55 protein-coding genes, 1 tRNA gene and 2 pseudogenes (2 of these 58 running past the window's edge) are annotated in these 56572 nt (G+C 66.6%); 33 read left to right on the forward strand and 25 right to left on the reverse strand.

Annotation, left to right across the window (positions count from 1 at the left end; all coding sequences use genetic code 11):
• A protein-coding gene (locus NO366_RS07610; protein ID WP_256533728.1) for a YfcE family phosphodiesterase crosses the window boundary here: on the reverse strand, nt 1-100 show its start. Its footprint begins 419 nt before the window's first position; only the first 100 of its 519 coding nucleotides appear in the window; the start codon lies at nt 98-100; its stop codon lies beyond the left edge, outside the window.
• Between the two features lie 144 nt (nt 101-244).
• On the opposite strand from NO366_RS07610, the gene NO366_RS07615 reads away from it, so the two are divergent.
• Nucleotides 245-1213, forward strand: a complete 969-nt coding sequence (locus NO366_RS07615) for a cation diffusion facilitator family transporter (protein ID WP_256533729.1) — start codon at nt 245-247, stop codon at nt 1211-1213.
• Between the two features lie 40 nt (nt 1214-1253).
• Here NO366_RS07615 and NO366_RS07620 read toward each other — a convergent pair whose 3' ends face one another.
• Nucleotides 1254-1655, reverse strand: coding sequence for a hypothetical protein (locus NO366_RS07620; RefSeq protein ID WP_256533730.1), 402 nt, complete (start codon nt 1653-1655; stop codon nt 1254-1256).
• 664 nt (nt 1656-2319) lie between these two features.
• On the opposite strand from NO366_RS07620, the gene NO366_RS07625 reads away from it, so the two are divergent.
• Nucleotides 2320-4497, forward strand: a complete 2178-nt coding sequence (locus NO366_RS07625) for an ATP-dependent DNA helicase (RefSeq protein ID WP_256533731.1) — start codon at nt 2320-2322, stop codon at nt 4495-4497.
• A gap of 88 nt (nt 4498-4585) precedes the next feature.
• Here the strand turns inward: NO366_RS07625 and NO366_RS07630 are convergent, their stop codons facing one another.
• The 3 genes from NO366_RS07630 to NO366_RS07640 all read right to left on the reverse strand — a co-directional run bounded on the left by NO366_RS07630 (nt 4586) and on the right by NO366_RS07640 (nt 5915).
• Nucleotides 4586-4897, reverse strand: a complete 312-nt coding sequence (locus NO366_RS07630; RefSeq protein WP_256533732.1) for a hypothetical protein — start codon at nt 4895-4897, stop codon at nt 4586-4588.
• Between the two features lie 266 nt (nt 4898-5163).
• Entirely contained in the window at nt 5164-5664 is a 501-nt protein-coding gene (locus NO366_RS07635; RefSeq protein ID WP_256533733.1) for a 2'-5' RNA ligase family protein, read from the reverse strand.
• Nucleotides 5665-5729: 65 nt separating this feature from the next.
• Nucleotides 5730-5915: a DUF7554 family protein gene (locus tag NO366_RS07640; RefSeq protein WP_256533734.1), complete on the reverse strand. Its 186-nt coding sequence runs from the start codon at nt 5913-5915 to the stop codon at nt 5730-5732.
• Nucleotides 5916-6130: 215 nt separating this feature from the next.
• Here NO366_RS07640 and NO366_RS07645 point away from each other — a divergent pair, with 215 nt between their 5' ends.
• The 11 genes and pseudogenes from NO366_RS07645 (at nt 6131) to thrC (ending at nt 19203) form a co-directional block, all read left to right on the forward strand.
• Nucleotides 6131-7399 (forward strand): helix-turn-helix transcriptional regulator, encoded by a 1269-nt coding sequence (locus NO366_RS07645; RefSeq protein WP_256533735.1) that lies wholly within the window; start codon nt 6131-6133, stop codon nt 7397-7399.
• Nucleotides 7400-7719: 320 nt separating this feature from the next.
• Nucleotides 7720-9027: an argininosuccinate synthase gene (locus NO366_RS07650; RefSeq protein WP_256533736.1), complete on the forward strand. Its 1308-nt coding sequence runs from the start codon at nt 7720-7722 to the stop codon at nt 9025-9027.
• Between the two features lie 2 nt (nt 9028-9029).
• The gene (argH, locus tag NO366_RS07655; RefSeq protein ID WP_256533737.1) at nt 9030-10520 is read left to right on the forward strand and encodes an argininosuccinate lyase; all 1491 of its coding nucleotides are present in this window, start codon (nt 9030-9032) and stop codon (nt 10518-10520) included.
• Nucleotides 10521-10753: 233 nt separating this feature from the next.
• Nucleotides 10754-10918: a lysine biosynthesis protein LysW gene (lysW, locus tag NO366_RS07660; protein ID WP_256533738.1), complete on the forward strand. Its 165-nt coding sequence runs from the start codon at nt 10754-10756 to the stop codon at nt 10916-10918.
• On the forward strand, nt 10915-11826 hold the full coding sequence (gene lysX, locus NO366_RS07665; protein ID WP_256533739.1) for a lysine biosynthesis protein LysX: 912 nt from the start codon (nt 10915-10917) through the stop codon (nt 11824-11826). The genes lysW and lysX overlap by 4 nt, the downstream gene beginning before the upstream one ends.
• Nucleotides 11826-12962: an N-acetyl-gamma-glutamyl-phosphate reductase gene (gene argC / locus NO366_RS07670; protein ID WP_256533740.1), complete on the forward strand. Its 1137-nt coding sequence runs from the start codon at nt 11826-11828 to the stop codon at nt 12960-12962. The genes lysX and argC overlap by 1 nt, the downstream gene beginning before the upstream one ends.
• Entirely contained in the window at nt 12959-13939 is a 981-nt protein-coding gene (locus NO366_RS07675; protein ID WP_256533741.1) for an acetylglutamate/acetylaminoadipate kinase, read from the forward strand. The genes argC and NO366_RS07675 overlap by 4 nt, the downstream gene beginning before the upstream one ends.
• Nucleotides 13936-15090: an aspartate aminotransferase family protein gene (locus NO366_RS07680; protein WP_256533742.1), complete on the forward strand. Its 1155-nt coding sequence runs from the start codon at nt 13936-13938 to the stop codon at nt 15088-15090. The genes NO366_RS07675 and NO366_RS07680 overlap by 4 nt, the downstream gene beginning before the upstream one ends.
• Nucleotides 15091-15118: 28 nt before the next feature.
• Nucleotides 15119-16339, forward strand: a pseudogene (locus NO366_RS07685) ([LysW]-lysine hydrolase); the annotation flags it as partial.
• Between the two features lie 209 nt (nt 16340-16548).
• On the forward strand, nt 16549-17523 hold the full coding sequence (argF, locus tag NO366_RS07690) for an ornithine carbamoyltransferase (RefSeq protein ID WP_256533744.1): 975 nt from the start codon (nt 16549-16551) through the stop codon (nt 17521-17523).
• 420 nt (nt 17524-17943) lie between these two features.
• Nucleotides 17944-19203, forward strand: coding sequence for a threonine synthase (gene thrC, locus NO366_RS07695; protein WP_256533745.1), 1260 nt, complete (start codon nt 17944-17946; stop codon nt 19201-19203).
• A 122-nt stretch (nt 19204-19325) separates the two neighbouring features.
• Here thrC and NO366_RS07700 read toward each other — a convergent pair whose 3' ends face one another.
• The gene (locus NO366_RS07700) at nt 19326-19748 is read right to left on the reverse strand and encodes a TM2 domain-containing protein (protein ID WP_256533746.1); all 423 of its coding nucleotides are present in this window, start codon (nt 19746-19748) and stop codon (nt 19326-19328) included.
• A gap of 515 nt (nt 19749-20263) precedes the next feature.
• On the opposite strand from NO366_RS07700, the gene NO366_RS07705 reads away from it, so the two are divergent.
• Nucleotides 20264-20677 (forward strand): hypothetical protein, encoded by a 414-nt coding sequence (locus tag NO366_RS07705; protein ID WP_256533747.1) that lies wholly within the window; start codon nt 20264-20266, stop codon nt 20675-20677.
• 48 nt (nt 20678-20725) lie between these two features.
• Here NO366_RS07705 and serA read toward each other — a convergent pair whose 3' ends face one another.
• Both serA and NO366_RS07715 read right to left on the reverse strand, forming a co-directional pair.
• Nucleotides 20726-22303: a phosphoglycerate dehydrogenase gene (gene serA, locus NO366_RS07710; RefSeq protein ID WP_256533748.1), complete on the reverse strand. Its 1578-nt coding sequence runs from the start codon at nt 22301-22303 to the stop codon at nt 20726-20728.
• A 181-nt stretch (nt 22304-22484) separates the two neighbouring features.
• Nucleotides 22485-22883 carry a DUF7979 domain-containing protein gene (locus NO366_RS07715; protein WP_256533749.1) on the reverse strand — a complete coding sequence of 133 codons (399 nt, stop codon included), beginning with the start codon at nt 22881-22883 and terminating at the stop codon, nt 22485-22487.
• Between the two features lie 254 nt (nt 22884-23137).
• Between NO366_RS07715 and NO366_RS07720 the strand changes: the two genes are divergently transcribed.
• From NO366_RS07720 to NO366_RS07730, 3 genes are all read left to right on the forward strand, one after another.
• Entirely contained in the window at nt 23138-23398 is a 261-nt protein-coding gene (locus NO366_RS07720) for a hypothetical protein (RefSeq protein WP_256533750.1), read from the forward strand.
• A 53-nt stretch (nt 23399-23451) separates the two neighbouring features.
• Entirely contained in the window at nt 23452-24099 is a 648-nt protein-coding gene (gene serB / locus NO366_RS07725; RefSeq protein ID WP_256533751.1) for a phosphoserine phosphatase SerB, read from the forward strand.
• Between the two features lie 486 nt (nt 24100-24585).
• Nucleotides 24586-25005, forward strand: coding sequence for a hypothetical protein (locus NO366_RS07730; protein WP_256533752.1), 420 nt, complete (start codon nt 24586-24588; stop codon nt 25003-25005).
• A 50-nt stretch (nt 25006-25055) separates the two neighbouring features.
• On the opposite strand, the gene NO366_RS07735 is transcribed toward NO366_RS07730, so the two are convergent.
• The 7 genes from NO366_RS07735 to NO366_RS07765 all read right to left on the reverse strand — a co-directional run bounded on the left by NO366_RS07735 (nt 25056) and on the right by NO366_RS07765 (nt 33208).
• Nucleotides 25056-25751: a DUF7978 family protein gene (locus tag NO366_RS07735; protein ID WP_256533753.1), complete on the reverse strand. Its 696-nt coding sequence runs from the start codon at nt 25749-25751 to the stop codon at nt 25056-25058.
• A gap of 74 nt (nt 25752-25825) precedes the next feature.
• Entirely contained in the window at nt 25826-27058 is a 1233-nt protein-coding gene (metX, locus tag NO366_RS07740) for a homoserine O-acetyltransferase MetX (RefSeq protein ID WP_256533754.1), read from the reverse strand.
• A 331-nt stretch (nt 27059-27389) separates the two neighbouring features.
• Nucleotides 27390-28076, reverse strand: coding sequence for a dethiobiotin synthase (bioD, locus tag NO366_RS07745; protein WP_256533755.1), 687 nt, complete (start codon nt 28074-28076; stop codon nt 27390-27392).
• Nucleotides 28073-29290, reverse strand: a complete 1218-nt coding sequence (locus NO366_RS07750; RefSeq protein WP_256533756.1) for an aminotransferase class I/II-fold pyridoxal phosphate-dependent enzyme — start codon at nt 29288-29290, stop codon at nt 28073-28075. The genes bioD and NO366_RS07750 overlap by 4 nt, the downstream gene beginning before the upstream one ends.
• A complete protein-coding gene (gene bioU, locus NO366_RS07755; RefSeq protein ID WP_256533757.1) occupies nt 29290-30396 on the reverse strand; it encodes a (S)-8-amino-7-oxononanoate synthase BioU in 1107 nt (368 codons plus the stop codon). Before bioU ends, NO366_RS07750 begins: the two co-directional genes overlap by 1 nt.
• A gap of 80 nt (nt 30397-30476) precedes the next feature.
• Nucleotides 30477-31625: a biotin synthase BioB gene (bioB, locus tag NO366_RS07760; RefSeq protein WP_256533758.1), complete on the reverse strand. Its 1149-nt coding sequence runs from the start codon at nt 31623-31625 to the stop codon at nt 30477-30479.
• A 179-nt stretch (nt 31626-31804) separates the two neighbouring features.
• Nucleotides 31805-33208 carry an O-acetylhomoserine aminocarboxypropyltransferase/cysteine synthase family protein gene (locus tag NO366_RS07765; RefSeq protein WP_256533759.1) on the reverse strand — a complete coding sequence of 468 codons (1404 nt, stop codon included), beginning with the start codon at nt 33206-33208 and terminating at the stop codon, nt 31805-31807.
• A gap of 216 nt (nt 33209-33424) precedes the next feature.
• Here NO366_RS07765 and NO366_RS07770 point away from each other — a divergent pair, with 216 nt between their 5' ends.
• From NO366_RS07770 to NO366_RS07785, 4 genes are all read left to right on the forward strand, one after another.
• Nucleotides 33425-33925: a plastocyanin/azurin family copper-binding protein gene (locus tag NO366_RS07770; protein ID WP_256533760.1), complete on the forward strand. Its 501-nt coding sequence runs from the start codon at nt 33425-33427 to the stop codon at nt 33923-33925.
• A 233-nt stretch (nt 33926-34158) separates the two neighbouring features.
• A complete protein-coding gene (locus tag NO366_RS07775; protein ID WP_256533761.1) occupies nt 34159-35271 on the forward strand; it encodes a pyridoxal-phosphate-dependent aminotransferase family protein in 1113 nt (370 codons plus the stop codon).
• Nucleotides 35272-35423: 152 nt separating this feature from the next.
• Complete coding sequence (locus NO366_RS07780; RefSeq protein ID WP_256533762.1) at nt 35424-37673, forward strand: hypothetical protein; 2250 nt, start codon at nt 35424-35426, stop codon at nt 37671-37673.
• A 50-nt stretch (nt 37674-37723) separates the two neighbouring features.
• The gene (locus NO366_RS07785) at nt 37724-39007 is read left to right on the forward strand and encodes a DUF6498-containing protein (RefSeq protein ID WP_256533763.1); all 1284 of its coding nucleotides are present in this window, start codon (nt 37724-37726) and stop codon (nt 39005-39007) included.
• Nucleotides 39008-39164: 157 nt separating this feature from the next.
• On the opposite strand, the gene NO366_RS07790 is transcribed toward NO366_RS07785, so the two are convergent.
• From NO366_RS07790 to eif1A, 3 genes are all read right to left on the reverse strand, one after another.
• Nucleotides 39165-39524 carry a DUF7513 family protein gene (locus tag NO366_RS07790; RefSeq protein WP_256533764.1) on the reverse strand — a complete coding sequence of 120 codons (360 nt, stop codon included), beginning with the start codon at nt 39522-39524 and terminating at the stop codon, nt 39165-39167.
• Nucleotides 39521-41092 carry a Na+/H+ antiporter NhaC family protein gene (locus NO366_RS07795; protein WP_382273926.1) on the reverse strand — a complete coding sequence of 524 codons (1572 nt, stop codon included), beginning with the start codon at nt 41090-41092 and terminating at the stop codon, nt 39521-39523. The genes NO366_RS07790 and NO366_RS07795 overlap by 4 nt, the downstream gene beginning before the upstream one ends.
• Nucleotides 41093-41376: 284 nt before the next feature.
• Complete coding sequence (gene eif1A / locus NO366_RS07800) at nt 41377-41664, reverse strand: translation initiation factor eIF-1A (protein WP_256533765.1); 288 nt, start codon at nt 41662-41664, stop codon at nt 41377-41379.
• A 133-nt stretch (nt 41665-41797) separates the two neighbouring features.
• Here eif1A and NO366_RS07805 point away from each other — a divergent pair, with 133 nt between their 5' ends.
• A complete protein-coding gene (locus NO366_RS07805) occupies nt 41798-41977 on the forward strand; it encodes a DUF7470 family protein (RefSeq protein WP_256533766.1) in 180 nt (59 codons plus the stop codon).
• A gap of 46 nt (nt 41978-42023) precedes the next feature.
• Here NO366_RS07805 and NO366_RS07810 read toward each other — a convergent pair whose 3' ends face one another.
• A complete protein-coding gene (locus tag NO366_RS07810) occupies nt 42024-43997 on the reverse strand; it encodes a DUF460 domain-containing protein (protein ID WP_256533767.1) in 1974 nt (657 codons plus the stop codon).
• A gap of 91 nt (nt 43998-44088) precedes the next feature.
• Nucleotides 44089-45024, reverse strand: a complete 936-nt coding sequence (gene rnz, locus NO366_RS07815) for a ribonuclease Z (RefSeq protein WP_256533768.1) — start codon at nt 45022-45024, stop codon at nt 44089-44091.
• A gap of 177 nt (nt 45025-45201) precedes the next feature.
• On the opposite strand from rnz, the gene NO366_RS07820 reads away from it, so the two are divergent.
• The 3 genes from NO366_RS07820 (at nt 45202) to NO366_RS07830 (ending at nt 47628) form a co-directional block, all read left to right on the forward strand.
• Entirely contained in the window at nt 45202-45327 is a 126-nt protein-coding gene (locus NO366_RS07820) for a hypothetical protein (RefSeq protein ID WP_256533769.1), read from the forward strand.
• Nucleotides 45328-45438: 111 nt separating this feature from the next.
• On the forward strand, nt 45439-46524 hold the full coding sequence (locus NO366_RS07825) for a DUF7282 domain-containing protein (protein WP_256533770.1): 1086 nt from the start codon (nt 45439-45441) through the stop codon (nt 46522-46524).
• A 99-nt stretch (nt 46525-46623) separates the two neighbouring features.
• The gene (locus NO366_RS07830; RefSeq protein ID WP_256533771.1) at nt 46624-47628 is read left to right on the forward strand and encodes an AAA family ATPase; all 1005 of its coding nucleotides are present in this window, start codon (nt 46624-46626) and stop codon (nt 47626-47628) included.
• Nucleotides 47629-47749: 121 nt separating this feature from the next.
• On the opposite strand, the gene NO366_RS07835 is transcribed toward NO366_RS07830, so the two are convergent.
• Entirely contained in the window at nt 47750-48217 is a 468-nt protein-coding gene (locus tag NO366_RS07835) for a type II toxin-antitoxin system VapC family toxin (RefSeq protein WP_256533772.1), read from the reverse strand.
• Nucleotides 48214-48468 carry an AbrB/MazE/SpoVT family DNA-binding domain-containing protein gene (locus NO366_RS07840; RefSeq protein WP_256533773.1) on the reverse strand — a complete coding sequence of 85 codons (255 nt, stop codon included), beginning with the start codon at nt 48466-48468 and terminating at the stop codon, nt 48214-48216. Before NO366_RS07840 ends, NO366_RS07835 begins: the two co-directional genes overlap by 4 nt.
• A gap of 167 nt (nt 48469-48635) precedes the next feature.
• On the opposite strand from NO366_RS07840, the gene NO366_RS07845 reads away from it, so the two are divergent.
• Nucleotides 48636-49073 (forward strand): acyl-CoA thioesterase, encoded by a 438-nt coding sequence (locus NO366_RS07845; protein WP_256533774.1) that lies wholly within the window; start codon nt 48636-48638, stop codon nt 49071-49073.
• Between the two features lie 857 nt (nt 49074-49930).
• Here NO366_RS07845 and NO366_RS07850 read toward each other — a convergent pair.
• Nucleotides 49931-50152, reverse strand: coding sequence for a hypothetical protein (locus NO366_RS07850; RefSeq protein ID WP_256533775.1), 222 nt, complete (start codon nt 50150-50152; stop codon nt 49931-49933).
• 74 nt (nt 50153-50226) lie between these two features.
• Nucleotides 50227-51318: a methyltransferase domain-containing protein gene (locus NO366_RS07855; RefSeq protein WP_256533776.1), complete on the reverse strand. Its 1092-nt coding sequence runs from the start codon at nt 51316-51318 to the stop codon at nt 50227-50229.
• A gap of 426 nt (nt 51319-51744) precedes the next feature.
• On the opposite strand from NO366_RS07855, the gene NO366_RS07860 reads away from it, so the two are divergent.
• Together NO366_RS07860 and NO366_RS07865 are read left to right on the forward strand one after the other, a co-directional pair.
• On the forward strand, nt 51745-52305 hold the full coding sequence (locus NO366_RS07860) for a TATA-box-binding protein (RefSeq protein WP_006671604.1): 561 nt from the start codon (nt 51745-51747) through the stop codon (nt 52303-52305).
• Between the two features lie 196 nt (nt 52306-52501).
• A pseudogene (locus tag NO366_RS07865) lies at nt 52502-53005 on the forward strand (hypothetical protein); the annotation flags it as partial.
• Nucleotides 53006-53057: 52 nt separating this feature from the next.
• Here the strand turns inward: NO366_RS07865 and glnA are convergent.
• A complete protein-coding gene (glnA, locus tag NO366_RS07870) occupies nt 53058-54413 on the reverse strand; it encodes a type I glutamate--ammonia ligase (RefSeq protein WP_256533777.1) in 1356 nt (451 codons plus the stop codon).
• A 125-nt stretch (nt 54414-54538) separates the two neighbouring features.
• Here glnA and lrp point away from each other — a divergent pair, with 125 nt between their 5' ends.
• The 5 genes from lrp to NO366_RS07895 form a co-directional block, all read left to right on the forward strand.
• Nucleotides 54539-55003: an HTH-type transcriptional regulator Lrp gene (lrp, locus tag NO366_RS07875; RefSeq protein ID WP_256533778.1), complete on the forward strand. Its 465-nt coding sequence runs from the start codon at nt 54539-54541 to the stop codon at nt 55001-55003.
• A 233-nt stretch (nt 55004-55236) separates the two neighbouring features.
• The gene (locus tag NO366_RS07880; protein ID WP_256533779.1) at nt 55237-55617 is read left to right on the forward strand and encodes a Rid family detoxifying hydrolase; all 381 of its coding nucleotides are present in this window, start codon (nt 55237-55239) and stop codon (nt 55615-55617) included.
• 2 nt (nt 55618-55619) lie between these two features.
• Nucleotides 55620-55832 carry a DUF7981 family protein gene (locus tag NO366_RS07885; protein ID WP_256533780.1) on the forward strand — a complete coding sequence of 71 codons (213 nt, stop codon included), beginning with the start codon at nt 55620-55622 and terminating at the stop codon, nt 55830-55832.
• A gap of 83 nt (nt 55833-55915) precedes the next feature.
• Nucleotides 55916-55997, forward strand: a tRNA-Ser gene (locus NO366_RS07890).
• 83 nt (nt 55998-56080) lie between these two features.
• A protein-coding gene (locus NO366_RS07895; protein ID WP_256533781.1) for a bifunctional DNA primase/polymerase crosses the window boundary here: on the forward strand, nt 56081-56572 show its beginning. Its footprint extends 2664 nt past the window's final position; only the first 492 of its 3156 coding nucleotides appear in the window; the start codon lies at nt 56081-56083; its stop codon lies off the right edge, out of view.

Consider the following 56572-nt stretch of genomic DNA (forward strand, 5'->3'; position numbering starts at 1 on the left):
CGGCGTGGACGATGGCGTCGGCGTCCCGCGCGGCGGCCAGCGCCTCGGCGACGAGCCCGTGCCCCTCGGTGCGGTGCGTATCGGCGAAGATCGCGATCATGGTGGCAGGTTCGACGGTCGAGCGGAGGTTTCTTTCGGTTCTCTGGGTCGTGCTGGAACACCGCCGCGAGGTTCGCGTCCCGGCCGGACTCGGACGACGGCGAGAGGCCTACGTTTTTATCGCCCCGCTTCGAACGAACCGCCGATGGCCGAAAGCAGATCCGTCGTGATCGCTGCCCTGATCGCCAACGGCTCGATCGCCGTGATGAAGTTCGTGGGCTACCTCCTGACGATGAGTCCGGCGATGCTCTCGGAGACCTACCACTCCATCTCCGACACCGGCAATCAGGTGTTCTTGCTGATCGGCCTGCGCTACGGCGCCCAGGAGGCCGACCGGCAACACCCGTTCGGGTACGGCAAGGCGCAGTTCTTCTACAGCTTCCTCGTCAGCGTCATGCTCTTCGGCGTCGCGGGCCTGGAGAGCGCCAGGCACGGCTACGACGCGCTGATGCACGGCTCGCACGCCACGATGGGGCAGACCCCGCCGCTGCCCGTCGTCGGCGCCGTCGACGGCATCTACGTCAACTACACGGTCCTTCTCGGTGCGATCGTCTTCGAGTCGTGGGCGCTCAAGAAAGCCTACGAGGGGATCTCCGCCCAGATGGAGGAGTACGAGTGGGAGTCACTCCGCGAGGCATTCACGAAGACCAGCGACGTGACGACGCTGACGGCACTCACCGAGGATGCCGTCGCGCTCGCGGGCGCGGGGATCGCCCTCTTCGGCGTCTACCTCTCACGGACGACTGGTAACGAGGTCTACGACGCCGGTGCCGCGCTCATCATCGGCGTACTCCTGATGGCCTTCGCCGTCGCGCTCGCCTGGCAGAACAAGCGCCTGCTGCTCGGCGAGAGCCTCTCACCCGAGGCCGAGGGCGAACTCCGCGAGATCGTCGCGAACGCCGACGTCGTCCGCGAGGTCGTCGACTTCCGGACCGTCTACTTCGGCGCCGAGGAACTGCTCGTGACCGCGGACGTGGTCTTCGAGTCCGACGTCGACGCGCTGGACGAACGGATCGCCGAGATCGAGGATTCCCTGAAGGCCCACGACGGACAGGTGCAGCGGGTGTACCTGGAGCCGGATACGGGGGGTAACACCGCAGACTTCACCGGGTAGAACTATCGCCGGACGTCACGGGCGGTTCGGCGATGCACCACTACTCGGGGGACCGACCGTTGACGTAAATTGTGACGTCTTCGGCCGACCTGATAACGACTTTCACTTTGAGTGTTAGGTTCTTCGTTATCGCGGACGTATCCCACTGAGCTGCGTCCGGTCCGATCGCAGTGACCTCGAAGTACGTATCGTGGAGCTCGGGAAGATTCAGGGTTCGGTGACCTGCGTGGGTCGTTCCACCCGCTCGACGGGATCGTTCGATTTCTATTAGTTCGTGGAAAACGATCCCGTCAGATGACGAGATGCTGATTCCGAGCGTATGGGGTTCGAGGTCGGTGTTCTCGATATCCAGTTCTTCGATCTCGATCGTCGCTGGAGACGAGCTGGTACAGCCGACAAGCGGTACGAGCGTGGGTGCCGAGAGAAGCGCTCGTCGTTTCACATCGTGCGGTTATACCCCGTCGCATATGTATTTTTCACCGTGAGTACATAAGAAACTGAACGAGTTCCCCGTCCAGTCACTCCGTATGTGCGAATTCGATAGTTAAACCACCGGCTCGTTCGACTTCGACCTCGATCCGAATCGCTTGGGATTTTAAGCCCCAATCGCTCGTCTCGAACCGTGCTGACCCAGGGCCGATCGATATAATCTCTATATCCTTTCCTACCAGTTGAGGCAAAGCCAACAGTGTCGTTTCAGCGTGTACTATTCCATCGGTTGAAGTTGCTGGGTCAATGTCTCGCACCGTGTGATACCGTAATTCGTCGTCTACTATGGCTAGAACACCTATTGTTGCGCGTTCCTCTCTAAGATTCTGCAATTTTATCTCCGATATTTCTACGCTAGAGTTGCTGCCTCTTCGATTCGCACAACCGCTCACAAGCGGAGCACAGGCTGCACAGAGGACGGCTCTTCTCTTCATAGATTACTGCACTGTGCATTTTAAATTATATAAAAATAATCGGTCATGGTGTCGTACGGCACTGATCACGATACATGCGCACTGTGGCTTGACACCGACACGGTGGAACACTTCCTCTATGGTACGAACGCATCCGGTCGACCGGACGAACGCTTTTATCGGGTGCGGAACCTATCATCGGCCGTGTCCGAGTCGGCCGACTACCAGCGCTTCTTCCCGTACGACGAGCCCTACGCGAATCAGCGGGAGGCGATGGACCGGATCCACAACGCGCTCGTCCGGGACCAGGACGTGCTCTTCGAGGGCGCCTGTGGGACGGGCAAGACGCTCTCCGCCCTCGTCCCGGCGCTGTCGGTCGCGCGCGAGCAGGACAAGACGGTCGTCATCACGACGAACGTCCACCAGCAGATGCGCCAGTTCGTCGAAGAGGCGCGCTCGATCGTCGAGACGGAGGACGTACGCGCGGTCGTCTTCAAGGGGAAGGGCTCGATGTGTCACATCGACGTCGGCTACGAGGAGTGCCAGACGCTCCGCGACGCCACGCACGACCTCGTCGAGACCGAGCGCGAGTACGAGGAACTGAAACGCCGACAGGAGGAACTCTTAGAACGGAGCCAGGCCGGCGACGGCGACGCCGCTGAAGCGCGGGCGGCCGTGATGGACGAACTCGACGCGCTCGACGCCGAACTCGAGGACGTACAAGAACGCAACGTCTGTGACTACTACCACAACAACCTCACCGAGCCCGGCGCCGCTGAGGACTTTCACGCCTGGCTCTTCGAGGACGTTCGCTCGCCCGACGAAATTTACGAGTACGCCGAGAACCGGGGACTCTGCGGGTACGAACTCCTCAAAGACGCCGTCGAGGGGGTGGATCTCGTCGTCTGTAACTACCACCACCTGCTCGACCCCGGGATCCGCGAGGCGTTCTTCCGCTGGCTGGGTCGCGAACCCGAGGACGTCGTCGCGGTGTTCGACGAGGCGCACAACCTGGAGGACGCCGCGCGCGATCACGCCAGCCGGGAGTGTTCGGAGCGCACGTTTGCGTCGGCACTCGACGAACTCGACGACGCGGACGACCCGCGCGCCGGCCCAGCGCGAAACGTCATCGAGACGTTTCACGATGCCCTGTGCAGGACGTACGATGGATCGTTCCAGTTCGGCGACCGGGAGCGCGTCGGCGAGAACTGGCGTGACGTCCCGATTGCCAACGACGATCGCCGCGACGACCTCACGCTCACCTTTCTCCAGTCGTATTCGGGCCAGGGGATCGACGACGACCTCGAGGCCGCGGTCTCGCTGGGGCGCGACTTGGACGAGGAGTACGAGGAGGCCTACCGCAACGGCGAGCGCGACACCCGGACGGAGTGTCAGACCGTGCAGGCCGGCCAGTTCGTCCGCGCCTGGATGGACGATGGCGGGTCCGCGGGCGTCTACCCCGTGCTCGCGGTCCGACGCGACGAGGGGACCGACGAGCTCTACGGCCGTGCGGAACTGTACAGCTGTCTTCCAACGCGCGTCACCGGCGACCTCTTCGACGCCCTCTCGGCGACGATTCTCATGAGCGCGACGCTGCAGCCGTTCGACGTCACGGAGGCCGTCCTCGGGCTGGACGACCCGATCACGATGGCGTACGGGCTCGACTTCCCACCGGAGAACCGGCGCACCTACGCGGTCGAGACGCCAGCACTCTTCGCGAGCGAGCGCGACGATCCGGACGTCCAGGACACCGTCGCGACGACGATCCGAAACGCCGTGCGGATGACGCCGGGCAATACGCTCGCCTTCTTCCCCAACTACGGCGAGGCCGAACGCTACGCCGAGCGGGTCGACCCGCTCGTCGACGCGACGGTCTATCGTGACGAACCCGGTGTCGCCGTCGAGGACCTCCGGACGGCGTTCGTCGCCGACGAGAACGGCCTGCTCTGTACCTCGCTGTGGGGTACCCTCGCGGAGGGCGTCAGTTTCGACGGCGACGACGCGCTCTCCGTCCTCGTCGTCGGCGTCCCGTACCCCCACCTGGACGAACGTGCGGAGGCGGTCCAGGACGCCTACGATGCCGCTTTCGACGGCACGGACACCGGCTGGCGGTACGCCGTCGAGATCCCGACCGTCCGGAAGACCCGGCAGGCGCTCGGTCGCGTACTCCGCTCGCCGGACGACGTCGGCGTGCGAGCCCTCCTCGATCGGCGCTACTCCGGCCGCGCCAAGGGAGATCTCGGCACGTACAGCGTCAACGGCACGTTCCCGATGGAGACGCGCGATGAGCTGCTCGACGTCGAACCCCAGAAACTCACCTTCGCCATGCGGAACTTCTACGCGGACCACGACGCCTACGACGGCGAACCACCGGCACCGTGAGGTGAGCGGCCGGACGACTAGGCCACCGGGTAGCAGAACCCGACGCCAGATCGGTGGCGGTCACGACGTCGGTCGACCGCCAGGCCGATTACTCCGTCGACGATCCGTCGAACGCCCGTTCTAACCGCCGTTCGAACTGCGAACGGACCGACTCGGGGTCGACACCGTCGGTCGATCGACACCGGAGCCGGAGGCGTCCGGTATCGAGGTTCCCGGTGAGGACGAACGTCTGGGCCTCCATCCGGACGAGCGGCCGATCCGAACAGGGCTGGCAGACGTCGCCGAGATCGTCGAACGCCGACCGGAGTCGGTCCGCCGTCGGCATCGTTCCGTCCTCGATCGTCACTTCGTAGATGGGCTCGTCGGTACATCCCCGGAGCCGGGAGATGTCGTAGCCCATCAGTCGATCACCCGCGCTAGGACGGAGCCGAAGCCGACGGCGATTCGATCGTCCGATCGCATCTCTGGGGAGGGCATACACTCTCCTTTCACCGTTCGATGCATTCCTACATGATTGTTTCGGGTGGTAACGAACGTCGTGATGGTGGTGGTCCTTCGGTGGGCGACGACTGGCCTGGCGGGCCAACGTTCGAACACGGGGAGGGTCGAACCGTCGGGATGATCGAACACAGCGTCGGCCGACCCGAATCGGTTGTTCGAGCGCTGTCAGGCGGGTAGTGAAACCCGGCTCACGGGCAGGCGATGGCGACCGTCGAAGAATTCGAGCTCGGAGACGGTCCACCGGATCGGTTCGATATCGCGCTCTGAGAGTCGGCGGGCTGCCGACTCGTCGCCGCCGCGCGCCAGGGTGACGTGCGGAACGTAGTCCGCACCTTCGAGGTCCGGGACGGGTTCGAAGACGTCGGCGAGGTCGGCGTGGATCGATTCGAGGCCGGGGCTCTCGACGGCGAGGTAGACGACGGGGGCCGAGCCGACGGGTGGGTCGGGAAAGTACTCGACGCCGGTGACGGCCGCTTCCACGGCCGGCGTCCCCGCCAGCGTGCGATGTGCTCGTCGCTGGAGTTCGGACACGTCAGCGGCGTCGCCGAGCCGCTTGACGAGTAGTGAGTGCGTCTCGCGGACGCGGTCGAACCCGTGGAGGTCTGGGTAGAGACGACTCGCGAGCTGGCGCACCCGGCCCGGAACGGGGGCGTTGACGCTGTACACGTCGGCATTTGGGGGGCGCGTTCAATGAGCGTGGCGGTTCGCGGGCGATGCGTCGCGGTACCACCCTAGAGCCTGTCGAGTAGCCACAGGACGATTACCAGCGCGATGGCGAGGGTGACGATGCTGCTGAGGAACGCCGGGATGAGCGACACGATCTCACCCAGGATTTCGAGGACCAGTACGGCAGCGACCAGCAATAGGATAACTTTCAGGAGCGTATCGACCTCGAGTGACGCTCGATCTCGTGTCATGGCACCTTTCATTCGGAGGCGAGGTCAAAAAACCACCGTTCGTCCGTCCCGGCTTCGAGGTCCAGGCCGCAGACCGGAGTGGCGACGGGTGCCGGAGGGGATCGCCATCGGCGCACCGCCTGCCGGTACGGGGTGTCGGACGCCCGCTTCGACCTGCCCGGGTGTGCTACGCGATTACAAAACAGTCTAATGGACAGGGGTCAGAGGGACGTGTGATGGCCGCGTGGCCGGCCCGTGTCGTGTGCTGTGGTGTGCTGTTCGTTGCGCTCGTGGTGGGCGCGCTCAGCGTCGGCTCCGTCGCGGTCGTCGACGCGGAGAGTGACCGTCCGATCGGAGCCCTGGCGACCGACGGGGTGACCGGTGATCGGTTCGGGTCTCGTCTCGTCGTCGCGGACCGCGACCGCGCGTCACCACGTCCGATGGGTGAGACGGTGCGCCAGGCGCAGGCGAACGAGTCTCCGCCGGAAAACGAGACGGCTGTGCCCTACCTTGCGGGCTTCGACCGCGTCACCACGCGGATCGACGTGGCGGAAAACGGGTCGGCGACTGTCACCGTCACCTATCGGTACCTTCGGTCGGACAACGAATCCGACGACGAGTGGGTCGAGGTTCGGGACGACGTGGAGGCGAATCCGGAGCGCTACCTGGACGGCGAGCGCGACCGCTGGAACGACACCGTCGCGGCCGGCCGGAACGCGACCGGTCGTGAGATGGCCACCTCGGAGTTCGCGATACGCACGGGGGAGGGCATGACGCCGCAGCCCTACGGCGACGTGATCGTGACGTTCCGCTGGTCGTCGTTCGCGGAAGTCGAACCGAAGTGGATCGGTGACGCCGGCGACGCGCTCGTGCAGTTCGCCTTAGAGGACGACGCGACCCTCAGGATCAGCTGGCCGGAGGGGTACTCCCTCCAGGCGGTCGCACCGGAGCCGGACGAATCGGAACGGGAGACGGTCGTCGGCTGGCACGGCGACGAGACGGACTTCCTCGAAGACGAACCGCGGGTGACGGCGTATCCCGACGGACCGCCGCCCCGTGCCTCGGATCCCCCGGAGCCCACGCGATCGGTCCTCCCGCTTCTCGTCGCTGGTGTCGGGATCGTCGTGCTCGCCACTGGTGTCCTGTGGTGGGCTCGTCGCGACGACGAGGAACCGCGAGCGCCGATGACCGACGCGGACGACGCACCGACGGTGGCTCCGCCGCCCGACCTCATGAGCAACGAAGAGCGCGTTCTCACCCTTCTCGACGCGAACGGCGGCCGAATGAAACAGCAAACGGTGATCTCCGAACTCGACTGGACGGAGGCCAAGACGAGCCAGGTCGTCGGTGACCTGCGTGAGGACGGCGATATCGAGGTGTTTCGGCTCGGTCGGGAGAACGTCCTGGCGCTGCCGGATCGGACCGCCGCTACCTCGGACGGACGCGTGGTTGCAGGAGATACCGACGAGTCGGGTTCCGGTGACGAGGATGCGTCCGCCTCCTGATCCCCTGTCAGTGGCTGCCGTTTCAGTGGCTGCCGTTGCGCGAACCACACCATTTAAACCGCTCGGACCATTTGAGTCCTGTAATGACGACAGCGCCGCGTTTCGGGTTCGACACCCGCGCGAGCGACGCGGCCCGGCGACCGCGGCGGCCCCTCTAGGGCCACACTTACTCTCACTTCACGGTATCCGGTTGATGCTATTTTCCCTAGCATCGCTCGCACATTCTTCATTAGAATACGGTTAGCATGCCGTACGAACTTTATTTTCTAAATCTAAAGCGGTGTATTTATCCGTTCGCGGCTGATTCGTTCAGGTACGATATGACACGCGTTGCACTCGCGTTCTCGGGCGGACTGGACACGACGGTTTGCGTGCCGCTGCTCGAGGAGGAGTACGGATACGACGACGTTCTCGGCGTCACGGTCGACGTCGGGCAACCCGAATCGGAGTTCGAGGAGGCCGCGGAGACCGCCGACGCACTCGGTCTGGAGCACGTCGTGGTCGACGCGAAAGCGGCGTTCGCCGACCTTTGTCTCGAAGGCGTTCGTGCGAACGCGACCTACCAGGGCTACCCGCTCGGGACGGCGCTCGCACGTCCAGTGATCGCCGAGGCCATCCTCGAGGTCGCCGAGGAACACGACTGTACGGGGCTGGCCCACGGCTGCACTGGGAAAGGAAACGACCAGCTCCGATTCGAGGCCGTCTGGCGCGACTCGGACATGGAGGTCATCGCGCCCGTGCGCGAACTCGGACTCACGCGCGAGTGGGAACAGGAGTACGCGGCCGAGAAGGACCTGCCCGTCGAGGGTGGCAACGAGGGGGACTGGTCGATCGACACCAACCTCTGGAGTCGCTCCGTCGAGGGCAAGGAACTCGAGGACCCGAGCTACGTCCCCGGTGAGGAGATCTACGAGTGGACCGACGCACCGTCGGGCGAGACGGCCGAGATCGAGATCGAATTCGAGGATGGCTCCCCCGTCGCCGTCGATGGGGAGGCCTACGATCCCGTCTCCCTCGTCGAGCACCTCAACGAGGTCGCCGGCGCCTTCGGCGTCGGCCGTACGGACACGATGGAAGACCGCATGCTCGGCCTGAAGGTGCGCGAGAACTACGAGCACCCGGCCGCGACGACGCTGCTGGCCGCCCACGGGGCGCTCGAAGCGCTCGTCCTCACGCAGGAAGAGCGCCAGTTCAAGGACACGATCGACGCGAAGTGGGCCGAGAAAGCCTACGAGGGTCTGATCGACGCGCCGCTCGTCGGCGCGCTCGACGCCTTCGTCGCCGAGACCCAGTCGCGCGTGACCGGAACCGTAACGATCCGCTTCGAAGGCGGCCAGGCGCGCGCCGTCGGCCGCGACAGCGCCTACGCCGCTTACTCGGCCGAGCACGCCTCCTTCGACACTGAAGCGGTGGGCAAGATCGAGCAGTCCGACGCCACCGGCGTCGCGAAGTACCACGGCTTCCAGCGCCGCCTCGCGAACGAGTCGATCGCCGCCGTCGAGGCGGCTGAGGAGGCGAACGGGACCGAATCGCCCACGCTCGCAACGGATGGTGGGGCCACCGATGGGACGACGACTAATGGCGGCGCGACTGCGGACAGTTCCGCCGATAGCACACCTGAGGAGTGAGCATGACCGGGTCCGACGCGACGAACGGGAAAGTCGACGCCGACGAGAGCGTCGTTCGCCGCGATCGTTTCAGCGGCGGCCCCGCCCGCGAGTTCCTCTCGTCGCTCGAAGCCGACGCTCGTATCTTTGCGGCCGACATCGCGGTCGATCGCGCCCACGTCGTGATGCTCGCCGAGTGCGACATCGTCGACGACGAGACGGCCGGATCCATCCTCGCTGCCCTCGAGGCGATCGAAGGCGCGGGTCACGACGCACTGCCCGACGGCGAGGACGTACACGAGGCCATCGAGACGGCGGTCGTCGACCACGTCGGACCCGACGGCGGGCGGATGCATACCGCACGCTCGCGCAACGACGAGGTCGCGACCTGCATTCGCTACCGTTTCCGCGAGGACGTCCTCGACGCGGTCGAGGTGACGCTCGCCCTGCGCGAGGCGCTCGCCGGGATCGCCGAGGAACACGCGGAGACGATCATGCCGGGCTACACGCACCTCCAGCCAGCCCAGCCGACGACCGTCGCCCAGTGGGCCCTGTCCTACGAGTCGACGGTCGCGCGCGATACGGCTCGCCTCTTCGAGACCCTCGGGCGGCTGGACGCCTCGCCGCTCGGCGCGGCCGCGTTCGCCGGCACGCCGTTCGAGATCGACCGCGAACGCACCGCCGAGTTGCTCGGCTTCTCGTCCGTTCTTACCAACGCGACGGACGCGGTCGCGAGCCGCGACGTGCTCCTCGAGACGACACAGGCCCTTTCGACGCTCGCGACGACGCTGTCGGGACTCGCCGAGGACCTGATCGTCTTCGCGAACCGCGGCTTCGTCGACCTCGACGACGACTACGCCTCGACCTCCTCGATCATGCCTCAGAAGGTGAATCCGGACACCCTCGAACTCGTCCGCGCGGTCGCGGGCGACGCGGCGGCGGGCGTCCAGGGCCTCACGACGACGCTCAAGGGCCTCCCGCGCGCGTACAACCGCGATCTGCAGCGCGCGACGCCGCACGTCTGGGGGACCGTCGATGCCGTCACGGAGGCGACCGAGGTAGCCGCCGGCGCGGCCGCGACCGCGGAGTGGAACGAGGAATCGCTCTTCGGGGCGGCCGGAGAGGGCTTCTCGACGGCGACGGGCGTCGCTGACCTGCTCGCAATGGGCGGCGTTCCGTTCCGCACGGCCCACGAGATCGTCGCGGAGGCGGCGACTGCGGCCGAGGCGACCGACGATTCGATCCGCGAGGCGCTCGCGGCGACTGCCGAGGAACACCTCGACGTTCCGCTCGACACGTTCGTCGACCCCACCGCGCTAGCCGATGCGCTCGATCCCGCCGCGAGCGTCGCGAGTCGCGACTCGGCGGGCGGGCCGGCTCCGGAGGCGGTCCGCGACCAGCTCGCGGCCGTCACCACGTCGATCGATGCCGATCGTGAGACGTACGCTGACCACATCGGCGTCCTGCAGGCCGCGGACGAGCGCCGTCTGGAGGTGGTCTCGAGCTATGTTTGAGACGGCGACGGTGGCGCTCAGCGCATCGGGCTCGGTGCGCGCGGATCGCTCGATCGGGCCGCGACCGCGACGGCCGCGGTCCCCGCCAGGGGACACTATTCTATCGAACTGACATTCGACACGAAATCGCGGTATATGGGGCTCGAAAACACTGTTAGTGTACAGTACAAATATATAATTTATCAGATAGGTTCGACGAATTTATGTACCCGTAGCGCCGATGTGGGAGTACCATGACGACATGTCCCGAGTGCGGGGCCGACGTGACCCTGCACGACGACCTGGAAGCTGGAGAGATCGTCGACTGTACGACCTGCGGCGTCGAACTCGAAGTGATCGAGACGGCGCCACCAGTCCTCGATCGAGCCCCCGAGCTCGAAGAGGACTGGGGTGAGTGACCGTGAAGATCGGGGTACTCTACTCGCGCATCCGCGCGGACGAGAAGCTCCTGTTGTCGGAACTGCGCGAGCGCGGTCACGAGGTCGTGAAGATCGACGTCCGCGACCTCGCACTCGCAGTCGACGAGGCACCCGAGATCCTCGCGGACCTCGACATCGTCGTCGACCGCTGTCTGGCGACGAGCCGCAGCGTCTACGTCACGCAGTTCCTGTCGGCCTACGGCGTCCCGGTGGTGAACGGCCCGGAGACGGCGACCGTCTGTGCAGACAAGGTCCGAACCAGCCTCGCGCTCGACGGCGCGGGCGTCCCGACGCCGGCGACGAACGTCGCGTTCACTACCGACAGCGCCCTCGCGGCCATCGAATCGTTCGGCTATCCGTGCGTCCTCAAGCCGGTCGTCGGCTCCTGGGGGCGCCTGATGGCGAAGATCGACTCGCGCAGCGCCGCTGAGGCCATCCTGGAGCACAAGTCGACGCTCGGGCACTACGAGCACAAGGTGTTCTACGTCCAGGAGTTCGTCGAGAAACCTGGCCGTGATCTGCGCGTCGTCGCCGTCGACGGCGAGCCGATCGCCGGCATGGTCCGCTCGTCCGACCACTGGATCACGAATGCCGCGGCGGGCGCCGAGACGACCGCCCTCGAAATCGACGACGAGATCGCGGACCTGGTCGCCGCGGCGAGCGACGCCGTCGGCGGCGGCTTGCTCGGCGTCGACCTCATGGAAACCGACGACGGCTACACCGTCCACGAGGTCAACCACACCGTCGAGTTCAAGGCGCTGAACGGCTCCGTCGACGTCGACGTCCCCGCGGCGGTCGTGGACTGGCTCGAAGCTAAGGCCGCAGCGGAAGCGGCCGGCGAAGACGGCGAGACGACGGACGGCACCGAACTGGAGGTGACCCACTGATGACCGGCGGGGCTTCAGCCGCTGCTGCCACCGACGCAGACGACGCGGCTGCGGAGACGGTCACCGCGAGCGTCGTCGGCGCCAGCGGCTTCGCCGGCGGCGAACTCCTTCGCCTGCTGGCTGGTCACCCCCACTTCGACATCCAGCAGGCGACGAGTCGCCAGAATGCCGGCAAGAGCGTCGGCTCGACCCACCCGCCGCTTCGCGGGACCGAGCTGCGCTACACGGAGCCGACGGACCTCGAATCGGTTGACGTGCTCTTCGCTGCGACTCCCCACGGCGTCTCGATGGGTCGCATCGACGAGTTCTTCGAGGTCGCAGACACCGTGGTCGACCTCTCGGCGGATTTCCGCCTCGACACCGCAGCCCAGTACGACGCGTGGTACGACGGCCACGACGCGCCCGCGTACCTCGCGAAAGCGGAGTACGCCCTTCCCGAACTCAACCGTGCGAACCTGCCGGGTGCGGACCTGATCGCGAGCGGGGGCTGTAACGCCACCGCGACGATCCTCGGGCTCTATCCGCTGTTCGAGCACGGGATTTTCGGCGGGGAAACCGGCGCTACCGACGGAGGCGTCGCGGACGAGGTCGGGGGCGACGAGCGGATCGTCGTCGACGTCAAGGTCGGATCCTCCGAGGGCGGCGCCGGCGGCGGCGCGGCTTCGAGCCACGCCGAGCGCTCGGGCGTCGTCCGCCCCTACGCGCCGACGGGCCACCGCCACGAGGCCGAGATCGAGCAGTTCCTCGGCACCCCGGTCGCCTTTACCTGCCACGCGGTGGACATGGTGCGCGGCGCGAGCGCGACGAGTCACGTGTTTCCCGACGGCCCAGTCTCGAAGGGCGACCTGTGGTCGGCCTACCGCGAGTCCTACGAAGACGAACCGTTCGTCCGCCTCGCCGCGGGTGGCTCGGGCGTCTATCGCTATCCTGAGCCGAAGGCCGTCGCGGGGACGAACGTCGCGGAGGTCGGCTTCGAACTCGACCCGTCGAACGAACGCGTCGTCGTCTTTTCGGCGATCGACAACGTGATGAAAGGTTCGGCCGGGCAAGCCGTCCACGCGGCCAACATTGCCCTCGGATTCGCGGAGACGGCCGGGCTCGACTTCGCGGGACTCCACCCGGTGGGATCGCCATGACCGCCGACGAGACGCCGACGACCGCCGACGAGGCGACGCCGGTCGTGATCAAGATCGGCGGTGCCAGCGCGGTTGATCCCGCGGGCGCGCTCGCCGACGTCGCGCACCTGTCGGCCAACGGTCGCCCGGTCGCGGTCGTCCACGGCGGTTCGACCGCCGTCGACGAGACGCTCGAGGCGCTCGGCGAGGAGCCGACCTACGTCGAGACGCCCGGCGGCGTCGTCGGCCGGTTCACCGACGAGACGGCGATGGAGGCGTTCACGATGGCGATGGCCGGGACGGTCAACACGGACCTCGTCGAGTCGCTGCAGAACGAGGGCGTCGACGCGGTCGGCCTCTCCGGTCTGGACGGCAAACTCCTCGCCGGAAAGCGCAAATCCGCCGTCAGGGTACTCGAGGACGGCAAGAAGAAGATCAAACGCGGCGACCACTCCGGGACGATCGAGTCGGTCAACGCCGACCTGCTGAAGACGCTCCTGGCCGGGGGATACGTCCCCGTCGTCGGCGGCCCGATCCTCGGCGCCGAGTCCGACGGGGACTACACCGCCGTCAACGCCGACGCCGATCGCGCGGCCGCGGCCGTCGCCGGCGCGCTCGGAGCCGACCTCGTCGTGCTGACCGACGTCGCCGGCGTCTACGCGGACCCCGAGGACGCGTCGACGCTGATCGAATCGGCGACGACCGAAGCCGCGTTCGAGGCGATCGAGGACGCCGCGGCGGGGTTCATGACGAAGAAGGTGATGGCGGCCAAGGAGGCCCTGGAAAGCGGCGCGTCGTCGATCGTCGTGGCCGATGCGAACGCGAACGACCCCGTCCTCACCGCCCTCGACGGGGCGGGGACGACGATCACGCCCGGAGCGATCGGAAACACGACTGCCACCGACGGTCTCGAGGCCAGCGTCACGGACGACGCCGAGGGCCTCGAGACCGTCGTCACGGACGACGCGGACGACGAACGCGGGGTGAGCGAGTCGTGAGCGGATTCGTCTACTCCCAGAAGCCGATCACGATAGACTCGGGCGACGGTGTCACGCTGACGAGCGACGACGGCACCGAGTACCTCGATTTCGGCGCGAGCTACGCCTGCACGCCCGTCGGTCACTGCCACCCGAACGTGGTCGGCGCGATACAGGAACAGGCGAGTGAGTTGCTCTTCGTCCAGGGGTCGTACCCGGTCGAGACGCGCTCGACGCTCACGGCCCAACTCGCCGCGCTCGCCCCGGGCGATATCGAGAACGTCTGGCTCTGTAACTCGGGGACCGAGGCCAACGAGGCGGCGCTGAAGTTCGCCCGTAGCGCGACCGACGGGACGAAGATCGTCGCCGCGCGCGACGCGTTCCACGGCCGCACCGCCGCCAGTCTCTCGGCGACCTGGAAACCGAAGTACAAAGCGCCGTACGAGCCGCTACTCGAGGATCACGTCGAGTTCGTCCCCTACGGAGACGCGACGGCGCTCGAAGCCGCGGTCGACGACGAGACGGCCGCGGTCATCCTCGAACCCGTCCAGGGTGAGGGCGGCGTCAACCCAGCGCCGGCGGGCTACCTGCGCGCGGCCCGCGAGGTCACCGCCGAGACCGGGTCGGCGCTGATCTTCGACGAGATCCAGACCGGCCTCGGCCGCACCGGGTCGTTCTGGGCCTGCGAGAACGACACGCTCGTCGATTCACCGGTCGTCCCCGACATTCTGACGTCCGCGAAGGGCATCGCGAGCGGGCTCCCGATCGGCGCGACGCTCTGTGCGGATTGGGTCGCCGAAGGCGCCGCCTCGCACGGGTCGACCTTCTCCGGGAATCCACTGGTCGCCGCGGCGGCGACCGCGACGCTCGACGTCATCGTCGACGAGGACCTCGCGGCCAACGCGGCGGCCGTCGGCGAGACGCTCGTCGACGAACTCGAGACGGCCGACCTGCCGATCGACGAAGTCCGCGGCCTGGGCCTCATGTGTGGCCTCGAGGTGGGTCGCGGGGCGAACCGCGTCCTGCGCGACCTCGCGCTGGAGCACGAAATCCTCGCGCTGCCCGCCGGGCGCACGGTCGTCCGCCTGCTGCCGCCGCTGACGATCGACGAATCGCAGGCACACGCCGTCGTCGACGCGCTCGAAGACGAACTCGCGGGGACGGCTGACTGATGACGACGATGATCGGAGGGACCGACGAATGACCACGCCACCCAACACGCTCGATCCCGCCGCCGCGACTGACGTCTCGCTCGCGACGGCCCGCGAGTTGCTGGTCGACCTGGTCTCGACGCCCTCGGTTTCGGGCGCGGAGGACGCGGCCGCCGAGCACCTGGCCGACTTCTTCGAGGCCCACGACCGCGAGGTGTGGCGCGACGAGGTCGGCAACGTTCGCGCGCCGGCTGACGACGCCGTGCTCTTCACGTCGCACGTCGACACCGTCCCGGGCGACGTTCCCGTCCGCCTCACCGCGGACGACGTGGCTGAAGACGACGCGGTGGCCGGGAACGATGCGGTGGCCACGGCCGACGAGGAACTCGACCTCGACGATGCGGCGACCGTCGCGGACGCGGTCCTCTGGGGGCGCGGAAGCGTCGACGCGACTGGGCCCCTGTGTGCGATGGCCGTCGCGGCCGTCAGGACGGGCTGTTCGTTCGTGGGCGTCGTCGGCGAGGAGACCGACTCGCGCGGCGCCCACCACCTCGTCGCCGAGCGCGACGTCCCCGGCGCGCTGATAAACGGCGAACCCTCCGGCGCGAACGGCATCACGCTCGGCTACCGCGGGCTGGTCGCTGGCACGTACACCGTCTCGACGGCCTCGGGCCACAGTTCCCGTCCGGAGCCGAACGCGATCGAGGACGCGACGACCTGGTGGGCGGCCGTCGAATCGGCCTGTGACGACCTCGCCTCGACCGGCGACGAGACTGACGGCGGGCGCTCGGCAGGCGACGGATCGAACGGTGACGATGCCGGCTCCGTCTTCGAGTCGCTGACGACGAAGCCGACCGCCATCGAGGGCGGTCCCACCGAGGACGGGCTCGCCGTCGAGGCACGCGTCGACTTTCAGATCCGCGTGCCGCCGGCAACGACGATCGATGCGGTCAGGTCGACCGTCTCGTCGGTCACCGACGATTTCGACGGCTCGCTCGAGTGGACCGACGGCATCTCGCCTGTCATGGCGAGCCCGCGCACGCCGGTCGCCCGCGCGCTTCGCGTGGCGATCCGCGAGACGGGCGCCGACCCGCGGCTCCTCCGCAAGACCGGGACGAGCGACATGAACGTCTACGCCGCGGCGTGGGACTGCCCGATGGCGACGTACGGGCCCGGTGACTCCACACTCGATCACGCCCCCGACGAGCGCCTCTCGCTGTCGGCTTACGACCGCGCGATCGCCGTTCTCGACGCCGTTGGCGAGCGTCTTCGAGGACCAGCGTCCAACGCAGCCGCTGACGGTGACACCGATTCGTCGACCGAAGCGGACGACGCGAACACCGAGGCGACCACGCAGCACCCCACTACCGACGCGGCCTCCGCTGCGAATCCCTCCATCCCCGAGACAGACTCACAGACTCCGGATATCGACTCCACCACCTACGATACCGATTCCACTCCCCCAGATACCGATCCCCAATGAGCTACCAGCCGAACACTGACACGACCGACGCGACCGAGAATCCGACCGGCCCGACCACCAGCGACCCGATCCACGTCACTGACGTCGACGACCTCTCGCGAGACGACCTCGCGGCCGTCCTCGACCTGGCCGCGGAGTACAAGACCGCACAGCAACGGGGCTGGACGCACGCCGATCTCTCGGGCCAGACGCTCGGCATGCTGTTCGAGAAGCCGAGTACGCGAACCCGCGTCTCGTTCGAGACGGGGATGACCCAGCTCGGCGGACACGCCGTCTTCCTGGGCGAAGACGACATCCAGCTGGGAAACGGCGAGCCGATACGTGACACCGCACGTGCGCTCTCTCGATACGTCGACGTGATCATGGCGCGCCTGTTCGACCACGCGGATCTCGAGGAACTCGCCCGGTACTCGGACGTATCGGTGATCAACGGGCTCACAGACGATGCACACCCATGTCAGACGCTGGCCGATCTCCTCACCATTCGGGAGGCCGTCGGTCCGTTCGAGGACGTCTCCGTGACCTGGGTCGGGGACGGGAACAACGTCGCCCAGTCGTTCGCTCTCGGTTGTGCGCTCGCCGGGATCGACTGCACGATCGCGACACCCGCGGGCTACGGCGTCGACCACGCGGTCGTCGATCGGGCCGACGAGATCGGAACGCCACCGACGGTAACGACCGATCCCGAGGCGGCGGTCGAGGACGCGGACGTCGTCTACACCGACGTCTGGGTGAGCATGGGTCAGGAAGCCCAGCGCGAGGAGCGCCTGGGGGCGTTCGAGCCCTATCAGGTGAACGACGAGCTACTCGCGGCGGCCCCCGACGACGCGTCGGTGATGCACTGTTTGCCGGCCCACCGCGGCGAGGAGATCACGGACGAGGTCCTCGAGAGCGACCGGGCGCTCGTCTGGCACCAGGCGGAGAATCGCCTTCACGCCCAGAAGGGGCTGCTCGGCTGGCTTCAGCCGTGATGGGTTCGCCTCGTCGATCCGACAGGGATTGCGACCAGCCGGCTTCCGGTATCGCGGGCGGAGGTGTATTACCGTCAGTCATCCGTACCGGCGCTGAAAAATCCGCATAGGTTATATATCTGGCGGCCGTTTGGCCACAACGTATATGCAACTCCGATTGATCGTCGCGACACTCCTGCTGATCGGTGGCCCAGCACTGTTGCTGGCGTTGTTCGCAGTCTGAACACCAGCTCGGTTGCCACGCCGGTACACCGGCTGGTCTCGTGAGTCCGTTTCGCGCGTCGATCGACTCGCTCCGCTGAAACCCGTCGACACAGTTTCACACCGTTCCGAGGGGTCCGTGGCGGTGTGCGTCGGTGGCCGGGTCGAGCGCTGCCAGCATCGGCCGACTTTTGGTTCGGGGGTGCGTCGAATCGGTCGATGGATCTCTCGCTGACTGCCGACCCGCCGTCGCCGCCGACGGCCGCCCGCGAGGGCGTCTGGCTCACCTGTATCGAGTGCGGAGCGGCGTTCCCGCCGTTCGACGACGTCCGCTACACCTGCGACGACTGTGGCGGCCTCCTCGAGGTGGGTTACGCCAACCCACCGTCACTCGCGGACGCCGCCGGGACGGGCGTCTGGCGCTACGCTGGCGCCCTCCCACTCGACGGTGGTGTGACGATTCAGGAGGGAGGGACGCCGCTGTACCGCGTCCCTGACCTGGCGGAGGACGTCGGTGTGGAGACCCTGCGGATCAAACACGAGGGAATGAACCCGACCGGATCGTTCAAGGATCGCGGGATGACCGTCGGCGTCGCGGTCGCGCGCGAACTCGGCGTCGAGCGCCTGGCCTGTGCCTCGACGGGTAACACGAGCGCCGCCCTCGCCGCGTACGGCTCGCGGGCGGGCATGGAGACGCTCGTCCTGCTCCCGGCCGGCAAGGTCGCGGCGGGGAAGGTCGCCCAGGCGAGCCTCCACGGCGCGCGCATCCTCGAGGTCGACGGCAACTTCGACGCCTGTCTCGACCTCGTCCAGGCGCTGGCCGACCGCGGCGAGGCCTATCTACTCAACTCGCTCAACCCGTTCCGCTTAGAGGGCCAGAAGACGATCGGCCTGGAGATCGTCGAACGGTTCCGCGCCGACCACGGGACCGTTCCCGACCGAATCGTCCTGCCCGTCGGCAACGCCGGCAACACGGCCGCGCTGTACAAGGCCGTCCGCGAACTCGTCTGGGCGGGCGACCTCGCGGTCGACGACGTGCCGAAACTCACCGGCGTGCAGGCCGAGGGTGCCGCGCCGATGGTCGAGGCGATCGAGGCCGGAGCCGACGCGGTCCGCCGGTGGGACGAGGTCGAGACGCGCGCCACGGCGATTCGGATCGGCAACCCGGTCAACGCGCCGAAAGCGCTGCCCGGCATCCGCGAGACGGGCGGGACCGCCGTCGCCGTCTCGGATACTGAGATCACCGACGCCCAGCGCGACCTCGCCGAGTCAGGCATCGGCGTCGAACCCGCCTCGGCCGCTTCGCTCGCCGGCCTGCGGAAACTGCGCGCCGACGGCGTCGTCGGGAGCGACGAGGAGGTCGTCTGTCTCACCACCGGCCACCTCCTCAAGGATCCTGACGCCGCGGCCGCGGCGGGAACGGATCCGGAACCGGTCCCGGTCGACCTCGACGGCGTGCTCGATCACCTGCTGACGTAACTAGTGGTCGTCGCTCCTGGCGCACCGATTGTCCTTCGTCTGCTGGCATACCTATCGCTCTCCTGGCTGACCCTCGTTGTGAGCGCACCTGAAAAAAAAAAAAAACCGTAGCGATCGACGTATTACGGCTCGATCTTGCCTTCGTTGATCTTCTCGGCCGTCTTGTAGGCGTCGTAGATGCCGTAGATCCAGGTGAGCGGGAAGGTGATCAGGCCGATCAGGACGAACATCAAGAGGACGTTGACCATCTGCAGGACGATGAAGCCGATTCCCTTTCCGATCTGTCCGTTGTACACCTGTCCCAGACCTGTCCAGAGGAACGATGCCGCCGCGGCCAGTCCAGGATTCTTTTCGACGGTGGTCGCACGTTTCTGGCGAACCCCACAGTCTGGACAGATTTCAGCATCTTCCTTGATCACGTTGCCACAGCTCGAACAGAACACTTCGTCGGGGCCTTTCGTCGGTGACGACCCGGTGGAACCGTCGTCACTGCCGTCCGAACCCGTTTCGGGTGTATCCGAACTGACTTCTTCTTCTGAAGACATAACTGGATTATTTCAGGTGTGTTGCTTAACTCTTGTGGCACCCGACGGCGGCGCCGTTCGAATTCACGACAGTGGCGGGTACAAGACATCTCCGGCGGAGATATGTGGGTGTGGTGAGACGGGAACGCGTTACGTTCCACCGTTCAGAACCACTCACGATTCTGTTATTCCGCGGTAGCTTTCCGTCTGCGATACTCGCGAGCGTGTGCTATCGCGACGGTCTCCACGAACCTGACGTCCCCGTGTCGGAGCGGACACCCCTGGCGGTGTGACTCGTCGGCTCGGTTGCGAACGGATCGGGGCCGGTCGATATTTCGTCCCGATCCCCGTCGCTGCATGAGCCCCGCTGGCCCACTGGGGAATTCGCGGAGCCGTCCCTCCTACAGGCTGGGGGCTGTTACCCCACCTCTCAGGTTCATCCGTCCCGTTCGGATCACGGACTCGCCGGTAGAAACCCTGTCTGACGGAGGGCTGACTGAACCTTTTGACCGATCCCGTCGTAGGCTGGTGCCCCGATGGCGCCCCAGTACCACTCCAGCCCACGACCGTGCCAGGAGGCGACGGACGAGACGGAACGCGGCGGTCAGGTACCCACAACCGACGACACCCCCGCGAGCGGCGACACCCCTGCGACCGACGACACCCCTGCGAGCGGCGATGAGGTGGCCGTGACGGTGACGCCGGTCGAGTGCTCGTCCCACGACTCGGCCGACGTCTCCGCGGCGATCGAACGCGAACGATTGCGCGCTCGCACCCGGGCGCTTGAGCGTGAGCTCGTCGCCAGCGAACGCCACCGCCAGGCACTCATCGAACGGTACGAATGGGTGTTAGCGGAACGGGAATCGGACGATTCGAATCGATCCGGCACGACGACGCATCCGTCCGGGACGGTTCGGTCGCGACTGCGTCGTCTGTTCTTCGGTGAATAAGACGGTGTACTCGCGAACCTCGCGCGTTCGAACGACGTCGGTTCGGCGCTAATCCAGCGTGAGCTCGCGGACGTCGATGATGCGCTCGTCCGCCTCGAGTTCATCGCGGGCCTCGTCGGGGACCTCGCCGTCGACGTTGTAGACGGTGAGGGCCTCGCCGCCGATGGCCTCGCGAGCGTTGAACAGGCCGGCGATGTTGACGTCGTATTTCCCCATGACGCTGCCGATGAGGCCGATGACGCCCGGTTCGTCCGTGTTACGGGTGACGACCATCTTGCCGTGGGGGATCGCGTCGACGCGGTAGTCGTCGATGCGGACGATTCGCGGATCTTCGCCGGCGAAGAGCGTCCCCTCGACGGCGATGGCGGCCTCGTCGTTCGAGACGGTCACCGAGAGGAGATTCTGGAAGTCTTCGGTCTGGCGCGTCCTGGACTCGGTGACTTCGACGCCCCTGTCCTCGGCGATCTTCGGGGCGTTGACGGCGTTGACCTGCCACTCGAGCGGTGAGAAGACGCCCTCGAGCGCGCTCGCGGTGACGAACTCGACGTCCTCGTCGGCGAGGTCGCCCTCGTAGGTGACCTCGACGCCCTCGATGCGGCCGTCGAGTAGCTGGGTGGCGATCCGACCCGCGGTTCCTGCGAGCTCGACGTAGGGTTCCAGCCGGTCGAACGCCGTCTCGTCGATCGACGGGGCGTTCAACGCGTTCGCGACGGGGTCGCCGGAGAGGGCGGCGACCACCTGCTCGGCCGTCGAGGTCGCGACGTTCTGCTGGGCGGCTGCCGTCGAGGCGCCCAGGTGCGGCGTGAGGACGACGTCGTCGACGTCGAGCAGCGGCGAGTCGTCGGGGAGCGGCTCTTCGGCGAAGACGTCGAGGGCGGCGCCCGCGAGCGTGCCCGCCTCGACGGCTGCGGCGAGGGCGTCCTCGTCGACGATGCCACCGCGCCCGACGTTGATCAGGTACCCGCCCGCGAGCGACTCGAGTTCGTCGGCGCCGATCATGCCCTCCGTCTCGGGGGTCAGCGGCGTGTGGATCGTCAGGACGTCTGCGGCGTCGAGACACGCATCGAGATCGACGAGCGTCGCACCCAGGCGCTGGGCTCGCTCTTCCGAGATGTAGGGATCGAAGGCGACGATGTCCATCCCCAGCGCGTCCAGTTTCTTCGCGACCTCCTGTCCGACGCGACCCAGGCCGACGACCCCGAGCGTGGTCCCGTCGAGCTCCGTCCCGAGGAACTCGCTCTTGGCCCACTCGCCGGCTTTCAGTCGGCCGTGGGCCTGTGGGATCGACCGCGCGGCGGCGAACGTCATCGCGACGGTGTGCTCGGCGGCCGCGCGGACGTTCCCCTCGGGGGCGTTCGCGACGATGACACCCTCGTCCGTCGCCGCGTCGATGTCGATGTTGTCGACGCCGATCCCCGCTCGGCCGACGATAGCGAGGTCCTCGCTGGCTTCGAGCACCTCGCGCGTCACCTCTGTTCCAGAGCGGACGATGAGTGCGTTCGCGTCGGCGACCGCGTCCAGGAGCGCTTCGCCCTCGCGTTCGTAGCCCGTCTCGACGTCGAAGCCGGCGTCGCGGAGGACGTCGAGTCCCGCGTCTGCGATAGGATCGGTGACCAGAACCTGCATATCACCTCTCGCTTGCGGGTCGGGTAAACAGTTGCGGAGCGTGCAGCATTGGCGGATGGCCTCGTCGGGGGTTCCGATGGCGAATTTTCGCCCGACTGAGACGATCGTCACCTCTCGTCCTCGCGGTCGCGTGAACGCTCGGTCGAGAGGGAATCGCTCACGCTTCCACGAGCTCGGTCCGTCACTCGAACTCACAGCCCTCGCTCGTGTACGTTACCAGGGTGTATTCCTCGTTCTCGTACGTGACGTTGTACACCGACGTCTCATCGCCATACCGGAACTCCTGGGAGTTTCGACTACTGTTCGAGGTCGTGTAGCTTCCCTGCTCGCGGGTTTCGACGAATACGTGCCGTGCCTCGGAGCTCATCGTATCGTACTGGTACGTTTCGATGGGGTCGGCGTAATTGTCGGCCTCTTCCACGAGGTCGTGGTGCAGCGTACAGTCCGATGGATCATCGGACGGGGACGGCCCGATACCGTAGGGTACCGAGCATCCGGCCAGTACAAGGAGTACACAGACCGCTATACTGGCTGTACACACAGACCCACTATCCCATCCTGGACCGGTATCCACGTTCATATTTTCTCGTACTGTATCAAGAAATAAGTTGCTATTTGGTGATTGATTAGTGGTTGTCTTCGGCGCGTTCTTTCGACATTTCTATAACTTTCCTGGTGCATTCTGGCGATCGAATGCACGAGCTATCACGTGCGTTCATGGATTTCGTCCGGCCGGTGACCATTTCGTTCGAGACGGCGGCTTCCCGTATCGCCTCTGGTCGTCACCGAGCACGTCGTCGACGAGACTGCTTTCCGACTGAAACGCAGGCGTCGATGGCCCACGCCAGTACGTTCTTGCAAACACTCGAGGAACGCGACCTGTATCGATTCGAATCGGCGCCCGAACTGGTATTCCTCGACGCGCGAGAATCGGTTCTGGAGTGGACGGATCTGAACGCCTCGGTCACGGATTTCGTCGTCGCGACGCACGTGGTCGATCTCGGCATCGATCACATCGCCACGTACGATCGCCACTACGACTCCGTCGACGTCGCGACGCTCCCGTACGTCACCCCTCCCGAGCCGAACCGATAGACGGTTTCGCTCGAAGGCCAACTGGTATACCGTCCCCGTTCGAATCCGCGTCCATGCCCCTCGTGGCCTTCGACTTCGACGGGACGCTGTCCGATTCGGAGATGACGGTCCTGCTCGGCGATCGCTGCGGCGTCGCCGACGAGATGGACGCCATCACCGAGCGTGCGATGAACGACGAGATCGACTACGCGACGAGCCTGCGAGAGCGGGCTGGCCTGCTAGAGGGCCTCGACGTCTCAGAGGCCCAGGCTGCGTTCGACCGGGTCGAACTCCGACCGGGCGCGGCCGAGGTGATCGAGGACCTCAACGCGGCGGGCGTGACGACGGCGATCCTCACCGGCGGGTTCGAGCGCGGGGTCGAGACGGCACTCGCCGGCGCGTCCGTCGCCGTCGATCACGTGGTCGCCAACCGCCTTCCGCGCGCAGACGGCGCGTTGACTGGCGAGGTCGGCGGGCCGCTCGTCTCTGGCACGAAAGACGATGCGCTCGATTCGCTCGCAGAGACGGTCTCACTCCCACTCTCCGAAACCGTCGCGGTCGGCGACGGGGCCAACGACCTCCCGATGCTCGCGGTCGCCGGCCTGGCGATCGGTTTCGATCCGAAGCCCGCCGTCGAACCCGCGTGCGACCGCACGGTCGCGACGATGGACGACCTCCGTCGAGTCCTGAGCGACGACGGACTGCTCCCCGCCGAGAACTGACCCCGTCGCCGCCCGACGTCACGTCGCACGACCCCTCGTGCGCGGCCGCCAGACGGCCTATGTCCCGAATATAACTCGTACAGACTCCGGTACCCACATATCTACCATAGCTAGGTCCGGGTGTCGCCTTGAACGAACGGACTACGCCGTGAACGCCGGAGTAATCGCCCGCTGTGTCGCCGTGTCACGCTCTCGCAAGACGGTCGCCTGCTGGGTTCCGTTTCCCGCCCGCATTCGAGTCCAGTAACTGACCGTTACGCATCGTTTCACGTCGTAACGACCGTTTGACCGGCTCCCACCGAATGAGAAGCGGGGCATAGGCGCTCGACGGGCCGTACTATCGGCGACCGGCCTCCCGACCCGTGCGGGTACGAGACAGACTCGCAGAGTCAGGAATTACTACTGATTGCACACTCGGAAGATACCTCGTAACGACGTATTTTGATGGAGAAGCCCTTGTTTACTCCCCGCCACTCCGGTCTCTCGATGATGTGGCAAGATTTCGTCTTCATGATCGGAAGCAGCCTCTCGATCGGCTTTCTGGCACCGACCCTCCGCGATGCGAACGCACGCGTTCCTCTCGGGACCAGCGTTCCCTCGATGACGATCGGCATCGCGTACGGGATCACGTTCGCGACCCTCGGGATGACCTTCTCGGCCCTCGGCGCCTTCGTCACGGGGACGATGTGGTCGCTGGTCGCGATCGCCCGCTCGCCCGTCCCGGATACGGCGGAACCGACCCGTCGCGAGCGACTCCGTTCGGTCGGCGGTGACCTGGTGGCGCGCGTCGTGGCCGAACTGGAACCCGTCCCCGTCGTCGGTGACTACGCCGCGATCCTCGCCGTCACGGACGGTGCGTCCGTCGACGAGCGCTACGACGCGGAGTCCGCGCAACCGGCCGACTGAATCGCCTTTCACGACTGTTCCGTCACGCGAACGTGTGCAGGTCGCTCGCGTTATCGCGGCGCCCGATTCGCGAGCCACAGGCGTCGGCAGACAGCGAGCGTTCCCCCGAGCAGGGCGAGAACCGACGGAACGAGGAGGCCGGCGTACAGCGCGGCGTCGACGACCGCGATGGACAGCTCGCGGGTCGCGTCCGATGGGTCCCCGGTCCCCGGAGCCTCCCACCTCGCGAGCGTCGCGAGGCCGATCGAGAACACGACGTACGGGGGAACCACGAGGAGCGAGGCACCGATGCGCTCGACGACCGAGTCCGTCTCGACACAGTCGGCCACGGCGTACGCTGCGACGACGAGGATCCCGAACACGATCAGCGACGAGACCGCACTGACGCTGAACTCCAGAAACGACAGTCTCGAGACGCCCCCGATCGTCGACGCCGGTTCGCCGTCGACCCGGAGTACTGCACCGAGATTCATCAGGACGACCCAGGCGCCTTTTACCATCGCGTGTGCGGATTCCTGCGAGTCACGACCGTACCCGATGCCGTTCTCGCCGACGAACACGAGCAGAACGGCGAGCAGATACGTCACGCCGTAGGCACCCACGCCGGCGAGCAACCCGCCGACGATCGGAATTCGCCCGTGAACCGACGGGAGCGTCGCCAGCGTATCGGCCGACTCGCCGTCTGCATCGTCCGAGTCGTCGTCGGGAACGGGACCGCCGTGGCGAAATTTCGGTTGCGGGGACATTAGCCTTCGATCATACCTGTCGACAATAAACATTCTGGTGTCGGGTGACCGACGGTGAGGCTGCGACGACAGTACTATTCGCCGAAGAGGCTGCTGTGGACTGGCGCCGCGTGCTCGCCGTCGTCCGATCCGGCGGCGGTGTCTGTCACCGCGCGGCCGGAGACGCCGTCGGCGAGGAAGTCGCGCAGCGGCGGGTTGACGTGTTCCGGTTCGACCAGAAACGCGTCGTGGCCGTGCGACGAGTCGACGACGTGGTGGGCGACGGGCGTGTCCGTCTCGCGAAACCCTGCCGCGATGGCCGCGGATTGGTCGACGGTGAAGTGCCAGTCGGCCTCGAAACTCATGACGAGCGCCTCGCCGTCGAACGCGGCGAGTGCGTCTGCGACCGAGTCGTACCCCGACGCCAGGTCGAAGTCGTCCATCGCCCGCGTGAGGTAACAGTAGCTGTTCGCGTCGAACCGACCGACGAACGTCGTGGCGTTGTAGTCGAGGTACGACTCGACGTCGCGGTAGGGGAAGAAGTCCGCCGCGGGGTCGGGCGGGAACCGCTCCTCGCTCGCCTCACGCCCGGCCGATCGCCGGCCGAACTTCTCCGACATGGACGCCTTCGAGAGGTACATGATGTGGCCGAGCTGACGGGCGAGCGCGAGCCCGTCGTCCGGAGCCGGACGTTCGTCGCCGTAGTAGTCGCCGCCGTTCCAGTCGGGATCGGTCGTGATGGCGCGCCGCGCCACGGCGTCGAGGGCGAGACACTGCGCGTCGAGCCGCGGGGCGGCGGCGATGGGCGCGACCAGATCGACGTCGTCGGGGTACCGGCGGACCCACTCGAGGGCGTTCATCCCGCCGACGGATCCGCCGACGACCGCGTGCAACCGGCCGACGCCGAGTTCGTCGAGCAGCCGACGCTGGGCGCGCGTCCAGTCGCCGACGGTCACCGGCGGAAAGTCGCTCCCGTAGGGCTCACCCGTCTCCGGACTCTCGCTCGCGGGCCCGGTCGTTCCGTAGCACGAGCCGGGAACGTTCGCGCAGACGACGAAGTACTCCGTGGTATCGACGGCCTTCCCCGGTCCGACGGTGTCGCCCCACCAGGCGCGCGCCTGGCCGGCGGTCGATCGATCGGTCGCCGACCGGTCGTCCTCGCGCTCCGGCCGTCTGGCGACGTGCGCGCTGCCAGTGAGGGCGTGACAGACGAGCACCGCGTTGGAACCGGAAAACTCGCCGTACGTCTCGTAGGCCACCTCGAGCGACGGGATGGACTCGCCACACCCGAAGGTGAACGACCCCAGGTCGATCGTCCCCGCCGTCACGGCCGACACCCCGCTGTCGGGCCCCCCGGCTGGACCGATCGCCACAACGCAGCCTCGACGCCCACCGTCTCGCCCGTCAACCGGCCGATGGCCGTCCCGCCCGTGCCCGGGGGAACCCCGACCATCGCCCAGTGTCTCGGCGATCCAGCTGCCTGGGATTCCGAGGCGTTCCGGTGAATCATGTATGTGGTGCATATATCCGTATAGATTAATAACTGGCAGTTACGGCAAGACTCGCTCACATCGAAACGGCGGTTCGGCCGCTGGGCGGTATCGTCACGATCGGACGCCACCGCCTGCCTACTGGCGGGCCCGGGGTGTCGCCCGGCTTTCATCGCGGGAACACAGTCGCATCGAGCGCTGCCCGAACGGCGTCGGGAACGGCGTCCGGCGGGTCCGTCCGGATCGGCGCCAGCGTCCAGACCGGCCGCCCGGTCATCGACGCCAACACGCGGGGGTTCGTACGCTCGGCCGCGTCGGCGCCTTCGTACTCGTTCAGGACGATCCCGTGGACGTCGATGCCGCGGCGCTCCAGCGCCTCGACGGAGAGCGCGGTGTGGTTGAGCGTCCCCAGGCCAGATCGGGCGACAACGAGCGTCGGGAGGTCGAGGTCGGCTACCAGGTCGACCACCTCCTGGCCGTCCGCGAGCGGGACGCGGAGGCCACCGATTCCCTCGACGACGCCGATCGTGGCTGCGGAAAGCGCGTCGCGACAGCCAGCCAGCACCTGCCCGTACTCTAGGCGGTCGTCCGCTCGCCGGGCGGCTACGGCGGGCGCCAGCGCGGGCTCGAGTCGGTGGAGGCAGGTCGCAGCACGCGGGTCGTCGCAAGCGTCGGCGACGAACTCGGCGTCGTCGTCCGGCGGATATCCCGTCTGACAGGGCTTTATCGCCCGTGCGTCGACGCCACACTCGCGAAGCCAGCCGACGAGCCCTGCGGTCACGACCGTCTTCCCGACCCCGGTGTCGGTCCCGACCACGGCGAAATTCGTCGTCGAACCCGGATTCCGATCGCTCACAGTAGTCCCACCTCCTCGCCGGCCGTTTCGAACGCATCGAGGCACGTTCGTACGTCCGCATCTGTGTGAGTGGCCATCGGCGTGACGCGAATGCGGCTGCTCCCCGGCGGGACGGTCGGCGGGCGGATCGCCGTGGCGAGGACGCCACGCTCCCGGACGCGTTTGGAGAGGGCGAGCGCGTCCCGTCGATCACCGACCCACACCGGGAGGATCTGCGTCTCTCCTCGGACGTCGTAGCCCATCGATTCGAGGCCCTCGCGTATCCTCGCGACGTTCTCCCACAGCTGTACGGTTCGTTCGCCGTCACGCGCGATCCGCAACGCTTCGCGGGCGGCCGCGGCGGCCGGCGGTGCCAGTCCGGTCGAGAAGACGAACGACCGCGCCGCGTTGAGCAGGTACTCGACGAGGCTCTCGTCGCCGGCGACGTAGCCTCCCTGGCTCGCAAGCGCCTTCGACAGCGTTCCCATTTGGACGTCAACACGGTCGGCCAGGCCCTCGCGCGTGACGATCCCGCCGCCGTCACCGAAGACCCCCGTCGCGTGGGCTTCGTCGACCATCGTCCACGCGCCGAACGCCTCGGCGACGGCACAGCAGTCGGCCACCGGCGCGACGTCACCGGACATCGAGAACACCGTGTCGGTGACGACGAGCCAGTCCTCGCTCGCCTCGGCGACGCGCTCGCGAGCGGCCATTCGGTCGCGCAGATCGTCGGGATTGCAGTGATCGTACACGATCGTCTCGGCGTCGGCCAGTCGACAGCCGTCGACGATACTCGCGTGGTTCAACGCGTCCGAGAAGATAACGTCCGGGTCGAGCGCCGCGATGGTGCCGACGTTGGCGGCGTAGCCCGAGGAGAACACCAGCGCGCGGTCGGCTCCCTTGCACGCGGCGAGGTCGCGCTCCAGCTCCCGGTGGGCCCCCGTGTCGCCAGTGATCAGGCGGGAGGCGCCGGCGCCGGTTCCGACGCGCCGGGCGCCACACGCTGCGGCGCGCTGGACACGGTCGTCGGTCGCCAGGCCGAGGTAGTTGTTCGACGCGAAGACGAGTCGTTCGGCGTCGGCCGTTGGCCCAGTCGTCGAGTCGTCGACGAATCGCGTCCGTTTCGCGACCGCCGCCGCGGTGTCTAGGTGACGACGCAGGTTCACGTGCTCGCGCTCGCGGAGCCGCTGGTCGAGGTCGAACCCGTGTCCGGTTGCGGCGGGGTCGTCGGCCATTAGAACCCGGGCATCAGTTCCGCCGGCCCGAAGACGCCGTAGTCGCCGGTGCGGTTCCGCCGCACGGCGGCTTTCACGTAACCCAGCGCGGGCCCGTTGACGTTTGCCTCCATACTCGTCGCGTCGTCGAGCTGGAACGTGTTCGTCCCCCGCTCTCCGTCGAAGGTTCGACCGGTGACCCGGACCGTCGTCGTGACCGGCTTCTTGTCCGAACGGACGTCTAACACCCCGCCGACGGTGACGTCGTCGGCGTCACAGATCCCCGCCCGTTCTAAGAGCACGTCGTCGGCGTGTTCCATGTCGTGAAACTCCAGGACGCCGTCGCGGTCGGTTACGAGCGCTTCGATCTCGGCCTCGCTCAGCTCGCGGGCCCGCTCCATGTCGTAGCCGTCGAGGTGGGCGATGTCCTCGCGGACGGTCCCCCGGTTGTCCTCGTAGCCCGACTTGAGCCCGACGCCCCACCGGATCTCGACCGACTCGACCTCGACGAACGACTGGGCAGCGAGCGCGGCCGCGCCCGTGAGAACGCCCGGCGTCGCGCCGGCCCCGCAGACGAACGTGATGCCGGCGTCCACCAGCGTCTCCTCGCGATCGTCGAGCATACCGATGACTCGCGAGCGCTTGAGGACGTCGACGAGAACGCCCTCGTAGTCGGCCGCGGCGAAGCGCTCAGCGACGCGCGGGATGAAGTCGTGTTCCAGGTTCGGCAGCGCCAGCACGACGGCGTCGATACCGTCGCTCTCGGAGATGACGTCGTCGATGGGCGTCTCCGTCGGCTCGCCCTGCTCGGAGGCGACGATGCCGGCGCCGTCGCCGGTCTGTTTGACGCTGCCGGTGGCCCCGCCGGCAGCGTCGTCGGCCGACGCCCCGCCGGCGTCCCTCGACGCGCCACCGTCGGTTTCGACACCGTCGTCGGTCGGTCCGCTCGCGATATTCCCTTCGGTCGCCGCAAGGAGTTCCTCGACGTCGAGTCCGTCGTGGTCGACGGCGACGCCGTTGCGGTCGCACGCCGCGACCGGCGTCAGTCCGTCCTTGTACTGTGCGACCTCGAGCGTTCGTCTGCCGATTCCACCCGTCCCGAGTACGGCGAAGCGTATGTCGTCCATCGTATCTGTCTTTTGTTTGGTAGTTCCGTGGTCGTCGATCGTATCGCGGTTCTGTCGGTCGGCGTCCGGCGGGGTTCGACTCACTCGCCATCCGCGTCGCCGACGCTGGTCGCCGTCCCGGCGGCCGTTTCGACGCGTTCTGGGGTTCCGTCTTCGACGCGTTCGCGCTCTTCCATCTCGGCTCTCGCTTTGACCGACTCCGGGTCGAACTCGTTGACCGCCGTGTTCGGTGCGAGCCCCGCCCGCTCAATCACCTCGATATCCTCGCCGGGTGACTGCCCCGACGTGGTGAGGTAGTCGCCGACGAGGATGCCGTCGGCGCCCGCTTCGAAGGGCCGGTGTTGCTCGTCCGGGTCGAGGTTGACCTCGCGTCCGCCCGTCAGTCGGACCCGCGCCTCGGGATGCAACAGTCGGTAGACGGCGATGGTCGTGAGGATCTCCTCGGTCGTGATCTGCGGCGAGTCGCCGAAGCGATCGCCCAGCGGCGTCCCCGCGACGGGGTTCAGGACGTTCACCGGCAGCGAGGAGATACCGATCTCCTGGAGCGCGATCGCCGCGTCGACACGGTCGGTCGGTGCTTCCCCCATGCCGAGGATGACGCCCGCACAGAGGTCCATGCCGGCGTCCGTGGCGCGTTCGAGCGTCTTCACGCGATCCTCGAAGCGATGCGTGTCGACGATCTCGGGGAAGTACCGCGGGGAGGTCTCGATGTTGTGATTGTAGTGGTTGATCCCCTCTTCGGCCAGGATCTCCGCCTCCTCGCGGGTGAGGATGCCGAGGCTCGCGTCGACCTCGACGTCGGTCTCGTCGCGGACCAGTCGGATCGCCCTGAGGACCTCGGCCCACTCGTCGGGACGCTGGTCCTTCGAGACGCCCTTCTCCGCGACGACGATCCCGAACCGTTGGGCGCCGTCGCGCTCGGCCCGTTTCGCCGCGGCGAGGATCTCATCGGGGTCCAGAAAACCGTAGGTGTCGATCCCGGTGTCGAAGTGGACCGACTGCGCACAGAACCCACAGTCCTCGGCACAGTTGCCCGCTTTCGCGTTGACGATGGAGCAGGCGTCGACGGTGTCGTCGCCGAAGTGCGCCCGGACAGCGTCGGCCGCCGGCGCGAGGTCAGACAGCGGCTGTGCGACGAGCGCGAGCCCGTCGCGCCGGTCGAGTCGCTCGCCGGCCAGGACGCGTTCGACCGCGTCGTCAACCGTCCGGTTTCCAGTCTCGTAAACCACGATGGAGAAGTTGGTTTACGGGATACTAAATATTGTCGATGGCCGGCGGGACAAATAATCTAAATCGGTGCACGCGAGTGCGCGCAGTCGCGTGCCCCATACCGACGAGTGCAAGCGGGACGCCCGCAGGGTTGTCCGTCGAGAGCGGTTTGCAGGTGCGCGAGGGAGACTCGGCTCGGTTACGGGTTGGACGCCATCGACGTCGCACGCTCGATGGCGCGCTCGACGTCCGCGAGCAGGTCGGCCGGATCCTCCAGCCCGACGGAGACGCGGACTAGATCCTCGGAGACGCCGGCGTCGGCGCGCTCCTGAGGGGTGAGCTGTCCGTGCGTCGTACTCGCCGGGTGGATGACGAGCGTCTTCGCGTCGCCGACGTTCGCGAGGAAGGAGGCGAGTTCGACCGACTCGCAGAACCGTTTTCCGGCCTCGTACGCGGAGGGACCGGTCTCGTCGTCACTCCGGTCCCCACTACGTTCGCCGTCGGTCGCACCCGCCAGGCCGAAGGCGATCATCCCGCCGTAGTCGTCCAGGTACCGGGTCGCGTCGTCGTGTGTCTCGTGTCTCTCGTGACCCGGGTAGGCGACACAGCCGACGTCCGGGTGATCGGCGAGGTAGTCGGCGACGATGGCGGCGTTCTCGCAGTGGCGGCCCATTCGGAGTGGCAGGGTTTCGAGTCCCTGCAGGGTGTGCCAGGCGTCGAACGGCGACTGCCCGTTGCCCAGACTGCGAACCGCACGGAAGCGGGCTGCCGCGGCGAACGGGGCGTCGGGAAAGTCCCGACTGAAGTCCACGTCCGCGTACGCGGGATTCTCTCCGGCGAGTTCCGGAAATCTGTCGGCGTGTTCCGTCCAGGGGAAGGTTCCGCCGTCGATCACCACGCCGCCGATCGTCGTTCCGTGACCGTGGAGCCACTTCGTCGTCGAAGACCAGACGATGTCGGCGCCGTGGTCGAGCGGCCGACAGAGCGCCGGCGTGGCGAACGTGTTGTCGACGACGAGGGGGACGCCGTGCTCGTGGGCGATGGCCGCGATTCGCTCGAAGTCGGGCGTGACGAGCGAGGGGTTGCCGATCGTCTCGACGTGAACGAACGCCGTGTCGTCGTCGATGGCGGTCTCGTAGGCGTCCGGTTCGAGCGTCGGGACGAATCGCGGTTCGATCCCCCGGCGTGACGCCGTCGAGCGGAGGTACGCGGTCGTCCCGCCGTAGGTGTCAGTCGAGCAGACGACGTTGTCGCCTGCCGACGCCAGCGGCAGCGTGATCGCGTCGAGGGCAGCCATTCCGCTCCCGGTCGCGACGGCACCCGTACCGCCCGCGAGGTCGGCCATCCGTGCTTCGAGTGTCGCGACCGTCGGGTTGCTGATTCGCGAGTAGATGTGGTCTGTGCGGTCTAAGGCGTAGCGGGCCGCCGCGTCGTCGGCGTCGTCGAAGACGTACGACGTCGTCTGGGCGATCGGTGTCGCCGCCGCACCAGTCGCCGGATCCGGCCGATGTCCCGCGTGGAGACTCCGCGTCCCGATCCCGGACTCCGTCGCCGGCGTCCGACCGTTGGCTGCGTCGTCGTCCGTCGAGCCGTCCTCTCGCATGTTTTGTGGTTATACATACCGGAGTATGTATGCACGACAGTAACGGCAAACGTTACCTGTCCCGCCCCGAGGTGTGCGGTCGTCGGCCCCTCCTTCGGCCTCGTCGGTTTCGATTCCTCGAACGAAAGCGGCCGATTCTTTGTGAACAATGGTACCGAGTGGCGTTCTAGTTCGGTAACGGTCCGTTTTTACCCGTTCGTACCCAACGTGGCGTCGATGGCACCACCACACGACGTCTCGCGGCGGACAGCGCTCAAACTGGCGGGTGCGGCTACGTCGGCGACCGTCCTCGCGGGGTGCGGGAGTAGCGATCCGGAGGACGGCTCGGGCGGCTCGGGCGGATCAGGGGGGAGCGGAAGCGACGGAAGCGGTGGCGGCGGAGACGAGTACACGATCGACCCGGGGACGGAGATCATGTTCGCGGGTCTGACGACGCACTGGGAGGGTAACGCGCCGTCGTCGATCGAGGGCGTTCGGAACCCGACGCTGGTGCTGACGGAGGGTGAGACGTACACGATCGGGTGGAACGAGGGCAACGGCGCGGGCCACAACATGGAACTGCGCGACGACAGCGGCTCGGTCGTCGACGACCTGGCGACGGAGATCGCGATGGAGCCGGGCGACGACCAGGTCCTGGAGTTCGAGGCGACCAGCGAGATCACGACCTACCGCTGCCGGCCCCACTCGGGCATGGAAGGCTCGATCGTCGTCGAGTAACCGACCGCGCCGGACCGATCGTTCTTCGAATTTTCACCCCGTGAGTGTGAGGGCAGATCGACCGGAACGAACGGCGGGTCGACCGTCACTGCGGACGCCCGTTCCCGGTGCGGACCGAGACGCTGGTCGACGGATCCCGCCGCCGTCTGCCGTCGCTGGTTCACACCAACGATCGCGCCCATCACAAGGACCATACCCTGTCGCGTTCCAGTACCCGGTGTGTCGGTGATTCCGTGACCGAAAAACGCGAATACAGAGACGACTATCCCGAGAAGACGCTGTACATCCCCGGACCCACAGAAGTGCGCGAGGACGTCCTCGGGGCGATGTGCGAGCCCCAGTTCGGCCACCGCATGGACCGGATGACGGACCTCTACACGACGATCGTCGAGGACACGAAGGACTTCCTCGACACCGACCACCACGTCATCGTCCTCACCGCCTCGGGCACGGCGTTCATGGAGAGTGCGATCCAGAACCTCGTCGACGAGCACGTCCTCTGTACGACCTGCGGGAGTTTCTCGGAGCGTCAGGCCAACGTAGCCGAGCGCCTCGGCAAATCGGTCGACACCCTCGAGTACGAGTGGGGCGAGGCCGTCAAACCCGAGGACGTCCGCGAGCGCCTCGAAACGAGCGAGAGGGACTACGACGTCGTCACCTGCGTGATGAACGAGAGTTCGACAGGGGTGCGCAACCCGGTCGAGGCGATCGGCGACGTCGTCGCCGAGTACCCGGACACGTACTTCGTCGTCGACGCGGTCTCCGCGCTGGGCGGCGATTACGTCGACATCGACGACCACGGCATCGACGTCGTCTTCACCTCCGTCCAGAAGGCCTTCGCGATGCCGCCCGGCCTCGCGGTCTGTGTCGTCAGCGACGCCGCTTACGAGCGCGAGGTCGAATCGGACTCGGCCGCGTGGTACGGCGGCTTTCAGCGCACGATCGACTACTACGAGCGCAAGGGACAGACCCACTCGACGCCCGCCATCCCGATCATGCTCGCCTACCGGAAACAGATGAAGCACATGCTCGAAGAGGGTCACGCCGCCCGCGACGAGCGCCACCGCGAGATGGCCGAGTACACCCGGGAGTGGGCCCGCGAGCACTTCGATATGTTCCCCGAAGCGGGCTACGAGTCCCAGACGGTGAGCTGTATCGAGAATACGCAGGAGATCGACGTCGCCGCGACGATCGAGGCCGTCAGCGAGGAGTACGACATGGTCTTCTCGAACGGATACGGCTCAGCACTGGGCGAGAAGACGTTCCGCATCGGTCACATGGGTGAGCACGATGTCGAGAGCATTCGGGCACTGACGGACACGATCGAGGACGTCGCGGGGTTGTAGGGTCGGTAACCGACTCACTACCGCGAGCGAACCTGCGGCGCGACGCATGCCCGGTGGGGCGTGAGGAGCGTTTCTGTTTGTCGGTCCGCGCAGTCCGTCCGTCGCCCTCGTATCACTAGGGATTTGTTTCTGTAGGAGAGTGTTCGAGACCGATGCGGGGGCACACGTACACGTTCGAGACTGGTTCCAGACCGAATGCCGACGTCGCAAGCGAAATCGAAGCCGTCATCGAACGACTCGACGGCGACGGGTCCGTCGACGACTGCCTGGACAACGTCTACTGGAAACCCCATCGAAGCACGTACGCCGGGGCGTGGACCGACGTGGCCCCGCCGGGTGCGATCGAGACGCCGCAGGTGGCGAAGACGTCGACGGAGGATCACAGCTACAGCGGCGAGGCCCGCTTGTACCGTCGATTCGACGGCGAGTACGTGGCCGTCGACGTCTTCAGCACGCTCCCGGACAGTTTCTGGGCGGTCGCGGACTACCTGGCCGCGAATTACGACCTCGTACCGGCCCTCCAGGACGGCCACTATCGGCTGTTTTCGGCGGACCGGCGGCTGCCGGGGTGTCGCGAGTCGCCTCCGGCCGACCCGGAATCGGACCGGGAGGCGGCGCTGTTCGCCGTTCTCCGTGACGAACGCGACGCCCTCTCGCACGAGGAGGCGGTTGCGTTGTTGGACGTCGACGAGTACTACCACCTGCTCGCGACGAAATTCCCCGACGCAGTCGCGGACGCGGATGCCGCGGTCGATCGGCGGATCCTCGAGTGGCTACGGAGCGACGATTCGGCCCTGCAGTCGCGGGCCGTTCGGTGGATCGGCGCGGTCGCGTCTCGCCCGACCGATCGCTCTTCGGAGACGGCGCCCGCGGGCAAAGACCGGACGAGCCACACTCCTGATGCCGTTCCCTCGATCGACGGTATCGACACGTTCGAACGGTTCGTGCGTGCGCTCCCGTCGGTCGACGTGACGACACAGCGGCTGGTCGCGCGCACCCTCTGGGAGCCGTGGACGCTGAGCGCGGAGACGTTCCCCGAGCCTGACCACGTGAGCGCCCTCGCAGGACTTCTCGACGCCGAGTTGCCGGAGATCCGAGTGGCGGCGCTTCACGGTACCAGTCGCGTCCTCGGCGAACTCGTCGTCGCTGCCGAGACCGACGACGAGGGGCCAGCCTCTCTCGGGGAACTGGCACCCGCGATCGAGGCGTTCTACGATGCCTACGTCGCCGCCCTGTCGGACGAGCACCCCGTCGTTCGAGCGCGGGCGGCCGATCTGATGGTATCCGTCCTCGGCGGGGAACTCCGGGACGACGTGACGGTCGTCACCGAACGGCTGCTGACCGAACTACCCCTCGAGACCAGGGCGGACGTCGTCTTCGGTCTCGCCAGATCGAACGAAGAGCGCGAGGCGATCGCCACTCGAATCGCCGACCAGAACGTCGAGAACCTGTTCGAGCGCGCGTTCGACGAGAGTCCCGAGGCCGTCGAGGCGCTCGTCTTCTACGGGTACGAGGAGCGGGGGCCGGCGTGGCGGGGTGCGCGAGAAGCGCTGGCGACGCTGGCGGCGGAGAACCCGACGGTCGTCGCGGATCGGGTCGACGCACCGATCGCGGCGGTTAGAGACGGCACCGCGATCGCCGCCGACCTCGAACTGCTGACCGAGTTGGTGCCGATCGCGGCGGACGAGATCGCGTCCGTCGGCGACGAGCTGGCGGCGCTCCTCGACGGCCCGACCGCGGTGCGAGCCGAGGCGGCCTGGACGATCCACTCGCTGCGAGCCGACCGTCCGACCGCCGTCTCGGTCGATCGGGAGACGATCGTCGAGGTGATCGCCAACGTCCGGGACGAGAACGACTGGCTCGTGCCGGAACGCCTGCGGCGTCTCGCGGTCGCCGCCCCGGATCGTGCCGTCGACGTCCTCGCGACGCTCGCCGGCGACGTCTCCCGATCGACTGGCGAGGGGGTCGGGACGCGTCGATTCGCGGACGCGGTACAGGCGGTTTCGAAGGCGGACCCGTCGGTGGTGGCGCGGGCCGCCCCCGACGTCTGCGACGCGTTGTCGACCTTCAACTCGTACGATTACGGCGCCTTCGTCGGTGTCGCACGGGCGGCGGTCGCCCGACCGGCCGCGTTCACCGGGACCGTCGACGCCCTCGTGGACGCGCTCGCGACCGACGACGAGTTGACGCGCGAGGCGCTGGCGACGACGCTGATCGCCGTCGGTGAGCACGACCGTACAGCGCTGCCGTCGACCGTCGGGCCGCTGTGTGAGCGCGCCGAAGACGCCTACGACCCCGACGAACTCGAACGATACGCGGAGCGCGACGGCCTCTCGTTCAGTCGAGACGCCGCGGGACCGCTCGCCGCGATCGACGAGACGACGTTCGACGCGACCACGTGACTCGGCAGAAGAGCAACCATTTACTGGTCGCGGGTCGGCGCAGTAGGTACATGGACATCGGTCGGGAACGCGGGACCCGTTCGCAACGAGCGTTACTCGCCGTTCTCGTCACGAACCTCGTCCCGCTCGTGGGCGTCTTGGCGTTCGGCTGGCGGGCGGCGACGCTCGTGGTCATCTACTGGTTCGAACTCGCCGTCGTGGGCGTCTGGGCACTCGTCCGGGCGCTGTTCGCCGGCCGGCCGTCCGAATTCGACCGCGACGCCCTGCTCGTCGGGGTGTTCGCGGATCGATCCGCCGCCTTTCCGCTTCCGCGGACCGACGTCGGGATCCAGCTCTCGACGCTCCCGGTACTCGTCGTCCTCGGGCCGATGCTCGCCGCGATCTGGTTCGGTACGGGCGTCGTCGCCGTCGGTCCGCTCGGGGATCGGGCGCTCGACCCAGCTGTCATCGAGACAGTGTTGTACGCCATCCTGACCATCTTCTGTATCGAGGGTGGTCGAACGGCGCTCGAGTACTTTTTCCGCGGGGGCTATCACGAGTACAGCGCTCAGACGGCGATCCAACCCATCTTCGTGCGCTGTTGCGTACTCTTGTTCGTCGGGATGGGGGCGTCGTTCGCCGCGGCCGTCGCCGATCCGTCCGTGGCTCGCGACGACTCGCTCTCTGCGGTCGATCCGTCGATCGCCGGCACCGCGCTGGTCGTCAGCATCGTACTCGTCAAGTTCGGATTCGATCTCCTCGCCATCTACCGCGACCGACTGACGCGGCTGGGAAACTCACTCGGCCTGGATCACCTGACGTCGGGGGCTTCCTCGGCGGGCGACGAGAGCACCGTGGTCGAGGTCGTCCCGCGAGCGGACCGGCGAGTCCGGCCGCCGGTCGGAGGCCGACTGATCGCGACCACAGCCCATCTCCGCCGGTTCCCCGGTGCGTGGCTCGTCGGGGCGTTTCCCGGCGTTCTGGCGCTCCTGTTTGCCATCGGCGGGCTCTGGCCGATCGTGGCTGGACTCGCGGTTCTGTCGGTCTCCGTCCCGATCCTGCTGGTCCACCTCGACTACTGGCTGCGATACGGTGGCGTCGAGTACCGCATCGACGACGGGTCCATCGTCGCGTACGATCGCCTGTTCCAGTCACCGCTGTGGCGCATCGACGCGTGGGACGAAGCGGACGTTCGGGTCGAGCGTGACCGTCTCGACGCCGTCTTTGATACGACCACGGTGGTGATCGAACTCACTGATCGGGCGGTGTCACTCCCAGGTCTCCGAGACCCCGATCCGATACTGGCCGTCTTCGACCATCGATTTCCCCGCAGCGAGTTGGCCAGTACAGCCTGACCCATGGTGGCGGCCGCGGTCCAGCGGAGCGACGCCGTCCGTGCCAGTTGCGCTTTGGGCCCCACGACTCGTGGCCGAGCCAGGGGCTGTCGAATTCGTGACCCGCCGGTTCAATCAACCGAAACCGAGGCGACCGTCATCACGGGGACGGCGCCGTTCAGCCGGCGTAGGAACTCTCGCCGACGACAGCGACGAACTCGCCGCGCCCGGTCGCGGTCGACTCGTCGAATTCGGTGATTCGCACGCGGAGCTGCACGTCGACGTGCTCCGGCCCGGCGCCCTCGACGTAGAGGCGGGTGTCACCGATGTCCGCGACGCCGACGCCCGTGGATTCGGCTGCCGTCTCCGCGTCGGTCTCGGCTTCCGTCGCCGCGGCTGCAGCAGGGGTCGCCCCATCGCCATCGCCGGCGTGCTCGTCGTACCGGTGGACGAAGACGTTTACCTCGTCGCCCACGGTGAGCGAGGGCGTCGACGTCCGGAATCGCCAGCCGGCGAGGTACTTCCCGATGAGGCTCATACGCGCGACACCTCCGTAGACTCGCGGTCGATGGTGTACTCACGGCCGAAGCCGGTGATCGCCGCGAGGACGAACACCGCCACGAGCACCCAGCCGTGGAAGACGTACGGGACGACGTCGATCGGGTTGATGACCATCGCGTCGGTGAAGAACTCGAAGTCGGCGGGTAACTCCTGCATCGTCGTGTAGCCGACCAGCACGCCGCCGGACCACGGGAAGATGTATCCCAGTGCCGACGTCTGCGCGTCGAGGATGTTCGCCCGGCGGTAACCGTTGATGTTGAAGCGCTCGCCGACCTTCGAGATGTAGGGGCCGATCGCGACCTCGGCGGCGGTGTTGATCGTGATCGTCGCGTTGATGAGCGCCGCCGAGCCGACCATCACCAGTTCAGCCCTGCGGACGCTCGTTGCGAGCCACTTGAGCGACCAGTCGAGGACGGCTTGGAACGCCCCGCCGCGGATCATGATCTGGGCAGCGGCGATGATGAACAGGACCAGGATCGAGAGCGTGAAGAAGCCGGCCGCGCCCTCGACGAGGCTCCCGGTCACCGCGGCGCTCGTGTCTGGAGCGGGTTCGAAGGTCTCGACGATCGGGAGTCCACCGAGAAGGTCGGCTCCGGGTGCATTGTTCGGGGCCTCGAAGGTGAGCATCTCACCAGCGGGTGCGAGTCCCAGAACCAGGTTAGCACCGACGGCGACGACGATCCCCCAGGAGATTGCCTCGACGATGTGTCGGCCGGAGACCGCCGTGATGATCACGACGCCCATCGAGAGCAGGTGGATCAAACCAACCGGATTGCTCTCGTCACTCAGAATATCGCCGGCGTCGGCGACGATGTCCGCCCCGGGCATGACCGACCCCGCGGCGATGTATCCGAGAATGGCGACGACCGCGGCGACGATTGCGTACTTGAATCGCGAAGCGACGACGCCGCCGATGTCGGAATCCTGCGTGACGGCGCTGACGATCGTCGTGTCGCTGACCGGTGCCAGATTGTCGCCGAAGATGGCTCCCGAGAGGATCGCGCCGAAGAGCAAGACGGGATTCGCCCCAAGGACGAGCCCCGCCGGGAAGAACAGCGAGACGAACGCGATCGTCGTCCCGTAGCCGGTGCCGATGCCGGTCGCGAGCAGCGCCGCAAGGACGAACGTGATCGCGGGCACGAGCGTGCCCGTCACACCGGCCGCCTCGGCGAACCAGAGCAGGCCGCCCACGAACTGACCCGCCTGTAGCGTCTCCGCGAACATGCCCGCCCAGACCCAGGCGACGATTGCCGTCACCGCGACCGGCTGGGTCATCCCTTCGAAGATCGTGCTCGCGTAGCCGCGCCAGGAGCCTTTCACGAAGAACATCCCGGCGATCAGCCCGATGAGAATCCCGAGGACGAGCCCACGTTCGCTCGAGATCCGTAAGAATGCGGTCTGGAAGATCGCCCACACGATGAAGAAGAGGATCGGCACCGCGCTCATCCCACGACCGCCGTAGAAGTCGATCGTCGGTCCCTCGGACGAATCCTGCAGATTCCCGGTCAGTTCCTCCGTCTCTGCCGCTGGATCGTCTTCGTTCACGGTGTGACCACATTCTCGCGAGAGATTCACGCGCTACATATATCCTTCGCACCGTTTATACCGTCTAACCAACTGTCTGGGGCCAGGAATAGAGGTGACTGTCATGGGTGATGGACCGGTATTCCAGGGTACCGATTGCGAGGCGAAACTCGGTTCGTTCGCGCCGTCGCCACTCCTCGTCGGGTGTCGGTTCCTGGCTTCAAGCGGTCGCTGAACGCCGACGTGTCACCGGAGTGGCCGTCCAGAAGTGACCCTGCGGGTTCGTACCCGGCCGCTCCACTCGCTCACTGGATGTGGCCTTCGCGACGGAGCTGGTCTGCGTCCGATTTCTCGTAGCGCCACGTGATGTCCGCCTTCTCGTCCTGCCAGTCCCACGGGGAGACGAGGACGACGTCGTCCTCGCGGATCCAGATTCGCTTTTGCATCTTGCCCGGAATGCGGGCCGTTCGTTCCGTCCCGTCGGCACAGCGCACCGTGACTCGGTTGGCGCCGAGCATGTCCGTGACGGTCGCGAACACCTCGTCGTCGTCGGGCATCCGGAGGTTCTTGCGACCGCCCTCCTCGTCACTCATGAGCGCGAGTTCGGGCTGGAGGCGTTTAACTGTTAACGGTCCGGCGAGACGGTCCGCGACGGATACCGGGCGCCGCCCGTGCCGATCCGGCACGAATCAGCGTCTTTATTCCGTCGGCCCGGCCAGTCGGCGTATGCTCGACAAACTCGGCGCGAGTGGAGTGGCTGGAATCGTGCTGTTGCTGGCCGGACTCGGCGTCATCGGCCTGTTCTACTGGGAAGTCGCCGTCGGACTCGTGCTCGTCCTCGCGGGGATCGCGCTGATCGCGAAGGGGCTGATCACGTCCGTGATGCAGTCGTTCGGGATGTTCTAAACCGGTTTCGCGAACCGCGGCCGTTCGGTCGGCGCGCTCGCGTCGCTCACGCCTCGTGGTCCCCGGCCCGGTGCTCGCTGATGACCCGATCGACCATCGAGGCCTTGCGCGACCGTTCGCGTTCGCGCGCCCGTTCGCGCCAGTCTTCGATAGCGGCTTCGACGTCCGACTCGCGAGCGACCGCGAGTTCGTCGACCTCCTGCATCGCGACGTCGTCGGCGGGTGCGACCGGGATCCCGGCGTCGAATAAGATTCGGTCGGCGACATCGGAGAGCCCGCCGGCGTCCCGGAGGACGATGCGGGGTTCGAACTCGGCGAGCAGCGTCGCCGTGGAGCGACCGGCGCCGCTGGCGTCCCGGAGGTAGACCACGTCGTCCGGGGCGAGTCCGTACGCCTCGTCGGCCGCGTGGATGGCGTCGCGGCTGAACTTCTCGATCACCTTCACGGGCACGAGGCCGGCCTTCTTCTCCGCGACGTCGGCGAAGTTCGAGTGATCGAGCTTCCAGAGGGCCTTCATCCGCTCGACCGTGTCCTCCAGGGCCGCGACAGCTTCGCGCGCATCGTCGCGCTCGCGTTCGAGCTGGTCGGCGCGACGGCGCAGGCGGGTCACCTCGCGGTCGGTCCTGACCTCGCGACGCGCCTCGCTCCTGGCCGTCTCGAGGTCGGATTCGAGCGACTCGATGCGCTCGTCCCGGTCTGCGAGGTCCTCCTGGAGGTCCGAGACGTGCTCTTGTAACCGCTCGACCTGGTTCTCGAGGGCGTTGATGCGCTTTTCCTCCGCCGTGAGCTCGCGCGGTTCGTGCGTCTCCTCGGCCGTGTCGGGCTGGTCGTCGTCTTGCAGGTCGGCCAGGACCGCTTCGACGGACTCCTCGCCGGCGACGACGCGGTCGATGACGACGCCGCGGTCGATCCCCGGCGGCACCTTCGCGGTGATGCGTTCGAACTGGTCTTCGTGGGCGTCGACGGCGAAGAGGGCGGCCGCGAGCGCGTCGCGCTGGTGATCGTCGTCGTAGGGATGGTCGCGCGTCCGGTGTTGTTTCTCGTCGATCGGCAGGTCGCGTTCGGGGGTCCACCCGGCGGCGTCGAAACTTCGCCGGAAGGACTCGACCGTCTCGGGCATCGGCGTCACGTCCGCCGCGACGACGACCGGACGGCCGCGCTCGACGATCCACTCGATCACGTCCGCCGCGTCCGACAGCCGCGAACTCCAGACGTCGTGAACCTGGCCGTCGAGCGAGACGACGGCGACCGCGGTCGTCGTCCCGGGATCGATTCCCACCACGACGTACTCGAGGCGCTTCGCCAGCGGTCTGAACTCGATGCCGTCGCGGCGTTCGCGTTCGATCTCGACGCGGACGTCGCCGGCGCGGGACGCCGAGACCGGGATCTCCTCGGGGCGGGCCTCGACGGTGAAGACGGCGTTGGCGAACCCGCCGTAGGCCTCCCGTACCTCGCGCTCGTAGTCGAGGTTCGCCCGGTCGAGTTCGGATTCGACCTCGCGCGCTCGTTTCTTGACGGAGCCGTGGATCCGGCGGGTGTAGCGGTCCTCACTCCAGCCGCCGCTGCCCGTCGAGCGCCCGCGCGAGACCTTGACCGTGGTCGTGTCGGTGAACGCGGAGACCTCCTGGCCGACGTTGTGGGCGGCGAGCCTGGCGGCGGCTTCGGCCTCCTGCATCGGATCGGAGCCGTAGGGGATCCCGTGACGGTTCGCGACGCGAGAGAGCGGCTCGGGTCGCTCGTCGCCGGTCACCTGTACCAGTCTGGTCTCGGTTGGGAGCGACCCCAGGAAGTGAACGAGCGCGTCCTTGTCCGCGGCGAGTTCGTACATGTTGTCCGTGGCGACGATCGCCGGTTCCCGGTCGGCGATGAGTCGCCGGAGCTTCCGGTGGGAGACGACGTCTCGCTCGACGCCGTCGTCGGTGAGGACGGCGAGCGCGTAGGAGGCGTCGCCTCGAACGTCGCCCTGGTGGACGTCGACGCCGAAGACGACCGAGTCGAGCGCACTCGTTCGCGTGTGCACGCCCGCCGATAGGGCCGGATGGCGTATAAATGCGACGCGGCCCGCGGGTGGTGGGACGGTGATCCGCCAGAACGTCGGTCGGCCGGTCCGATCAGGAATCGGTGTACGGAATCTCGATTTCGTCGCCGTCTTCGGGCAGACACACGCGCGCTGGGTCGCCCGCGAAGGTCTCTCTGGCCTCGGTGAGGTGCGCAGACGGGTCGCCTGCGTACCGCGAGGAGAGGTGAACCAGGGCGAGGCGCTTCGCGCCGGCGCGGTTTCCGATCTCGGCGGCCTGTCGGGCCGTCGAGTGGGCGGTGTCGCCGGCGCGGTCGGCGCGGTCGTCAGCGAAGGTCGCGTCGTGGATCAGGAGATCCGGTTCGTCGGCGACGGCGACGGTCGCCGCCGTGGGTCGGGTATCACCGGAGTAGACGAGGCTGCGGCCCGGGCGGGGCTCGCCGACGACCTGCTCCGGGCGGACGACGGTACCGTCCTCGAGTTCGACCGGATTTCCCTCGTGCAGCTGCGAGAACTTCGGCCCGACGGGAACGCCGAGTTTCTCCGCGTGCTCGCGGTCGAATCGGCCCTTGCGCTCGTCCTCGACCAGGGCGTAGCCGACCGACCGGGTGTCGTGGTCCGTTCGGAACGCACGAACCTCGTACTCGTCGCCGCGGTAGGCCACGTCGCCGTCGCTCACTTCGGTGATCTCGACGGGGAACGACACCCGGGTGTCGAGCGCGAACGCCAGTTCGCGCACCTGTCGGCGCGTTCCACGCGGGACGTGGACCGTGAGCGGCCGTTCACGGTCGTTGAAGTCCATCGTCTGCAACAGCCCCGGAATCCCGAGGACGTGATCGCCGTGAACGTGCGTGACGAACAGCTCCGAGACGTCGAAACCGGTCCCGTAACGCATGAGCTGTCGCTGTGTCCCCTCGCCGGCGTCGAAGAGCAGCGAGTCGCCCTCCCGGGCGACGAAGATCGAACTCGGGTTGCGAGCGACCGTCGGCACGGCCCCGCTCGTCCCGAGGAACGTCACGCGTAACGTCATCGAGAGGGGCTCGGACGTGCGGGGGTAAACCCCCTTCGAAACGGGGGCCGACGGGGCACACTGTGTGAGCCGTCCGCTCACCGTTGGCTCCGGGCGCTAGCCCGTTCTGGAGGATCACTCCACCGGACCAACAGGTTCGCGTTCACGACGAACGGCGCGTTCGCGGGTCACGGCGGCGTGCAACTCGAACTGCCGTCGAGCGCCTGCGTCGGGGCCGACGAGCCCTGGGTCGCTGTCGCCGACGCGGCGGTCGCATTCTGTGAGGAGATACTCCTCTCTGAGTGGGATTTATTAACCCATTAACGTAGATCGAATAATATCCTTCAACTGAACGTGGGAAACAGTTATAGAATTTCGTGACGAAGGGCAAGTAAAGTACGTGCGGTACGTACCCATCCCTACGCACCGTTTCGCATGTCACGTACCGTCTCTCTCGGACGTCTCAAACTGGTATTCGCCCTCTTGATCGCCGTGAGCGTCGTCGTGGGGGCCGGGCTCGTGGTGGGACAGGCGCCCGAACTCTTCGGCGCCGACGTGGCGACGGAACCCGAGGGGTCGATCGCGTTCGAACAGCAGGAAGCCGACGGTCAGTCCGTCGAAATTTCGTCGGTCACACTCTCAGACGGCGGATTCGTCGTCGTGACGGACGAATCCGACGCGGTCGTCGGTGTCTCCGATCACCTCTCGGAGGGGAGTCACGACAACGTCACCGTCAACGCGACCGAGGAGGCTGCGGGGTCGCTCTACGGTAGTCTGACGGCGACGGCGTACCTCGATAGTACCGACGACGGCGAGTTCGACCCGCGAACGGACGACGGCGCCAGTGATCGCCCGTACGTCGTCGACGGGTATCCGCTCACCGAGACGGCGTCGGTGACAGCCGTCGAGCGGCCGGACGACGTCGAGCGTTCGTTCGTCGTCACGTCGCTTTCGGGGCCCGATGCGGGCCGGACGAGCCAGACGGTCGACTTCGTCGCCGAGATCCGCAATCCGACGCCCAACGAACTCCGTCAACACGCCGCGTTCCGCGTCGACGGCGACCTCTACGAACGCAAGGTGTTCTCGCTCGCCGCGGACGAGACGCGCGAGGTCACCTTCGAGGTCGATCTGGCCGACGTCGGGGAGGGGTCCCACACGTACGGCGTCTATACGGAACGCAACGGGTCTCTCGGGGAGATCGACGTCGAGTACGACGGTCCGGCGCACGTCACCGTTTCGAACGTCTCGAGAACGACGATGGTCGTCGAAGCTGGCGTCCCCGCCGGCGGATACGTCGCCGTCGAGAACGACAACGGCACGCGCCTGGCCTCCAGCGACCGCCTGGCGCCGGGGATCCACGGGGAAGTCGCACTCGACGTCGGAAACGTCACACCCGGTACGAACCTCACCGCGATCGTCTACCGCGACGATCCCGCCGCGGGCGCGGAGCCGACACCCTACGAACTCGACGGTACTCCGGTTCGGGCCACGGTACAGGCACCAGAGGCCGAGTCGGACTGAGTCGGTCGACCCGTCTCGGCACAGCGTCGGAACTCGATCGCGTGACGAACGCGACGCCAACCGACCGATTCTTACGGCGGCCACTCCTAGCTCGCGTCGATGGATGCGCCGCTGTGGACCGAGGCGTACGCCCCTTCGCTCGCGGAACTGCCGCAGGACGACGCGCGCGAGACGCTAGAACGGACCGTCGACGAGCCGCTCAACCTGCTGTTGCAGGGGCCGCCAGGGAGCGGCAAGACGGCGGCCGCGCGGGCGCTCGCCCGCGAAACACACGATAATCCGGATTCCGACCTGATCGAGATCAACGTCGCCGACTTCTTCGGCCGGACGAAGACGGAGATCAAAAACGATCCCCGCTTCGAGGGCTTCCTCGTCGGCCGCTCGGACATGTCCAAGCGGGACATGATCAACCACGTCCTGAAGGAGTCGGCGAGTTACGCGCCCGTCGCCGGCGACCACAAGACGCTCTTGCTCGACAACGCCGAGGCCGTCCGCGAGGACTTCCAGCAGGCGCTGCGCCGAATCATGGAGCAACACCACCGGACGACCCGATTCATCGTCACGACGCGCCAGCCGTCGAAGCTGATCCCCCCGATTCGCTCACGGTGTTTCCCCGTAACCGTCCGGGCGCCGACCAGTGAGGAGATCGTCTCCGTCCTCGAACCGATCGTCGAGGCTGAGGCGGTCGACTACGACGCCGACGGCCTGGAGTTCGTCGCCGGCTACGCCGGCGGGAACCTCCGCGAGGCGATCCTCGCCGCCCAGACGACGGCCGTCGACGCCGACGAGATCACGATGAGCGCCGCCTACGAGGTCCTCGGCGAGGTCGGCCTCGGCGAGGAGATCTCGGCGATGATGGACGATGCTGAGACCGGCGCGTTCACCGATGCCAGGAAGACGCTAGACGACCTCCTCGTCGACGAGGGGCTGGACGGCGGGGAGGTACTCGACGCGATCCTCGAACAGGGTCGCAAGCGCTACCAGGGCGAGCGCCTGGCCGAACTCCACAGCCTTGCAGCGGACATCGAGTTCGACATGCAGGAAGGGACCAGCGACCGGATCCACGTCTCGCACCTGCTCGCGGAACTCGGTCGGGAGACGTAAGTAGCTCATGCGGGCTGGCCAGAGAGACTGATGCTCGTGACTTTCGTCGCCGCAATCGACAGTGCCGTCACCGGACAGTCACGTCGCAACCGTCGTGTCGCGAATCGGGCTGGCGCTTCGATCAGTTGCTTTCACCGACGGTGTGAAAGTCCTCGAGTACGTCCGTCGGTACTGGATTACGGTACTCGACGGATTCGGTTTCGCAGAGAGCTTCGAAATCGCGATCGGTCGTTAGCAGGACGTCGGCGTCCGCTTGCCGGGCCAGCGCGACGTAAAAGCAATCGTAGACGTCGTGATTCTTCTCCGCGCTGATGTCGTAGGCGTCCAGAACGGTTCGATCGTCGACGCCGACGAACTCGATCGGATACTGGAGGAGCGACGAAACGGCGTTTCGCGCCTCGTGCGTTTCGAATCCCAGGTCTTCTAGTACCCACTGAATCCGAAGCGGAAGATAGCCAAATCCCAGCAGCGTATCGTGTCCGTCTAACGCTGGCGTGAGCATGTCCGAGACGAACGGATGTCCAGGGTGGTCGTCGACGAGCAGGATCGAGACCGCGTTGAGATCCGGGAGAATTCGGCGTGCGTTCATCTGTCACCGAACGTCGCTTCTCCAGCGTCGCGAAATGCTTCGTCTCCCCATTCTTCTCCCCGCGTGAGGGTCTCGAGAGCGGGGAGCTTTCGCTCGAGACGGATCGTCCCTCCATCCCGAACGACCTCGAATTCCGTCCCGTCCTCCAGATTCAGATCGTCTCGAAGCCCCTTGGGAATCGTGAGCCGACCGCGATGGTTCAACTGAGCGGTGCCGTACTGCTCGCCGGATTCGGAATCCGTTTCTCCCATGGTATCACCGTCGTTCGAACGAAGGAGATGGATCACCATAAAATCCTGGGAGGGAGTAGGTCTGATTTGATTGTGGTGACTTATGTAGTCGGGCTGTATTCTTCTGATAGCCAGACGGGGAATATGTGCGGCGCCAGTCTATTGACCAGACGGGACGTTGGTCTGGTATGCCGACGCTTCTGGACACACGCATCCGGAATCGCTTCCCCGTCGAACCGCACCACGCGAACAGCCTGGGGACGCTCCACGGTGGGAATTTGATGCGGTGGCTCGACGAGGTGGCGACGATGTCGGCGACGCGCTTTGCCGGCGAAGCGTGCGTCACGGCCGGGGTGACAGAACTCGCCTTCGAGCGACCGCTCCACGTCGGCGACACGGCGCTGGTCGAGGCGTACGTCTACGATGCAGGTGAGACGAGCGCTGACGTCGCGCTCCGGGCCTGGCGGGAGGATCCGCGAACGGGCGACACCGAGCGGACGACGGCCTCTGCGTTCACCTTCGTCGCGATCGACGAGTCGGGAGAGACCGTGCCCGTCCCCGATCTCACCGTCGAGACGGACGATGGCGAGCGACTGCGCGAGCGGGCCGTGTCGGCGGTCGAGTGACACCCGCCAGAGCGCGTGTCCCCGACTCGATCCGTCCCGTCCCCGGTCGTTCGACGACCGATCGGGACGCCCCGACGGCGCCCAGACCGTCGATACCGGGCGCCGACCGTCCGTCACCGGGTCCCGCCGGTCGGCTCGCTGGTCTCGTTCCGCTGAGTGTCCTCGCGCACCGTCCGGACCTCGGTCAGCGTCAGTCCGCAGCCACAGGGCCCGACGGTGTGCGCGTGTGGGCCCGAGGACGTGATCCGCACGACCGGACTTCCGCAGACCGGACACGGTGGGAACGGACACGATTCGGGATCGGGGACGTCGGTCAACGGGTCGCCCCGGCTAGCATCGTTGCGACGGTCTCACCGTCCAGCGGACAGTCACTGGGAACCGCGGTGTGCAGCCGCGGTTCGAGCGTCCGAATCGTGATCACGGGTTCGTCGCTGTGCGGACACGGCGGGTGATTGTGACTTATGTCTACTGGCAATGGGGCGTATTTTGGTATCTAAACCATCGACGGAACCGTTCTCGTTCTCTCGAACGTTCGTGAGGGACGCGCTTCGATAGGGGGTGTTCGGAGGGCGATCTGGTTCGTCTTCTTCCACTGTTCGCGTCCGGGTCGTGCGTCGCGACGACGGCGTCGGACGCCACCGCACCGGGTCCGGTTTCGTCCTGTCGCGGTGATCCGTGGCGATTCCGCGACCGCGTGGAAGGGCGTTTCTCTCACCAGTCAACACAGGTGGCCTCGATCTGGGGCGTACACGGTCGAGGTGGCTGGGTAAAAGGGTCGCTTACGGCTCGACGGCTCGCTCGCGGTCGGTCGGTTCTTCGTCGACAGCCGCGGCCGGGGCGATGCCCGACGTGCGTCGTCAGTCGAGGCCGTAGTCTTCGAGCGAGTGGTAGTGTTTCCACGCGCCGATGACCTCGTCGGTGTCGAACTCGAGCGTGCCGTCGACGAGTTCGAGGGTGACGGTGTCCTCCTCGATCTCCGTGTCGTGGAGGTGCAGTTCGATCTGGGCGTCGAAGTCAGAGACGTTGACCATCAGTTCACCGTTCTCCTGGAGCCGGTCGCGAAGCGTCTGTGGGTCCATCGCGTTCGTATAGTGGCGATCGGACACAATAAAGCCGCATCTGGTCCCCGACACGCGGGAACGACCGACTGCACTCACGAGGGAGCGGTTGCTGGACCGAGCACCAGCACGTACCGCGTCAGCGATCGATGGACGCGCCGCTCGAAGGATGCCTCGATCGACCAACCGACCTCGCGCGCCGCTTCGGCCCACGAGCGGTCGGCGACGAGGACCGCCCGATCGGCGACGCGACGGGCTTCTGTGAGCGCACCAGCCACGAGGTCGTCCAGCCGGTGGGTCTCGATCTTCGACTGGCGGCCGTAGGGCGCGTCGAAGACGACGGCGTCGACGGCGTCGTCGGCGAGGGCGAGGCGCGTTCCGTCCCCGCGAGCGACGTGCCAGTCGCCACAACCGACGCCGACCGGCGACGGCCCCTCGCGGTCGAGAAAGTGTTCGAGATTCTCGCGCGCGCCGCGAACCATCTTTTCCTGCGCGTCGGTGCCGATCACGTCCGCGCCGACGAGGCCCGCCTCGACGAGGACGCCGCCGGTCCCGCACATCGGATCGAGGACAGTCCTTCCGGAGCGCGCGCCGGCGAGATTGACGACCGCGCGGGCGAGCAGCGGATCCATGCTCCCCGGCTGGAAGAACGGTTTGTCGGTCGGCCGGCGATCACCGTAGTCGCGGACACTCTCCGCTTCGAGCCAGCCGAGCGCGCAGACGGAGCGCCGGTCGGTGGACGACTTCGTGGACGCATTTGCCCCACTGGCCCCGTCGGCGGTATCGTCGAGGAGTTCTCCCGCCGAAAACGCCGCGCGAAGCACGTGGTCCGGGTCGTCGAGGTCCACGTCGAACCGGCGATCGACGAGGACCTGTCCGAGGGTGCGCTCCGCCGCGGCGGTGTCCACACCGCTCGTCCCCTTCACGTCGGTCGCGCGGACGGCGACGGTCCCCTCACGGTCGAACGAGGCCGCCTCCAGGAGGGCACGAGCGCTCCCGACGTCGGCGTCCGTGTGTCCCACGAGGTCGCTCGCGCGGTGGGTGTACGCGAGCCCGCGAACCCGGTCGACGGAGATGGCCTTCGCGACGGCGAGCCCCGGCGCGAGCGGGTCGACGTCGACCGCGGCGCTCTCCGCCTCGTACGCCGCGAAGGCGTCGTCCTCGCCGCCGAGTTCGAGGAGATACACGACAGTGAGTGACGCCGCGCGATGTATGAGCGTACCGCTTTTCCCGATTCGGCGTCGGCATACCGTCGCCGGTGATCCGATGCCAGCGATTCAGTCGCCGTGTCGCGATGCGCCGAGACGGTAGGCCCTTCGGCGCGATACGGCTGCCACGTGCGACGAAGACGAGTACGGTGCTTTCGGCCGTCTTCAGCGCGTCAGCCACGTGGCATTCACGCCGGCCCCTGGAACCCACCAAGTGCACACGTCGCAACTGTTGCCGGTCCGGGACGGTACCCGCCCAGACTCGACGCCCGCCAGACCCTGTCGTGATCCGCTCACGCGCTGGTTGTGACCGTTTCACGTGTGTCCCGATCGGTCGACGCCAGTGACCGATCAGCGAACGGTACCAACCTTTATAAAGGTTAAATACGTCTTTTTAAGCGACCAATGACGGATCCGAAGGACACCATAAACATCGAAAACGTGGTGGCGTCGACCGGTATCGGGCAGGAACTCGACCTCCAGAGCGTCGCGATGGACCTCGAAGGGGCCGACTACGACCCCGAGCAGTTCCCCGGTCTCGTCTACCGCACCCAGAATCCCAAGTCCGCGGCACTCATCTTCCGCTCCGGGAAGATCGTCTGCACCGGCGCGAAAAGTACCGACGACGTCCACGAGAGCCTGCGCATCGTCTTCGACAAGCTGCGCGAACTCCAGATTCAGGTCAACGAGGACCCCGAGATCGTCGTCCAGAACATCGTCACCTCGGCCGATCTCGGACGCAACCTGAACCTGAACGCGATCGCCATCGGTCTCGGACTGGAGAACATCGAGTACGAACCGGAGCAGTTCCCTGGCCTCGTCTACCGTCTCGACGAACCGGAAGTCGTCGCGCTGCTGTTCGGCTCCGGCAAACTCGTCATCACCGGTGGCAAAAAGCCCGAGGACGCCGAACACGCGGTCGACAAGATCGTCTCGCGCCTCGAGGACCTCGGGCTGCTCGAGTAGGACGACACGCTGTCGGACCGTTCCCACCGGTACGCACCGATACTTCGCGGGCCTATAACTGTGGGAGACGGACTGGAACCTGGTCGTCCCGGTTGCGCACGATCCGCCGGTGACGCCCCGTCTCGCACACCAGCATGTCGGACCACGATCCGTCGCCCCGGGGACGCTCGTCTGTACGAGTTTCTCCCCGACCGGACTGGACCGGCAGCTACAAAGTCCCCGCTCTCGACAGTTCCGCCGAGGAGCGATGACCGACGACGCCACGGACCGCGACGACGAGAGCCGAGCTGGGACGGAGCCGTCGGGAGCCCGCCGAACCGGCGACCGGGTCGACGACCCGGCAGCCCTGCGCGAGGAGATCGAGCGACTCCGTGCGGAACTCGAGGATCTGGAGGCGGGAGTCGACGAGCGAACGGTCGAGCGGGAGACGCTGGAGGCAGACCTCAGACGCTACGTTCGTCGCCGCGTCAGACGCGGTCACGCCCACGGCTGGGGTCCGTACCTCGTGTTGCTCTACGGGACGGCTATGACGATCGCGGCGTACTACTTCCTCTCCGATGGGATGGCGGTCCTCGCGATGTTCGTCGTCTGGACGTCGACGCTCGGCGTCTACGTGTTGATGGTCGTGTTCGGACTGACACTCTCGATTCTCGGCCTTCCGGGCCGGGCCAGAAACGCGATCGGCGACTGGCGATCCTGATCGGTGTCCACGGCGGATCGTTCGCCCGAATACACGTCTCGTTCGAGTCGACTCAGAACGTCTCGAGGTACCGATCGAGCTCCCACTGAGAGACGTCGACGAGGTAATCCTGGAACTCCTGGCGCTTGGCCTCGACGAACTTTTCACTCACGTGCTTGCCGAGGGCGCCTTTGATAACCTCGTTGTCCTCGAGCGCGTCGATCGCCTCGCCGAGGTTCGACGGGAGCGTCTCGATGCCGTACTCCTCGCGTTTGGCCTCGTCGAACTCGTAGATGTTTTCACGGACCGGGTCGGGCGCGTCGAGGCCGCGTTCGATGCCGTCGAGTCCGGCGTGGATTAGCGCGGCGAGGGCGAGGTAGGGGTTACACGACGGGTCGGGGAAGCGGGCTTCGACGCGCGAGGCGGCGGGGACACGCGCGGCGGGTTTACGGATGAGCGCAGAGCGGTTGCGGTCCGACCAGGCGACGTACACCGGCGCCTCGTAGCCCGGAACAAGGCGCTTGTAGCTGTTGACGGTCGGGTTCGCGATCGCGGTGATCGCGGGGGCGTGTTCGAGGATACCCGCCAGGAACGAGTGGGCCGTCTCGGAGAGGTCGAACTCGTCGTCACCGTCGTGGAAGGCGTTCTCGCCGTCCTCGGTGAACAGCGACAGGTGGGTGTGCATACCCGAGCCGTTGATCCGCGGAATCGGTTTGGGCATGAAGGTCGCGTGGAGGTCGTGCTGAGCGGCGATGGCGCGGACGACCGTTCGGAACGTGGCGACGTTGTCCGCCGTCGAGAGGGCGTCGTCGTACTCGAAGTTGATCTCGTGTTGCCCTTCGGCGACCTCGTGGTGGCTGGCCTCGATCTCGAAGCCCATGTTCTCCAGGCCGTAGATGATGTCGCGGCGCACGTCGCTGGCGAGGTCCTTCGGCGCGACGTCGAAGTAACCGCCGGCGTCGTTGGTTCGCGTCGTCGCGCGTCCCTCGTCGTCCTCTTCGAAGAGGAAGAATTCGGGTTCCGGGGCGGCGTTGACGGTGTACCCCAGTTCACTCGCGCGGTCGAGCGCGCCCTTGAGAACCGTTCGCGGATCACCGGCGAACGGCTCGCCGGTCGAGGTGTCGACGACGTCGCAAATCATGCGCGCTGCGGCACCCTGTTCGTTCGTCCGCCACGGGAGGATGGCGAACGTCTCCGGGTCCGGAATGAGTCGCATGTCCGACTCCTGAATGCGAACGAAACCCTCGATGGACGACCCATCGAAGTAGATCCCTTCCCGGAACGCCTTCTCCGCCTGACGGGCCGGAACCGAGACATTTTTTACAACTCCGAGAATATCAGTAAACTGGAGCCTGAGAAAGTCGATATCTTCGTGTTCGATCGTTTCGAGCACCGATTCTTCCGTGCTTGTGAGATTGCCGGTTGTCATCCGATGTTCGTCTTTCACATCCATCCCCTCCACTAAAACCCTACTGATCCACGCAAATCCTCGATCTACGAGACGAAAACATACATTCGTAAAGTTATAGTGGGTGGAATGAGTAGCGCCAGTTGATGACGTACGAAAATCTGGACTCGAAGTTGGTGAATGCCCTACTGGGGGACGGGCGGGCGAGTCTCCGGAGCCTCGCGGAGGACCTGGACGTCTCGGTGACGACCATCTCGAACCACCTGTCGGACCTAGAAGACGGCGGCGTGATCGACGGCTACACGCCGCGCGTCGACTACGGTGCGCTCGGCTACGACGTCACCGCCATCATCCAGCTCAAGGTCGAGGGCGATGCGCTCCCCGAGATCACCGACCGGCTGCGCGAGCACCGACAGATGACCTCCGTGTACGAAGTGACTGGCGACTACGACGTAACCGCGGTCGGCAAGTTCATGGATACCGACGGCATGAACGAGCAGATCAAGATGCTACTGACCGACCCGGACATCAAGGAGTCGAACACGAGTGTCGTCCTGAACGCCGTCACCGAGAACGAGCAGTTCGACCTCGAACTCGACGACGAGGAGTGAACGGCGAACGGCCGTGATAGCAGGTCCCGATCGAATACCGCCGTCCGCGGCTGACCAACCCATTTTGTCCCCGACTCGGAGCCCCTTCTGGCGAAATTCCAGCGACGGCCGCTATAGCGGACGGTGCGACGGCTGCGCCATCCCCCTCGGTCGGCGGCCCGCACGGACTCGACGAACGATCACCCGATCCGGTTTCGCCGCCATTTATATTCTGCGCCGCCCCAGCACCACGCATGAAGCGTGTAATCAGCACGGACGACGCACCGGCCGCGGTCGGTGCCTACAGCCAGGCGACGACCAACGGCTCGATCCTCTTCACCGCGGGTCAGATTCCGTTGACGCCCGACGGCGAGTTGCTGGACGACGAACCCATCGCCGTCCAGACCGAGCAGGCACTCGATAACCTCGTCGCGATCCTACAGGAGAAGGGCGCGACGCCTGCCGACGTCCTCAAGACGACGGTCTTCCTCGCCGACATCGACGACTTCGACGAGATGAACGAGACCTACGCCACCTACTTCGACGACGAGCCGCCGGCCCGCAGCGCGGTCGAGGTGGCCAACCTGCCCAAGGGCGCCGGTGTCGAGATCGAGGCCATCGCCAACCTCGAGTAGGCGTGCATCCGCGCGCGAAGTCCGCCCTCCTGTGGGGGATCGTCGGCGGACTGACCTTCCTGGTGCTCGCTCTTGGAGTGGTGGGGTTCGAGACCGTCGAGCTATCGATCGCGCGTGTACTCGCCGTCGGGTTCGTCGTGACCGGCGCCACCGCAGCGGTGACCTACCGGTACGAGCGCCGACTCCGCAGGTGGGCGAGCGAGCACGGCCGCTAACCCGTCGCGATACACTCGCCGACCCCACGCCGTCGACCGACCTCGCAAGACTTATTCGACCCAGTCGGCAACCTACGGGCGGAGCCAGGATGGCCGAACGGTAAGGCGCACGCCTGGAAAGCGTGTTCCCTTTCGGGATTCAGGGTTCAAATCCCTGTCCTGGCGTCCAATAAAAGGTTTAGATCCAACACTGATAAAGGGTCTAATCCCGACGCCGTCCTGCGGTTTCTCGTCTGGAGGTGTTCGGCGTGACCGTCCCGCCGGCCCGTCAGTGCACCCTCCCGCACTGCGAGCGCGAGGCGGTCGATCCCACGCAACGCGTCTCCCTCTGCGATTCTCACCAAGACGCGGTCGCCAGCGATGAACCTATCACGTCGTCCGAGAAGTCGACCGATTCGGACGCCGCTCCGGAAACCTCTCCAGATACAGATACATCACTCGGCGAACCAGTCGATACCGTCCCGGCACCGCTCGACGAACTGGGCGAGGCGTTCATCCCGTTCGACCCCGGCGAGAAGGGCGCTCGTCGCCCCCGGACGCCGGAGAACCTGCTCAGCCCCGCCGACCCCGTCCTCGAGGCGTACCTCGACGTCGGACACAACTACGGCGTCGTCACGCGCGGCGACCTGGCCGTCGTCGACGCGGACGAACCCGATCGACTCGACGGTCTCCTCGACGCGCTCCCCGAGACGGCCTGGCAGGTCTCCGGATCGCGAACGAGCGAGCACTGGTTCATCTAC

This window comes from Halovivax cerinus (genome assembly GCF_024498195.1).
GTDB classification, from domain to species: domain Archaea; phylum Halobacteriota; class Halobacteria; order Halobacteriales; family Natrialbaceae; genus Halovivax; species Halovivax cerinus.

Excerpts from the sequence above, each read along its gene's own strand:
- argC (WP_256533740.1), top strand. The coding sequence starts at position 11,826 with ATGACCGGCGGGGCTTCAGCCGCTGCTGCCACCGACGCAGACGACGCG.
- NO366_RS07805 (WP_256533766.1), top strand. The coding sequence starts at position 41,798 with ATGCTCGACAAACTCGGCGCGAGTGGAGTGGCTGGAATCGTGCTGTTG.
- NO366_RS07790 (WP_256533764.1), bottom strand. The coding sequence starts at position 39,524 with ATGAGCCTCATCGGGAAGTACCTCGCCGGCTGGCGATTCCGGACGTCG.
- NO366_RS07835 (WP_256533772.1), bottom strand. The coding sequence starts at position 48,217 with ATGAACGCACGCCGAATTCTCCCGGATCTCAACGCGGTCTCGATCCTG.
- NO366_RS07880 (WP_256533779.1), top strand. The coding sequence starts at position 55,237 with ATGAAGCGTGTAATCAGCACGGACGACGCACCGGCCGCGGTCGGTGCC.
- NO366_RS07770 (WP_256533760.1), top strand. The coding sequence starts at position 33,425 with ATGGCACCACCACACGACGTCTCGCGGCGGACAGCGCTCAAACTGGCG.
- NO366_RS07735 (WP_256533753.1), bottom strand. The coding sequence starts at position 25,751 with ATGTCCCCGCAACCGAAATTTCGCCACGGCGGTCCCGTTCCCGACGAC.
- NO366_RS07845 (WP_256533774.1), top strand. The coding sequence starts at position 48,636 with ATGCCGACGCTTCTGGACACACGCATCCGGAATCGCTTCCCCGTCGAA.
- NO366_RS07630 (WP_256533732.1), bottom strand. The coding sequence starts at position 4,897 with ATGGGCTACGACATCTCCCGGCTCCGGGGATGTACCGACGAGCCCATC.
- NO366_RS07850 (WP_256533775.1), bottom strand. The coding sequence starts at position 50,152 with ATGGACCCACAGACGCTTCGCGACCGGCTCCAGGAGAACGGTGAACTG.
- NO366_RS07780 (WP_256533762.1), top strand. The coding sequence starts at position 35,424 with ATGCGGGGGCACACGTACACGTTCGAGACTGGTTCCAGACCGAATGCC.
- NO366_RS07750 (WP_256533756.1), bottom strand. The coding sequence starts at position 29,290 with ATGGCCGACGACCCCGCCGCAACCGGACACGGGTTCGACCTCGACCAG.
- NO366_RS07700 (WP_256533746.1), bottom strand. The coding sequence starts at position 19,748 with ATGTCTTCAGAAGAAGAAGTCAGTTCGGATACACCCGAAACGGGTTCG.
- NO366_RS07675 (WP_256533741.1), top strand. The coding sequence starts at position 12,959 with ATGACCGCCGACGAGACGCCGACGACCGCCGACGAGGCGACGCCGGTC.
- glnA (WP_256533777.1), bottom strand. The coding sequence starts at position 54,413 with ATGACAACCGGCAATCTCACAAGCACGGAAGAATCGGTGCTCGAAACG.
- NO366_RS07720 (WP_256533750.1), top strand. The coding sequence starts at position 23,138 with ATGGCCCACGCCAGTACGTTCTTGCAAACACTCGAGGAACGCGACCTG.
- argH (WP_256533737.1), top strand. The coding sequence starts at position 9,030 with ATGACCGGGTCCGACGCGACGAACGGGAAAGTCGACGCCGACGAGAGC.
- NO366_RS07705 (WP_256533747.1), top strand. The coding sequence starts at position 20,264 with ATGGCGCCCCAGTACCACTCCAGCCCACGACCGTGCCAGGAGGCGACG.
- lysW (WP_256533738.1), top strand. The coding sequence starts at position 10,754 with ATGACGACATGTCCCGAGTGCGGGGCCGACGTGACCCTGCACGACGAC.
- NO366_RS07765 (WP_256533759.1), bottom strand. The coding sequence starts at position 33,208 with ATGCGAGAGGACGGCTCGACGGACGACGACGCAGCCAACGGTCGGACG.
- argF (WP_256533744.1), top strand. The coding sequence starts at position 16,549 with ATGAGCTACCAGCCGAACACTGACACGACCGACGCGACCGAGAATCCG.
- NO366_RS07640 (WP_256533734.1), bottom strand. The coding sequence starts at position 5,915 with ATGACACGAGATCGAGCGTCACTCGAGGTCGATACGCTCCTGAAAGTT.
- NO366_RS07615 (WP_256533729.1), top strand. The coding sequence starts at position 245 with ATGGCCGAAAGCAGATCCGTCGTGATCGCTGCCCTGATCGCCAACGGC.
- NO366_RS07840 (WP_256533773.1), bottom strand. The coding sequence starts at position 48,468 with ATGGGAGAAACGGATTCCGAATCCGGCGAGCAGTACGGCACCGCTCAG.
- thrC (WP_256533745.1), top strand. The coding sequence starts at position 17,944 with ATGGATCTCTCGCTGACTGCCGACCCGCCGTCGCCGCCGACGGCCGCC.
- rnz (WP_256533768.1), bottom strand. The coding sequence starts at position 45,024 with ATGACGTTACGCGTGACGTTCCTCGGGACGAGCGGGGCCGTGCCGACG.
- NO366_RS07830 (WP_256533771.1), top strand. The coding sequence starts at position 46,624 with ATGGATGCGCCGCTGTGGACCGAGGCGTACGCCCCTTCGCTCGCGGAA.
- NO366_RS07785 (WP_256533763.1), top strand. The coding sequence starts at position 37,724 with ATGGACATCGGTCGGGAACGCGGGACCCGTTCGCAACGAGCGTTACTC.
- serB (WP_256533751.1), top strand. The coding sequence starts at position 23,452 with ATGCCCCTCGTGGCCTTCGACTTCGACGGGACGCTGTCCGATTCGGAG.
- NO366_RS07860 (WP_006671604.1), top strand. The coding sequence starts at position 51,745 with ATGACGGATCCGAAGGACACCATAAACATCGAAAACGTGGTGGCGTCG.
- NO366_RS07730 (WP_256533752.1), top strand. The coding sequence starts at position 24,586 with ATGATGTGGCAAGATTTCGTCTTCATGATCGGAAGCAGCCTCTCGATC.
- NO366_RS07715 (WP_256533749.1), bottom strand. The coding sequence starts at position 22,883 with ATGAACGTGGATACCGGTCCAGGATGGGATAGTGGGTCTGTGTGTACA.
- serA (WP_256533748.1), bottom strand. The coding sequence starts at position 22,303 with ATGCAGGTTCTGGTCACCGATCCTATCGCAGACGCGGGACTCGACGTC.
- NO366_RS07825 (WP_256533770.1), top strand. The coding sequence starts at position 45,439 with ATGTCACGTACCGTCTCTCTCGGACGTCTCAAACTGGTATTCGCCCTC.
- bioU (WP_256533757.1), bottom strand. The coding sequence starts at position 30,396 with ATGGACGACATACGCTTCGCCGTACTCGGGACGGGTGGAATCGGCAGA.
- eif1A (WP_256533765.1), bottom strand. The coding sequence starts at position 41,664 with ATGAGTGACGAGGAGGGCGGTCGCAAGAACCTCCGGATGCCCGACGAC.
- lrp (WP_256533778.1), top strand. The coding sequence starts at position 54,539 with ATGACGTACGAAAATCTGGACTCGAAGTTGGTGAATGCCCTACTGGGG.
- NO366_RS07650 (WP_256533736.1), top strand. The coding sequence starts at position 7,720 with ATGACACGCGTTGCACTCGCGTTCTCGGGCGGACTGGACACGACGGTT.
- NO366_RS07645 (WP_256533735.1), top strand. The coding sequence starts at position 6,131 with ATGGCCGCGTGGCCGGCCCGTGTCGTGTGCTGTGGTGTGCTGTTCGTT.